We start from the raw sequence: 55,882 nt of genomic DNA on the forward strand, positions 1-55,882 counted from the left end.
TGATGATCTTGCCCGAGCCCTGCGCGATCATATGCCGGCCCGCCGCCTGCGACAGAAAGAACAGCGATTTCAGATTGGTGCCGATCACCGCATCCCAATCCTCCTCGGTATAATCGACGGAATCGGCGCGCCGGATAATGCCGGCATTGTTCACGAGGATATCGAGCCCGCCCAGCGTCACCACCGTCTCGTCCACCACCGATTGCAGCGGCGCGGTGCTGGACAGATCGGCGCGGATTTCATGCACCTGTCCCGGCCCGTGCAGCCGGGCGCGGGTTTCGTCCATCGCCGAACGGCCGACCAGCGCCAGATGCGCGCCTGCGGCCGCCAGCGCCACGGCCAGCGCCTGCCCGATCCCGGTATTGGCGCCGGTGACCAGCGCCACACGGCCGGTCAGGTCAAAGGGATGTGTCGTCATGGCCTGCTCCTGTCAAAAGTCGATGCGCACGCCTTCGGCGTCGAAGACATGCAGCTTGCCCGGTTCGGCGGTGAAATGCAGCAACTCGCCCGGATGCGCGGGCAACTGGCCTGCGCGGGTCACGATCATCTTGGTGCCGCTGGCCAGATGGCCGTGGATCACGGTTTCCGTGCCAAGCGCCTCGGCCAGATCGACGGTCAGCGCCATGCCGCTTTCGGCCGGACGCAGGTTCTGGGGGCGGATCCCCACCATCTCGGCCGCCGCCGGCAGCGCCGAGGCGGGCAGCAGCGCCGCCGCTTCGTCGATGCTGAGAAAGTTCATGCGGGGCGCGCCGATGAAGCCGGCGACAAAGCGGTTGGCGGGTCGGTTGAACAGCTCCATCGGCGTCGCGACCTGTTCGATCTGACCGCCGCGCAGCACCACGATGCGATCGGCCAGTGTCATCGCCTCGACCTGATCATGGGTCACATAGATCATCGTGGCCTTCAGCCGGGCATGCAGCGCCGCCAGTTCCGCCCGCATCGAGACGCGCAGCTCGGCGTCAAGGTTCGACAGCGGCTCGTCCAGCAGAAAGGCGGTCGGGTCACGCACGATGGCCCGGCCGATGGCGACACGCTGACGCTGCCCGCCTGAAAGCTGCGCCGGGCGCCGGTCCATCAGATGACCGATCTCCAGCATCCGCGCGGCCTCGGCGATGCGGCTGGCAATCTCGGCCTTGGGCATCTTGTTGTTCTGCAAGCCAAAGGCCAGATTGTCGCGCACCGTCATATGCGGGTAAAGCGCATAGGACTGGAACACCATGGCCGGCCCCCGATCGGCGGCGCCCACGGTCGTCACATCGCGGCCGTCGATCTCGATCCGGCCCGAACTGGGCCGGTCCAGACCCGAGATCTGGCGCAGCAGCGTGGACTTGCCGCATCCCGAGGGGCCAACGAAGACCGCGAATTCGCCCTCGTTGATCTCAAGGTCGATCCCCTTGAGCACGCAGCCCGCCAAAGGACTTGCGGATGTCTTGCAGCCTGATGTGGCCCATGGGGCGCCTCCCTATTTCAGTCCGGTTCCGGCGATTCCAGCCGTGGTGAATCGCTGCAGGAAGATGAAGACGATCAGCACCGGGATGATCGACACGACGGTCATGGCCAGAATGAACTGCCATTGCACGTTCAGCTTTCCGGCGAATGTGTTCAGACCGATCTGCAGCGTGAAGAGCTCTTTGCGGCTCAGCACGATCAGCGGCCAAAGAAAGTCGTTCCAGCGCCAGACCACCGAAAAGATCGCCAGAACCGCCAGCGCCGGCGCCGTCAGCGGCAGCACGATGCGCCAATAGATCTGCCATTCGCTGGCCTTGTCCATGCGCGCAGCCTCAAGCAGCTCGTCCAGGATCGTCAGCATGTATTGGCGCAGCATGAACACCCCGGTCGGCGTCGCCACCGTGGGCAGGATCACGCCCCAGAGATTGTTGAGCAACCCCAGCCACGAGACCACCGAGTAAAGCGGCACGAGGTTCACCGACAGCGGGATCATCAGCGTCGCCACGATGATCAGCATGACCGAGTTGCGGCCGCGGAATTCGTATTTCGACAGCGCAAAGGCGGCCATGGAATTGGTGATCAGCGTGATCAGCGTCGCCGCCACCGTGACAAAGACCGAGTTCCACAGATAGCGGCCAAAGTCGAATTCCTTCAGCGGCTTGGTATAGTTTTCGGTGGCGAATGCCATTTCGCGCAGCGGCTTGCGGGCGTCGATATTGACCTTCAGCACCTGATCGGGCGCCTCGGGGCGGACCATGTTGGCCATGATGCCGATGCGGTTCAGTTCCGCCATGACGGCGGTGCCACCCTCGGGCAGATCGACGGTAAAGAGCGGCAGCTGTTTCGGTCCGCCCTTGGTTTCGACCAGCGCGGTCTGGCTGGCATAGGGCAGGATCGAGAGCGGGAATTCGGCCAGCTGCGCCGGGGTCTTGAAGGATGACAGCAGCAGCCACAGCGCCGGACCAAAGATCACCACCAGACCGGCGGCCAGCCAGACCCAGGTGACGATGTCGGTCCAGTGCCAGCCCTTGCCACCCCGCCGGCGGGCCAGAAACGGGATCAGTCTCATTTGCGGTCCCTCCAGCGGGTCAGGCCCAGTTGCACCAGCGTCAGCACCACCAGCACACCCCCCATCAGCAGCGAGGCGGCCGAGGCCACGCCGGGATTGCGCAGAACCGAGGCAAAGCCGGTTTCATAGATGTATTGCGTCAGATACATCGTCGAGGTGCCGGGACCGCCGCCGGTCAGCACATAAACCTCGTCAAAGACCTGCACGGCGCGGATCAACGCCAGCACGATCACCACCAGCAGGTTCGGCCACAAAAGCGGCAGGGTGATGCGGCGAAAGACCCGGGCGGGCGAGGTGCGATCCAATTCGGCCGCCTCGTAGATATCGCGCGGAATGGCCTGCAACCCGGCCAGCAGGATCAGCGCGTAAAAGCCCACATGCGCCCAGACCGATACCCCGACCGAGGCAAAGAATGCCCAGGCGCGGTCATTGAGCCAATTGACCGGATCGGCGCCGAACTGAAACAGCACATAGTTCAGCAGGCCCTGCCGCTGGAATATCCATTTCCAGATCAGCCCGACCACGACCGGCGACAGCAGCACCGGAAAGAAGAACACGGCCCGCCAGAAACCGCGCGCGCGGATCTTGCTGTTCAGGATCAGCGCCGTCGCCATGGCGACGATGACCAGCACCACCACCTGCAACAGCACGAAGCGCACCGTGTTCCAGACCGCGACCCAGAACAGGTCGTCGCGGCAGGTCGCCGGAGTCAGGTGATCAGCGCAGCTGAGCAGCCGGCCAAAGTTGTCGCCACCGACATAGCTGCGTGCGGGCAGGAACAGATCGGTGCCGCCGGTCGTCGAATAGGCGATGTTGATGCCCAGGGGCACGATGACGAACAGCGTAAAGACCAGCATGTTCGGCAGCAGGAAAACCGCCCTTTCCCGTCAGGCGCTGCCACAGGCGCATCGGCACATCCAGCAGGTTTGCCAGCGCGCCAAGCGGCGGGGTGACGACCGCGCCGATGGACCGGGTGTGCGGCCCGGTCATTGCCCGGCCTGCGCGACCTGCTCGGCAATGTCGCTGTCCATGCGGGCGAATGCCTCGTCCAGCGACAGCTCACCCGCCATGGCCTGCCCGGTGCGCGTGACCAGCGCCGTGTAATAGGCGGCGGACCATTTCCACGCCGGCAGCCGGTTCGCCTCGGGGGTCAGGTTCTTGACGTCACCGTTGAAGACCGCCAGCGCCGCCTGCACCTGCGGATCATCCGAGCGGTATTTCAGATCGCCCGCCGCGCGCAGCGTCGCGTTCGAGGGGATAAACAGCGTCCTTTCGGTGAATTCCCGCATCACCGGCTCGGAGGCCAGATAGTCCATGACCTGGCCACCGCTTCGGGATGCCGGGTGTATTTCACCGCCACCAGCCCGGCGCCACCGGGCATGCCGCTGCAGGATTTGCTGCCGCAGGGGTTGCCGACCGCGACCCAGTCGAAATTGTCGCCGATCTTGCCCGACAGGTTCGAAACCTGCCAGCTTCCAGAAAAATACAGCGGAATCTGGGCGTTGATGAAATCCTCGGAGGCGGTGCGATACGAGGCGCCGGCCGCGCTGACCCAGACATCTTTCAGGTTCTGGCCACCCTCGGTCCAGCCGACCAGCTTGCCGATAAAGGTCTTGACCCCCGCGTCCACCGGCGCGGGCGAGCCATCGCTGGCGATGTAATTGGCGCCGTAATTGATATTGGGCCCGGTCAGCCGGTGCCCCGAGCGGTCCAGCGAAAAGGCCGCAGGCAATTGCTGGCTTTGCGCGACCAGGCTTGCGGCCTCGACCCATTGATCCCAGGTCGCGCCGGCACCGGGCAGCGCCACGCCGCCCTGTTCGAACAGGGTCTTGTTGGCAAAGGCGCCGGTCAGGGTGATCTGGGTCATGAAGCCGGTGATCGCATTCGATCCGTCCGGCCGCAGCCAATCCGCCTGCGCGCCATAGTTCTGTTCCCAATAGGCCTTGTCGGCCAGATAGGGCGTCAAGTCCAGCCAGTGCTGCGACAGCGCCTTGAGGTTGGTGGTCCGGGCAATATCGGGGCCCTTGCCGGCCTCAAGCGCGATCGGCAGCTGCTCGGTCCCGACCTGATACGAGACATTGTCCAGAACCACCTTGATATCCGGGTTCTGCTGTTCGAACTGCTTGAGCAATTCGGCCATGACCTGATTTTCGTTGCCGTCGGAATACCACATGATGCGGACTTCGTCGGCAGCCAGCGCGGCCGAGGCGGCCAGCATCGCCGCAGCGGCAACACCAGCGCACAATTGGGCTCGTTTCAACAGTCACTCCTCCCGTTTCTGGCGCAGAACCGGCCCTCCCCGGCCGGCGACGCGCGTGATCGTCAACTTGCCGGGCGCACCCGCTCTCCTTGCAAACTCCAGTCCATCGGGCAGAAAGCGAACCGGGCCATAATCCGGGTCGGCAACCGTCAGGCTGCCATCGGCCCCGGCCACCGCCTGCAACGGATGGGCGGCCTCGAAGGCCGCCGCGTCATCGCCGCTGCCCAGCCGCACCAGCCATTGCCCGGTTATCCGGGCACTTGCAGATGGAATCACGGTGTTCATCCTCTCTCACCCTGCAACAAATCCGCATATCTGCAATTTATATTGCGTTATGTAATATTATTGCACACCCTACCCCCAGCCAAAGCCGGAGGAGCCATGTCCCGCAAGCGACCGACCATCGCCGACATCGCGCAGAACCTTGATCTTTCGACCGCAACCGTGTCGCGGGCGCTCAGCGGGCGCGGCTATGTGCGTGACGATGTCGCCCTGCGCATCCGGACCCGGGCCCGCGAGATGGGCTATCCGGTGCACGACCAACCCGGCGGCTCGCGCGTGCTGGTCGTCGCCTCGCATGCCGCGCTGCTGGATCTGCAGCGCAGCCAGTTCACGCTGCATGTTCTGGAGGGGCTGCGCGAACGCGCCGCCGCACTGGCGATTGAGGTCGATGTGCATGGCTATTCCGGCCCCGACGAAATCCCCGCTGTGGCGCAGCGCCAGTCCGAGGCGCTGATCGGGATCATCCTGATGACCGTCGACGATGCGACGATCAGCGTGGCGCGGTCGCTGCCCTGCCCGGTCGTGCTGTTGAACGACGACGATCCCTTGATGCAGATCGACTCGGTCGCGCCCTGCAACCGCTCGGCGGCGGCCCTTGCGGCGGCGCATCTGACGGCACAGGGGCACCAGCGGATCCTCTTTCTGACCAAGCCCGGCCGGCGCACCATTGCCCGCCGGCTTGAGGGCATGCGCGACGTTCTGGGCGCGGGCTTTGGCCCCGCACAGGTGCTTGAGGTCGAGGACTGGACCGCCGAGGCCGCGCGCAACCGCGTCGCCGCGGCATTGCGTGACGGGCCGGCCTTTACCGCGATCATCGCCGCCGCCGACATCCTTGCGGCGGGCGCCATCGTCGCGATTCAGGAAAGCGGCGCCTCGGTGCCACGCGACATCTCGGTCATCGGCATCGACGGCTTGCCGCAGGGCGAGCTGACCTCACCCGCCCTGACCACCATCGCCATTCCGATGCGCCGGATCGGGGCCGAGGCGCTGGCTCTGGTGCAGGACAGCGCCCGCAGCCGCCTGCATGACCAGTTCTATGTGCCGCGCAAGCTGGAACTGGGGTGCCGGCTGATCGAACGCGCCTCGACCGGCGCACCGCTGTCGCGCTGACGCACAGGCCGCCCGACGGATGAACGGAGGGCGCCTGCCTCCATGCGCCGGGCGACCGCCCCCTCCTCTGCCCGGCCTACAGGCGCGGACAACCCGTGCGGGAAACACCTTGCCACTGTGCCGGACAGGTGCTCATAGTCGCTTAACAGGCTTATCCTCGGGGCATGCACCCTAGCTTGCAGCCCGCGAACATGGCCGGACCAAGCGCCCGGACGAGGGTCCGGGTCTGGCGCGCAGGAACACGCCGGCTGATGCAAGCCGGCCTGCAAGGGGGGACTGAAATGGTCGATACATCGGCGCCACGGCGCAAACCCTGGGACCACTGGCTGGTCTGGGCGATACTGGCGGCGCTGGCCGCCATCGGGCTTGCGCAGGTTTCGATCGCGCGGGGCGAGCATGTGAACGCGCTCTGGATGGTCGTGGCCTCGGTCTCGATCTATCTGATCGCCTATCGCTATTACAGCCTGTTCATCGCCCGCCGGGTCATGCAGCTGGACGCGTCCCGGCCCACGCCGGCGCATCGCTTCAATGACGGGCTGGACTATGTGCCAACGAACCGGCACGTGCTGTTCGGCCACCATTTCGCCGCCATCGCCGGCGCCGGTCCTTTGGTCGGGCCGGTGCTGGCCGCGCAGATGGGCTATCTGCCGGGCATGCTGTGGATCCTTGCCGGGGTCGTTCTGGCGGGCGCGGTGCAGGATTTCATGGTGCTCTTCGTTTCGATGCGGCGCGACGGGCGATCGCTGGGCGAGTTGGTGCGTTCGGAACTGGGGCCGATCCCCGGCCTGATCGCGCTGATCGGCACCTTCCTGATCATGATCATCATTCTGGCGGTGCTGGCGCTGATCGTCGTGAAGGCGCTGGCCGACAGCCCGTGGGGCATGTTCACCGTATCGATGACCATCCCGATTGCCGTCATCATGGGCATCTACATGCGCTACATCCGCCCCGGCGCGGTGGCCGAGGCCTCGATCGGTGGCTTCATTGCGCTGATGCTGGCCATCGTCTTTGGCGCCAATGTGGCGGCTAGCCCGGTCTGGGGGCCGATGTTCACCTTTACCCCGACGCAGCTGTGCTGGCTGCTGATCGGCTATGGCTTCGTCGCGGCGACGCTGCCGGTCTGGCTGATCCTTGCGCCGCGCGACTATCTGTCCACCTTCCTCAAGATCGGGGCCATCGCGGCGCTGGCGCTTGGCATCGTGCTGGTGGCGCCGGATCTGAAGATGCCCGCGGTCACCCGGTTCATCGACGGCACCGGCCCGGTCTGGTCGGGCAACCTGTTCCCGTTCCTGTTCATCACCATCGCCTGCGGCGCGGTGTCGGGCTTTCATGCGCTGATCTCGTCGGGGACCACGCCCAAGCTGATCGACAATGAGTGCGACGCCCGCTTCATCGGCTTTGGCGGCATGCTGATGGAAAGCTTTGTCGCCATGATGGCGCTGGTCGCGGCCTCGATCATCGATCCGGGCGTCTATTTCACCATGAACAGCCCGGCGGCGCTGATCGGCACCACGGCGGAAACCGCAGCCGCGCAGGTCACCGCATGGGGCTTTCCGATCACGCCCGAGCTGATCCACGAAACGGCGGCGGACGTGGGCGAGACCACGATCATCTCACGCGCGGGCGGGGCGCCGACGCTGGCGGTCGGCATGGCGCATATCTTTTCGAACCTGATCGGCGGCAAGGCGATGATGGCCTTCTGGTATCATTTCGCCATCCTGTTCGAGGCGCTGTTCATCCTGACCGCCGTCGACGCGGGCACCCGTGCCGGGCGCTTCATGTTGCAGGATCTGATGGGCGTCTTCATGCCCAGGATGCGCGAGACCTCATCGCTGACGGGCAACCTGGTCGCCACCGGGCTTTGCGTCGCGGCATGGGGATTTTTCCTGTATCAGGGCGTCACTGACCCGCTGGGCGGGGTGAACACGCTTTGGCCGCTGTTCGGCATCGCCAACCAGATGCTGGCGGCGATCGCGCTGATGCTGTGCACAGTCGTGCTCTTCAAGATGAAGCGGGAACGCTATGCCTTTGTCACCATGGTGCCGGCGACGCTCTTGGTGATCGTCACGCTGACGGCGGGCCTGCTGAAGGTGTTCTCGGGCAATCCCAAGGTGGGCTTTCTGGCGCATGCCACGCGCTATCGCGAGGCGGCCGCCAATGGCGAGGTGCTGGCCCCGGCCAAGAACATCGGCCAGATGGGCCAGATCGTCTTCAACGACATGGTGGATGCGACGATGGCCTTTGTCTTTGTCGCGCTGGTGATCAGCATGATCTACTTCAGCGTGCAGGCCTGTCTTCGGGCCTATCGCGCCCGCAACTGGACCGCGCGCGAACTGCCCGAAGAGCGTAACGGCCCGCCTTTGGCCCCGGCCGAATAAGGAGCAGCACCATGACGACAAGCCTGAAAGACACGCTGTTGGGCTGCCGTAAGCGCCTGCGTGAAGGCGCCCGGCTGATGATTGGCGTGCCCGATTACGACACCTATGTCGCCCATATGCGCGAGGCGCATCCGGGCCATCCGGTGATGAGCTATGCCGAATTCTTTCGCGAGCGGCAGTCGGCCCGCTATGGCGAGGGCTCGACCCGCGGCTTTCGCTGCTGCTGAGGCAGGGGCGCGATGAACGGGGGCTGCGCGGACCATGGGCCGGCGCAGCCCTTTTTCATGCGGGTGGCAGGGCACGCGGGCCCGCTGCATCTCCGGAAAGAAATCAGACCGACCCGTCAGACCGGCTTGAGCAGGTGTCGCACGACGGGCGCTACATCGCCCAGATGAAAGGCGCGTAACGTGTCCTGATCCTGCTGGTCGGCATGGGTCACACGGGCGTGCTGGCGCTGATGTTCAAGCCAGCTTTCGACGATAAAGGCCTCGGTCACCCGGCCGGGTTCGGCCACGTCTTCCCAGACATCCCAGCGGATGGCGCCGTCGCGATAGCGGGTGGCGCGGAACCGCAGCAGGGCGGCGGTGAACTCGGCCAGACGGGCGGGGTCGATGCGGTATTCGATCTCGATCAGCACCGGGCCGCGATCGCCTTCGGGCGGGACGGCAACGACCGGCTCGGCCCAATGGTTCGAGGGCGCAAGGTCGATGGTCGAATCCTTGGGCAATTGCCAGCGCAGCGCCAGCACGACCAAGGCGAGCAGCCCCGCCGCCGCCGCCGTCAGCGCCGTGGCCACGCCGCTGCGGCTGGCCAGCGTCCCCCAAAGGATGCTGCCGCCGGTCATCGCGCCCTGAAACACCAGCAGATAGACCGCCAGCGCCCGCGCCTTGACCCAGCCCGGCGAGGCCATTTGCGCCGCGACATTCAACGAGGTCAGCATGCCGATCCACGCCAGCCCCGCCGCAAACATCACCGCCCCCGCGATCCATGCGTTCGGGACCAGCGCCAGAGCCAGCGTCGCCGCCGCAAACAGCACCGTCGCCGCGATCGAGACCGTGTTCGAGGCCACCTTCTTGCGCAGGCGCTTCAACAGCACCGCCCCGACGACGGCGCCCGTGCCCATGCAGCCCAGCAGCGCGCCATAGCCGGCGGCATCCAGACCCAGCCCGCGCCGCCCGACCAGTGGCAGCATGGCCCAAAGCGCGCTGCCGAACAGGAAAAAGCCCAGCGTGCGCACCAGCACCAGCCGCATCGCCGGCGAATGGCGGGCATAACGGTAGCCGGCCTTCAGCGCGCCAAAGAAATGCTCGGGCGGCAGCGCATTCTCGCCGGGGGCGCGTTTCCAGTTGTAAAGCACCGCCAGCACCGCAAGGACCGAAAGCGCGTTCAGCGCAAACACCGCCGGGATCCCGGCCAGCGCGACGATCACCCCGCCAAGCGCCGGGCCGATGGCGCGCGAGATATTGACCCCAAGGCTGTTCAGCGCCACGGCATCGGGCAGCGCGGTCTTGTCGACCAGCTCGGGCACGATGGCCTGAAAGACCGGGGCCGACAGCGCGGCGGCAATGCCCAGCACAAAGGTCACGGCCAGCAGCACCCATGGCGTCGTCAGTCCCCAGACCGTCAGCAGCGCCAGCACGGCCGCCGCCGACAGGCCCAGAAGTTGCGCCGCCAGCAGCATCTTGCGGCGGTCGACGATATCGGCCAGCGCCCCCGCCGGCAGCGCCAGCAGGAACATCGGCCCGGTGGTCGCCGCCTGCACCAGCGCCACCAGCAGCGGGCTTGGCGACAGCGAGGTCATCAGCCAGCCCGCGCCGACATCATGCATCCATGTGCCGATGTTGGATATGATCGTGGCGATCCACAGCGCCCGAAAGACGGGAAAGCCCAGCGGGCCCTGGGCAGGATTGGTCCGGGTCTCGGTCATCTCGGCTCCTTCCAAATGGCGGGAAACGGGGGCGGCGGACGCCCCCGCCGGGAAAGCGCGGCCCGGGCTCAGACCGCCCAGCAGCCGCAGCCAACGGCACCCCAGAAGCTGCGCGCGTCCAAGGCCGGGACATGGTCCGTAAGTGCTGCGGCATGGTCATGGCCATGCACCGCGCAGCCGGTGCCGCACCCGCAGGCGGCGGCGAATTTGCTGCGGTTGTCGTCCAGCGCGGCGGTCCTATAATAGCCGCCAAAGCGGGCGACGGGTGACCAGTCGGGCATCGGCGCGGGCAGCGCCGGCGCCAGCGGGCCAAAGCCACCCTCGCCATGCACCACCTTGCCGCCCAGCACCGTCAGCACCGCGCGCAGATGCACGATCTGATCCTCGGGGATCGCGAAATAATCATCCGACAGCAGCGCCAGATCGGCCAGCTGGCCGGGTTTGATCTGGCCCTTCTTGCCCTGCTCGTTCGAGAACCAGGTGTTGTCCACCGTCCACAGCCGCAGCGCGGTTTCCCGGTCCAGCCGGTTCGCCGCCGGATAAAGCCGGGTGCCGCCCAGCGTGGTCGAGGTCACCAGCCAGCTCAGCGAGACCCAGGGGTTGTAGCTGGCGACGCGGGTGGCGTCGGTGCCGGCACCGACCGGGACGCCCGCCTCGATCATCTTCCTGATCGGCGGCGTGTTTTCGGCGGCCTTGGCGCCATAGCGTTCGATGAAATATTCGCCCTGATACATCATGCGATGCTGCACGGCGATGCCGCCGCCAAGCGCGGCGATGCGGTCGATATTGCGTTCGCTGATGGTCTCGGCATGGTCGAAGAACCAGTTGATGCCGGTCAGCGGCACATCGCGGTTCACCTTCTCAAAGACGTTCAGCGCCCGGTCGATGGTCTGGTCATAGGTGGCGTGCAGCCGCCACGGCCAGCGGTTCTCGGCCAGCAGGCGGATGACCGGCTCCAGATCCGCCTCCATATTCGGCGGCATTTCGGGGCGCTCGACGCGGAAATCCTCGAAATCGGCGGCCGAATAGACCAGCATCTCGCCGGCGCCGTTGTGGCGATAGGTGTCGTCGCCCTGACCGGGGCTGACCTGTTTGACCCAGCCCGCGAAATCGGCCAGCTCTTCCTTGGGTTTCTGGGTGAACAGGTTGTAGCTGATGCGCACCGACATCTGGCCATCGGCATGCAGCTTTTCGATGATCTGGTAGTCATCGGGATAGTTCTGGAAACCGCCGCCGGCATCGATGACCGAGGTCACGCCCAGCCCGTTCAGCTCGCGCATGAAATGGCGCGACGAGTTCAGCGCGTAATCGGGATCAAGCTTGGGTCCCTTGGCCAGCGTCGCATAAAGGATCGTGGCATTGGGCCGGGCCAGCAGCAGGCCGGTCGGATTGCCGGCAGTATCGCGCAGGATCTCGCCGCCGGGCGGGTTCGGCGTGCTGCGGTCATAACCCACCACCCGCAAGGCGGCGGCGTTCAGAAGCGCGCGGTCGTAAAGATGCAGGATGAACACCGGGGTGTCGGGCGCCACCGCGTTCAGCTCGTCAATGGTCGGCAGGCGCATTTCGGCAAATTGCAGCTCGGTAAAGCCGCCGACCACACGCACCCATTGCGGGGCGGGGGTGCGCTCGACCTGCTCCTTGAGCATCCGCATCGCCTCGGCAAGGCTGGGCACGCCGTCCCAGCGCAGCTCCATATTGTAGTTCAGCCCGCCGCGGATGACATGGGTATGGCTGTCGATCAGGCCCGGGATCAGGCGGCGACCGCCGGCGTCGATGACGCTGGCCTTAGGGGCGGCGGCGCGCACCTCGGCCTCCGAGCCGACGGCCAGGAATGTGCCGTCACGGATCGCCACGGCCTCGGCCGCGGGATTCTGCCGGTCCAGGGTCGTCACCTTGGCATTGACGATGATCAGGTCTTTGTTCGGCATGGATGCCTCCTGCGCAAGACTGCGGGTTGCGGACAGAGGCGCCGTGACGGCAGCCCCTGCGAGGGTCTGGCGGCGTGCAGATCAGAGCAAGCCTGCCCCTTTCCTTGACAGCAAAGGCGGATCAGGCCGCCTTTGGCGCGGCGCGGTGGACGAGCAGACCGGCGATCGCCAGCACCGGCGGCAGGACAAAGCACCACACCCCCAGCAGCACAAAGGCCAGCGCCGCCAAGGCACAGCCAAACACAAAGGTCAGCACGGCAAGGCCGAATTTGGCGATCCGGGGCTTGACCGTCTCGGGCTTTTCCGGGGCGCGCGGGTAAAGCAGCGTCGCTAGGTCCAGCATGATCTGGGTGGTGGTGCCGGTCATCAGCGTCGAGGGCGGGAAGGCGCCCAGATGGATGCGATGCGCCGCGTTCTGCACCGCCATGGCGGCGACCAGCAACATGCCGACCTGAATCACCGGCCAGCCATCCGCATCGGGAAAGCTGCCGAAGTGGATCGCCGAGATGGCGGCGGCGCTCAACAGCAGGAACTTGACCACCAGCATGGCGCGCAGCGCCCGCTCGGGGGCGGCCGCGACCCGCAGCGCCACCGATTGCAGGATCAGGATGGTCAGGCAGAACATCGGCAGGGCCAGGAGCTTGCCGATGATGCCGGCGCTGCCATTGGCCAGGGCATCGCCGATCATCACGAGGTTGCCAGTGACATGGGCGGTGAACAGCCCGTGCAGCGACAGGAACCCCGCCGTATCGACATATCCGGCGTTGAAGCTCAGGATCATGGGAAGGTTCAGCTTCATGCCCGCCTCCTAGTCGCGGCTGGTCAGGTCGGTCAGGGCCACCAGCAGGAAGCCGCCGGCAAGACCCAGATGTTCGTAAAAGGAATTGGCCGCCATGAACCGGTCCTGCCCGGCGGGCATCTGCCAATAGCGCAGCGCGATGAAGCTCGCCGCCAGCGTGAAGGCACCCAGCGCCAGCGCGATCACCAGCACCGCAAACAGCGGCGCCGGCGACAGCCCGAAATGCGTCATCTCGCCGATGGCACCGGGAAAATCGGTCAGCTTGACCAGCCCGCCCTGAACATAGGCGGCGCACAGACCCAGCAGCGCAAGAAAGCCGAGGCCGCCGGCAATCGGGTGCCCGGCGTCAATTCTGGATGACATCGGACCATTCCGGGTGGCGCTGCGACTGGGCCCGGACAAAGGGGCACAGGGGAACGATGCGCTGGCCCTTGGCGCGGGCATCCTCGATCAGCCGGTTGACCAGCGCCGAGGCCGCGCCGGTGCCGCGCATGGCGTCCGGCACATAGGTGTGATCCGCGATGATCAGCGCATCCGACACTTTCGAGATCGTCAGCTCGCCCTCATCGGCGATGCCTTCGATACGGGCGACATAGCGCCCCTTGTGGTCCTGGTCCTGATAGGAAATCTGGACGATGGGCTTGTCGGTCATTCTGGCCTCCGCGGAAGGATGGTTGACGAAACATCGGATGGGAAGCCCGCGCGGACGCGGATTCCCCGGCGTGATCACTTGGCCGGGTTCGGGCCGATACGCTCGCCATGAGCGACACGCTCGTCGGCCTTGTGCACCATGGTATAGGCGTAATCGACGCCCATGCCGTAGGCGCCCGAATGTTCCCTGACCACGGCCAGAACCGCATCATAGGTCTCTTTGCGGGCCCAGTCGCGTTGCCATTCCAGCAGCACCTGCTGCCAGGTGACCGGGATCACGCCAGCCTGAAACATGCGGTCCATGGCGTATTTATGCGCATCGACCGAGGTGCCGCCCGAGGCGTCGGCAACCATGTAGATCTCGTAATCGGTATCATTCAGGCACGACAGCGCAAAGGTCAGGTTGCAGACCTCGGTCCACAGGCCCGAAACGACGATCTTCTTGCGGCCTTCGGCGGCACCTTTGGCCAGCGCGTCGCGCACGTTCTGATCGTCCCACGAATTCATCGAGCTGCGTTCCAGCAGCTTGTTTTCCGGGAATACGGCCAGCAGCTCGGGATAGGTATGGCCCGAAAAGCCCAGCGTTTCCACCGTGGTGATGGTGGTCGGGATGTCAAAGATCCGGGCCGCCTTGGCCAAAGCCACGACATTGTTTTTCAGCACCTGACGGTCGATCGACTGCACGCCAAAGGCCATTTGCGGCTGCTGGTCGATAAAGATCAGCTGGCTGTTCTGCGGGGTCAGGACTTCAAGCTTGGACATGGACTGTCTCCTGATGTCGGGAAGGGAATCGAATGCCCCTCAAAGGGCGGCATCATCCTTCGTCACCTGCCGGGCAGAGCCGATGGCGAAGGTCTTTTCATGCAGGCATACCTGCATGAAATTCTTGTGGCCCCTAAGCCATTGCACGCCCGCCTCGCCGGTGATCATGCCCAAAAGGCCCAGCAAGGCAATGATCGGCGGCGCGGGCGATTTGACCGAAAGGCCGGCATATAGCGCACCGACGCCGATGCCTGCGACCAGCGACAGGACATAGGGCTGAAGCTGGCTCATGGCCGGGTCTCGGCGGCTTATTCAGAGGCAAGAAAGCGATGCAGGGCGTTCAGCTCGGATGGCAGGATCTGATGGCCGCCGGCCTCGATGCGGCTTTCGACGCGCGCACCCTGCCGGCTGAACCAGTCAATCAGCGCCAGCGATTCCGGCAGCGGACAGATCGGATCGTTGCGCCCGGCGCTGATGAAAACCGGCCTGTCACGCAACCCCGGCTGCGGCGCGGGCACCCAGGGGATCAGCGGATGCAGCAGCGCGGCGCGGTCGAAAAGGTCGGGCTGCTGAAACAGCATCGCAGCCAGGATATTGGCGCCGTTGGAATAACCCAGGGCGAACAGCGGCCTGCCCGCGAAATCGGCCCGGACCTGTGTCACGAAATCGAGCATGGCGCGGGTGCGCAGCGCAAGGTCGTCCATGTCATAGACGCCCTCGCCGGTGCGGCGGAAAAAGCGGTTGGCGCCATGCTCCGAAACATCGCCCCGCGGCGCGACGATGCCGGCACCGGGCAGCATCCGGCGGACAAGATCCACGAACTGGTGTTCGTCGCCCCCGGTGCCATGAAAGGCGAGGACGACCGGCTTGTCGGGCGCGCCCTCCTGGCGAAAGCTGTGATAGGCCATGACGGTTGTTCCTTGCGTCGGGTTGGTCCCGGGCCGGGAATGGCCCGGGATCGGCATGTCGCAGCCCTGCCGGGCGCGGAGATCGCTGGCGGCCCTGCCGGGCGCGCGGGGATCAGTTGCCCAGCGGCACCAGCCCCTGCTCGATGCGCTGGCGCAGCGGCTCATAGCGCGAAGGCAGCTTCAGCGCCTGACCCAGATGCGCGGTATCCTCGTCACGGTCAAAGCCGGGCTCGTTGGTCGCGATCTCGAACAGGACGCCGCCGGGGGTGCGGAAATAGATCGCCCAGAAATAATCGCGGTCGATCACCGGCGTGACCTGATAGCCGGTATCCATTAGCGCCTTGCGCACCTCAAGCTGCGCGGCCCGGTCGGGCACGGCAAAGGCGATGTGATGCACCGAACCGGCGCCCTGACGGGCAAACGGCGTCTGCGGCAGCGCCTCAAGGTCGATGGTATCGGCGCCATTGCCGCCGGGGATGACAAAGCGGGTGACATTGCCCTCGGTCTCGGCGGGCTGATAGCCCATGAAGCCCAGCAGTTCGGCCGTGGCCGCCGTGTCATGCAGCCGCATCCGCGCACCGCTGAAGCCACGGATCGCCGCCTGTTCGGAAACGCCGCCGCCGGTCCATGCCGCGCGCGCGTCGCCGTCGATCTCGATCAGCGAAAAGCCGTCGCCATCCGGGCCCTGAAATTTCAGCCGGTCGGCGCCAAAGACCTTGTCGGCTTCCAGCCCCATGACGCCTTTCGCCCCCAGCCGGTCCTTCCAGAAGGCCAGCGCGCCCTTGGGCACCGAAAACTGGGTCTCGCCGACCTCGCCGACGCCGGGACGGCCGGGCATCATATGCGGGAAGGGGAAATAGGTCATCACCGTGCCGGGCGTGCCCTGCTCATCGCCGTAATACAGGTGATAGACGCTGGGCTCGTCGAAGTTGACGGTTTTCTTGACGCGGCGCAGGCCCAGCGTGTCGGCGAAGAACGCGTTGTTCTGCGGGGCGTCGGCCGCCATCGAGGTGACGTGGTGCAGGCCTTTGATCTGGTCGAGCATGGCTTTTGCCTTTCTGTGTCTGGCCGCGAGACTTGCGGGTTGCCCTGAAGATAGCCCAGTTGACTATTGATCAGAATAGCCGGAAATATTTCGAATGAATTGCGCAGGACGTAATAATGGCCATCCAAGGGTTGAAGGCGCTGCGGACCTTTCTGCTGGCCGCCGAAAAGCGCAACTTTGCGCAGGTCGCGCGTGAGCTTGACACCACCCCCGCCTCGGTGACGCGCACCATCGCCGCGCTTGAGGAAGAACTGGGGGTGCAGCTTTTCGTGCGCACGACGCGGCAGGTGGCGCTGACCACCGATGGCGCGGTCTATGCCGCGCGCATCGCCCCGGCCGTCAAGGCGCTGGACGAGGCGCGGCGCGAAATGCAGGACGCGCATAAATCCGACGAAGGCCGGCTGCGGATCAATTCGCCGATGTCCTTTGGCCAGCGCGTGCTGCCGCAGCTCCTGTCGGGCTTTCGCGACCTCTACCCCAGAATCGAGGTCGAGATTTCGCTGACCGACCAGTTTCTGGACATGGTCGAGGCCGATTTCGACCTCGCCATCCGCATTTCCGCGCCGCCCTCGGACAAGTTCACCATCTGGCGCAAGATCTGCGAGATCCGGCGCCTGCTGGTGGCCGCCCCCGGCAGCCCATGGGCCGGGGTCCGCCATCCCAACGAGCTGCCCGCCGATGCCTGTCTGGGCTACAGCAGCGAAAGCCGGCGCGAGACATGGCAGCTGGCCAATGGCGGCGTCAGCCTGACCATCTCGGCCGGGCGCGCGATCAGCGCCAACAATGGCGAGGTGCTGGCCAATGTCGCGGCGGATGGGGCGGGCGTGGCGCTGCTGCCGACCTTTATCGTGGCCGAGCATCTGCGCACCGGGCGGCTGGTGCCGATCCTGCCCGACTGGTGCCCGCCGCAGCTTTGGCTGACGCTGTATTACCCGCCCTATCAGAAGCTGCCGCCGCGCATCGCCACCTTTTCGGCCTTTTTCGAACGGCATATCCCGGCGCTGGTGACCTCGATCCAATAGTGGGGTCAGCGGCGCGGCCATGGACAGGCCCGGCGCCGCCGCCTATCCTCTGCGCCATGCTGTGCCGCCTCATCACCTTCATGACGATCCTGTGCCTGTGGATGGCGCCCGGCATTGCCGCGGACCATGCCATGGCCGCACCGATGGCCATGGCGGCCCATGACGCCCCGCATCATATCGCCCAGGACGGCACCGGCTGCACCTGCCCCGAGCAGGGCGGCTGCGCCAAGCAGGCGGCGGCCTGCGCATGGGCCTGCGCCGGCATCGCCGTGATGCAGCCGCAGCCAGCTGCCGCGCGCGGCACCCCGGTGCCGCGCCTGATGCACACCGCCCACGCCGGCGCGACGGCCAGCGGCCGCACACCTGCTCCCTCGGCCCGTCCCCCCGATCCGTCCGTCGTCTGAACCCGCGCCTTGCGACGCGAATCCCCTAGGATTTCGGACCGGGGCTCTGACCCCGACAGGAGACGGACATGACCAGATTCACCCGCCGCGGCCTCATGGCTGCGGGCGCTGCCGCTGCGACGGTGGCGATGTTGCCGCGCAGCGGCACGGCGCAACACGCCCCGGCCATGGCGCTGCGCGCCACCAGCCGGACGCTCGACATCGACGGCAAGGCCGCCACGGTCTGGGGCCTTTCCGGCCCATCCGGCCCCGGGCTGGTGCTGGCGCCCGGCCAGCGCTTTCGCGTCGATCTCAGCAACGACCTGCCCGAGCCGACGCTGATCCACTGGCACGGCCAGATCCCGCCCAACGATCAGGACGGCGTGCCCGACCTGCCGCGCCCGCTGCTGCAACCGGGCCAGACGCGCAGCTATGATTACGCGCCGCTGCCGGGCACCTATTGGATGCACGCCCATATCCCGCTGCAGGAAATGCGGCTGCTGGCTGCGCCGCTGATCGTGCACGCCCCCGAGGATGCCGCCGCCGACCGGCAAGAGGTGGTGATGTTCCTGCATGATTTCTCGTTCCGCAGCCCCGAAGAGGTGATGGCCAGCATCACCGGCGCCGCCCCCGCCGGGCATGGCGCGATCGGCCATGACATGATGGCGATGGGCGACAGGTCAGCGGGCGAAAAGACGATGCCGATGCCGGGCATGTCCATGCAGTGGATGGGCGACATGCCCGGCATGTCCGGCATGGCGATGGATCTCAACGATTACGACTGGGACGCCTATCTGGCCAATGACCGCACACTCTCGGACCCCGAGGCGGTGGCGGTCGACAAGGGCGGGCGCGTCCGGCTGCAGATCATCAATGCCTCGGCGGCGACGGTGTTCTGGATCGACACCGGCGCGCTGCCTGCGCGGCTGGTCGCGGTCGATGGTCAGGGGATCGAGCCCATTGCCGGCACCCGTTTCGGCATCGCCATGGCGCAGCGGCTGGATCTGGACCTGGATCTGGCCGGCGCCGGGGCATGGCCGATCCTTGCCCTGCGCGAAGGCGCACGCGAACGCACCGGCCTGATCCTTGCCACGCCGGGGGCGCAGGTGGCGCGGCTTGCACCCATGGGCGAGGCCCCTGCCCCGGCCTTCGACATCGATCTGGCGCAGGAATCGCGTCTAGTCGCGCGGGCGCCGCTGGCCGTTCGCGCCCCCGACCGCAGCCATATGGTGATGCTCGGCGGCACCATGCAACCCTATTTGTGGACCATCGACGGGCGGACATGGGCCGATCACCTGCCGCTTCAGGCGCGCTCGGGCGAGCGGGTCGAGATCATGTTCCACAACATGTCGATGATGGCGCATCCGATGCATCTGCACGGCCACAGCTTTCAGGTGGTCGCGCTGAACGGGCGGCGCATTGCCGGCGCCCGGCGCGACACCGTGCTGGTGCCGCCGATGATGTCAGTCACCGTCGCGCTGGATGCCGGAGAGGCGGCACGCTGGATGCTGCATTGCCATCACATGCCGCATCTGCAGACCGGCATGATGACGGAACTGGCGATCTCATGACCCGGCATGGCGGGCCTTGCGCAAAGGCCCGCCTTAGCCCCGCGCGCCGGGCCGCACCGTCATCCAGATCACGCCGGCCGCGGCCAGCGCCGCGGCCATCGCCCCCGCCATGGCCGGCGCGATGCCCGAAAGCCCCGCGGCCGAGGGCTCGATCATGCCGCTGAGCGCGGTAAAGCCCAGCAGCACCCCCGAGAACCGCGCCGTGGTGCTGATCCCCGAGGCCAGCCCGGTGCTGCCCGGCGGCATGGTCATCATGATCGCCTTTTGCGTCTCGCCGTTCATCGCCCCGGCGCCGGCGCCGATGACGAACAGCGCCGCAAAGAACAGCGGCCCGCCGGCCAGAGCCGCCGCCGCCGCCGTGCCAAGGGCGATGGTCGCAAGCCCCGCCAGCAGCATCCACCAGACCCCGATCCGCTGCGAGATCTGTGCCCCGACGCGCGGAAAGATCAGCATGGCCGAGGTAAAGGGCAGCATCAGCACGCCGATCTGCAAGGGCGTCGCCCCGGCCAGCACCCGCATCCCGATCGGCAATAACGAGGCCATCACCTGCGCGGTCGCGGCATAGGCGAACATCGCCATGACCGCGCCGACGACGCGGCGCTGACGATAAAGCGGGGTAACCCCCACCCCGGCCCGCCGCCCGCGCAGCCGCAGGACCAGCCCGGCCAGCGCCAGCGCCCCCAGCGCGCCCGCTGCCAGCACCTGAACATCGGCCCAGCCCGCCGACGAGGCCGCGATCAGCATCCATGTGCCGCAAAACATCGCCACCGCGAAGCTGAGGATCGCGACGGCATCCGGCGCCTCGCGGTCCAGATCGGCCGATTCCGTCGCCAGCGACCGGATCGCCAGCCCCAGCCCCAGACAGATCGGCACGTTCAGCAAAAACACCCCGCGCCAGCCGGAAAAATGCAGGATCAACCCGCCCAGCACCGGCGCCACCACCATGGTCAGCCCCATGATCGTGCCCCACAGCATCCATGCGCGGGCACGGGCCTGCGGCTCGGGGAAACGCTGGCCGATCAGCGCCAGCGCCGAGGCCAGAACGAACCCCATGGCCACGCCCTGCGCCGCGCGCGCCCAGACCAGCCAGCCAAGGCCGGGGGCCGCGCCCGCCATCAGCGAGGTCAGCGCCAGCGCGGCCAGCCCCCGGATCAGCACCCGCCTGCGCCCGCACAGGTCGGAAATCGCCCCCGCCGGCAGCAGGCTGGTGGCGAAGCCCAGAAAGAACGCGCTGATCAGCCAGCGCGTGCCGGTGGGGCCGGTGCGCAAGGCCTCGGCGATCACCGGGCTCGCCAGCGCCATGACATTGGTATCCAGAAGCGACATCGCGCAGCACAGCGACGCCGCGATCAACAGGCCCTGATCCTGCGCCCGCGCAGGGACGGATCCGGCGCTCACGCGGTCAGCCCCGCCAGTTGCATCACCAGCCGAAAGCCCAATGCGACCACACCCAGGCCGATAACGCTCAGCGCCCAGATCAGCGCCATCCAGCCCAGCCGGCTGCCCAGCGATCCTGGCGCCCGGCTGGTCATCTCCATACGGACAAGTCTCATCAGTGATACCCCTCACCGGCGCGGACCTTGCCGCGGAACACGTAATAGGACCATGCGGTATAGGCCAGGATCACCGGGATGATCAGCAGCGCCCCGACCAGAGCAAAGCCCAGGCTTTGCGGCGGCGCGGCCGCCTCGCGGATGGTGATGCCGGGCGGGATGATGTTGGGCCACATGCTGATGCCCAGACCGGAATAGCCCAGAAACAGCAGCACCAGCGCCAGCATGAACGGCGTCACCCCCGGATTGCCGCCGCGCAGCGCCCGCAAAAGCAGCCCGGCAGTCAGCACCACCAGCAGCGGCACCGGAGCAAAGAACAGCAGGTTCGGCAGGCTGAACCAGCGCGCCGCCACCTCGGGATGGCTCAGCGGCGTCCACAGGCTGACCACCGCGATCACCCCCAGCAGGGTCAGCAGCACCGGCCGCGCCAGCGCCACCATGCGGTCATGCAGCGCGCCCTCGGTCTTGATGATCAGCCATGTCGCGCCAAGCAGCGCATAGGCCACCAAAAGCCCCAGCCCGGTGAACACGCTGAACGGCGTCAGCCAGTCCATCGGACCGCCCAGAAAGCGCGCGCCCTCGGCCGGAATGCCGTTCATGAAGGCACCCAGCGACGCGCCCTGGAAAAAGGTCGCGACCATCGAGCCCACCATGAAGGCGCGGTCCCAGAACGGCTTGTGGTTCTCGTCGGCCTTGAAGCGGAACTCAAAGGCGACGCCACGCCAGATCAGCCCCAGAAGCATCAGTGCCAGCGGGATATACAGTGCCGACAGCACCACCGCATAGGCCAGCGGAAAGGCCGCCATCAGCCCGGCACCGCCCAGCACCAGCCATGTCTCGTTGCCGTCCCAGACCGGGGCGACGGTATTGACCATCACGTCGCGGTCGTGACGCCCCGGCACAAAGGGAAACAGGATCCCCAGCCCAAGGTCAAAACCGTCCATGATCACATACATCATCAGGCCAAAGGCGATGATCACCGTCCAGACGACGGGCAGGTCGATCCCCATGTTCAGATCTCCTTCAGGCCGGGCGCCGCCGAAAGCGGTCGGGCCGGGCGCGGCGCCGGGGCGCCATGATCGGCGGCATCGGTCCCGGGATCGGGCTCGCCCGCCTCGGGGCCCTTGCCGACCAGCCGCAGCATATAGCGCGTTCCCACGCCAAAGACGGCCAGATAGGTGACGACAAAGACCAAAAGTGTCACGCTCATCGTCAGGGCCGAATGGCCCGACACCGCGTCGCGGGTGCGCATGACGCCATTGACGACCCAGGGCTGGCGGCCGATCTCGGTCGTGTACCAGCCGGCCAGCAGCGCGATCAGCCCGGCCGGCCCCATGACGGTGGCAAAGCGCAGGAACAGCCCGCGATCATACAGCCGGCCGCGCCAGCGCCGCCACGCCGCCCACAGGCCCAGCGTCACCATCAGCATGCCGAGGCCAACCATGATGCGGAAGGTCCAGAACACCACGGCGACCGGCGGGCGATCCTCGGGGGCGAAGTCCTTCAGCGCCGGATATTGACCCTTGAGGCTGTGGGTCAGGATCAGGCTGGACAGGTTCGGGATCTCGACCTTCCAGCGCGTGGTCTCGGCCTTGGCATCGGGCCAGCCGAACAGCACCAGCGGCACGCCCTCGCCGGGGGTGTTCTGCCAATGCCCCTCCATCGCCGCAATCTTGGCGGGCTGATGCTTCAGCGTATTCAGCCCGTGCTGATCGCCGATCGCGACCTGCAAGGGCGCCACCGCCAGCAGCATCCACATCGCCATGGACAGCATCCGCCGCACCATGGCGTTGTCATTGCCGCGCAGCAGATGCCAGGCCCCGGCCGCACCGACAAACAGCGCGGTCGACAGATAGGCCGCCGTCACCATATGCGCCAGCCGATAGGGGAAGGACGGGTTAAAGATCACCGCCAGCCAATCCACCGGCACCACGACGCCATTGACGATTTCATAGCCCTGCGGCGTGTGCATCCAGCTGTTCGAGGCCAGAATCCACGTGGCCGAGATCATGGTGCCGATGGCGACCATCACCGTCGCCAGACAGTGCAGCCCCGGCCCGACCCGGTTCCAGCCAAACAGCATCACGCCCAGAAACCCCGCCTCGAGGAAAAAGGCGGTCAGCACCTCATAGGCCAGCAGCGGCCCGGTGATCGACCCGGCAAAGGCGGAAAAATAGCTCCAGTTGGTGCCGAACTGATAGGCCATGACCAGCCCCGAGACGACGCCCATGGCAAAGTTCACGGCAAAGATCTTGGACCAGAAATGGTAAAGATCGCGATAGACCGGGTCCTTGCGCCACAGCCACAGGATTTCAAGCACGGCCAGATAGCTGGCAAGGCCAATGGTGATCGCCGGATAGACGATGTGAAAGGAAATCGTAAAGCCGAACTGGATGCGCGCCAGTTCCAGCGCGGTCAGGCCGAACATGGCGCAACTCCTTGTGGCCGGATGTGAGGCTGCGGCGCGCGCGGACCGGGGGCGACACGCCCGGCCCGGCCGGCCCCGCTGCAGGGGATGAGATGCTCCATGATGGCTCCCGACTCGAAATCTTTTGCTGTCGTCCCATTAATTGCATGGATCGTGTCTGCATTCAATTTACAAGTTGTCGCAGGCCCCGGGCAGGGAAGCCGGTTGCCACCCCGGCGGACACGGCTTGGTAAAGCCCAGCTTGCCGCCTGCGCCGCCGCGTTACGGTTCCCACCCGACAGCCGACGACAAACCGTCCGCGATCATGCCAGAATTATATGGATACAATTTTCTTCCATTTTTGCCATCAATATGCTAGGCAAACCCGGATCGGCCCGCAGCCGCATGACGCATAACGATTCGAAAGGCAGGACGATGACACAGCCCAGGATCCTTGAGCAGGATGCCGCCAACCTGAAACCCGCGCTGAAACGCGGCGCCTGTCTGAAATGTCCCCGCTGCGGCGAGGGGCGGCTGTTTCGCAGCTATCTCAAGGTCGCCGACCGCTGCAACGCCTGCGGGCTGGACCTGACGCCGCAGCGCGCCGATGACGGGCCGGCCTATATCGTGATCCTGCTGGTCGCGCATCTTATCGGCTTTTCGCTGGTGCCGCTGTTCAGCCTGCTGGGCGACCGGCCGGTGCTGGTCGGCGTGGTGCTGAGCGCGGCCGCCGTGACGCTGTCGCTGGCGCTGCTGCCGCCGGTCAAGGGTATGTTCGTGGCCCTGCAATGGGTCAAGGGCATGCATGGCTTTGACCCCCTGCGCAACGGCGCGCAAGAAAGCTAGCGGCTAGCCCATCCAGCCGCCCCCCGACAGCGTATTGCCCAGAAACATCAGCCCGGCGCGCAGCTCGTCGCGGCTGATCGCGCCGCCCAGACAGATGCGGATCCGCTCGCCCGGCTCGCCGCAGACGGTGAAGGCATCGGCGGGCATCATCCCGATCGGACGGCCGGCCATGCGGCCCATCAGCTCGGCGCGGCTGGCGCCCTCGGGCAGTTTCAGCCAGATATTGTAGGCATGCGGATCGACCACGAAATCGAACCCGCCCAGCACCGAAGCCGCGATCTGCTGGCGGGCGGCGCTTTCCTGACGCACGAAATCAAGGATGCGGTCGGCGGTGCCGTTCTGGATCCAGCGCGTCGCCAGCGCCATGCACAGCGGCGAGGGCATGCCCGAGATCGTGCGCAGCGCCCGCGCCAGCGCAAAGCCCGCGCGCGGATCGGGCGCCACGGCAAAGGCCAGCCGCAGCCCGGCGCCGATGCATTTCGACAGCCCGCCGATATGCCAGACCTGCGCCGGGGCCAGCGCCGCCAGCGGAACCGGCGGCAGCTGCGGCACGAACCCATAGGCGTCATCCTCGATCAGCGGCAGGTTATGGGCGATCAGGATATCCGCCACCTCGCGCCGCCGCGCCTCGGGCATGGTCAGCGTGGTCGGGTTCTGCAATGTCGGGTTCAGATATAGCGCCGCCGGGCCATGGGCGCGGATCGCCGCCTCCAGCCGCTCGGGGATGATGCCAGCCTCGTCCATCTCGATACCGACCAGCACCAGACCCAGCTGCGCCGCGATGGCGCGCAGGCCGGGATAGGTCACGCGCTCGCACAGCAGCCGGTCGCCCGGCCGCGCGATGATCGACAGGATCGCGACCATGGCGGCATGGGCGCCGGGCGCGATCGCCAGCCGCTCGGCCACTGCGGTGATGCCGCGCCGGCCCAGCCACAGCGCCGCCGCGGCCTTGTCCTGCTCGGCCCCGGTCGTCGCCTGATAACGCAGCAGCGACACCATGCTGCCCGAGACCACCTCCAGCCCCTCGCGCATCCGGCCCAACAGATCGGGGTCGGTCACATCGGGCGGCATGTTCATCGACAGGTCGGCATCGTCATCGCGCCGTGCATCGGCCGGGACAGTGGTGCGCAGCCCGCTGCGCACAAAGGTGCCGCGCCCGACATGGCTTTCGATCAGGTTGCGGGTATGGGCCTCGGCATAGGCGCGGCTGACGGTGGTGAAATCGACGCCCAGCCGCTCGGCCAGCTTGCGCTGCGGCGGCAGCCGGTCGCCGGGCTTCAACCCGCCGCTGCGCAGATCGGCCTCGATGGCATCGGCGATCTGCAGATAGCGCGGGCGGCCATCGGTGGCCAGCAGGGGGGTCCAGGTGGGCATGCGGGATCCGATCGGTCAGAATCCCGCAGATTGTATGCAAATTGACAGGGTAATGGCAAGGGCACATTGCAGGACTCCGACGCTTGGTCAAATACCCGGCAAGGCTTGGAAAATCTTGCCACACCCGTGACGATCCCGCCCGGACGGCCCGGATTGTCTGCCTAGGCATCAACGGATCGTTCGCAGACATGTCCGGGCAGAATCCGGCTCAGCTGATGAAATGGACCGGCGGTTTGGGGCGTTCATCCACCTCCAGCCGGAACACGTCGGGCCGGGCGTAATGGCCGACCACGTCGAAATCATAGCGGGCGCGGATCAGCTCGGCGCGGTCGATCTCGGCCAGAACCAGCCCCTCGGTCCCGGTCAGCGGCCCGGCCAGCACCTCGCCCAAGGGGCCGATGATGACGCTGCCGCCATTGATCAGCGGGCGCGCCGCGTCCCAATCCGCGACCGTCACCCCCAGCTCGGCCGGCGAGGGCTGATACTGGCAGGCGCTGACCAGAAAACAGCGGCCCTCATGCGCGATATGGCGCATCGAGGCCTGCCACTGGTCGCGTTCGTCCACGGTCGGCGCGCACCAGATTTCGACGCCCTTGGCATACATGGCCGTGCGCAGCAGCGGCATGTGGTTTTCCCAGCAGATCGCGGTGCCAAGCCGGCCGGCACGGCTGTCCACCACCGGCAGGGTCGAACCGTCGCCCTGCCCCCAGATCAGCCGTTCGGTCCCGGTCGGCATCAGCTTGCGGTGCTTGGCCACCAGCCCCGCCTTGGGGTCAAAAAACAGCGCGCTGCAATATAGCGTGCTGCCGCCGCGTTCGATCACGCCGACGACCAGACTGGCGCCGGTGCGGGCCGACAGCGCCGCCAGCTCTTCGACCTCGGTCCCGTTCAGATCAATGGCATTGTCGTAATAGGCGGCAAAGGCCTCGCGCCCCTGCGGCAGGCGAAAGCCCAGCCGGGTGCCAAAGCTCTCGCCCTTGGGATAGCCGCCCAGCAGCGCCTCGGGCAGCACGACCAGACTGGCGCCGGCATTCCTGATGTCGCGTTCGTGGCGCAGGATCGCGGCCAGCGTCGCCGCCTTGCCCTCGGGCGCCGAGCCGATTTGAAGGGCCGAGATGATCGATTTCGTCATGTCCGAAACAGCCTCCTTATGGGTTGAGGCATTCTCCGCCCGCGCGCATTATCGATCAAGCCGGGGCCGGAACTGAATGACATGAATGAAATTGATATTACTGCGGTCGATCTGAACCTGCTCAAGGTCTTTGAGGCCCTGCACGAGGAAGGCAGCGCCAGCCGCGCCGCCCTGCGCCTTGGCCTGACGCAATCGGCGGTCAGCGCCGCATTGGCGCGGCTGCGGCAGGTCTATGGCGATCCGCTGTTCGAGCGCCGGGGCCGCGGCATGGCCCCCACCGCTCGCGCGCAAGAGCTGAACACCACCGTGCGCGAGGTCCTGCTGCTTTGCCGCCAGACCCTGCGCCGGGCGGGCGACGGCGCGCCCTCGCTCAATGGCCGCACGGTATCACTGGGGCTGTCGGACGATCTTGAAATCGCGATCGGCCGGGCGCTGGCCGACCGGCTGCGGGTGACGGCGCCGGGGCTGCGGCTGCTGTTGCGCCAGACCAACAGCGCCCAGGCGACCGAGATGCTGGCCAGCCGCGCCGTCGGGCTGGCACTGGCGGCGGGCGGGTTCGGCGCGCGGACGATTGCGCGGCAGCGGGTGATGGCGGGCGGCTATTCCTGCGTCACCACCCTGCGCGGCGCCAAGGCCGGCCCGCTGACGCTGGACGACTATCTGCGCCGCGACCATCTGCTGATTTCATCGGACGGCTATCTGGGCATCGTGGACGACGCCCTGCTGGCGCTGGGGCTGCGCCGCAATGTTCGGGTGGCGACGACGCATTTTGCCGCCCTGCCCTTCCTGCTGGTCGATGATGACACGGTGGCCACCCTGCCCAGCCATGCCGCGCGGGCGGTGGCGGAACTGGCCGGGCTGCAGCTGCATGACTGCCCGCTGGCGCTGCCCGGCTATGTGATCGAACTGGGCTGGCGCCCCGACATGCTGCGCGATCCCGCCGTGCAAGCGGTGCATCAGGCGGTGCTGGCGGTCTTTGCCGGGATGGCCGCCTGACACCGCCGGCCCGGTCAGATCAGGCCAGAACCCCCGGATCATGGATGATGCGTCCGCCGCAAATCGTCAGCACCACGCCCAGATCGGGGATTGCCGCCGGTTCTGTCGCCTCGATATCGCCACCCAGCACCACCAGATCGGCGGCAAGGCCTTCGCGCAGCGTGCCGGTGACATCCTCGCGATGCGCCGCCCATGCACCCTGCGCCGTATAGGCGCGCAGCACTTCGCCCAATGACAGCCGCTCATCGCGCCCGCCGGCATAGGGCGGACGCGTCAGCGCCGCCGCGATCCCGCGCAGGACCGAGACATCGGCCACCGGCCAGTCGCTGGAAAAGGCCACCGGCGCGCCGGCCTCGGCCAGACTGCGGCACAGATAGGCGTCACCCCAGCGCGCGGCGCCGATCCGTGACAGCGTCGGCTCTTGCGGGAAATCCATCGCCCCCGGCACATGCGGCGGCTGCAGGCTGGCGGTGATGCCAAGCGGCCCCAGCCGGGGCACATCCGTGGGGTCAATCAGCTCGATATGTTCGATGCGGTGGCGGCTGTCGCGCGGGCCATTGGCGGCGCGCGCCGCCTGATAGCCGTCGATCACCACCCGCACCGCGCCATCGCCGATGGCATGGACCGCGATCTGCAAGCCGCGCCGGTCGATTTCGGCGGCGATCTCGGCGAAACGCGCCGGCGCAAACAGGGCCTCGCCCCGGTGGCCGGGCTGGTCGGGGTAGTCGCGCAGCAGACAGGCGGTGCGGCTGTCGATGACCCCGTCCATGAACATCTTGACCAGCCCCGAGCTGAGCCAGTCCCCCTGAAAATCCGCCGCCATGGCCGAGGCGCGCTCCAGCGCCGTCAGATCCATATGCGGTTTGAAATGGAACGGCACCTTGACCCGCAGCGGCAGATCGCCCTCGGCCTGCATCTCGGCCAGCAGCTCCAGCGTATAGCGGTTGCCGTCCATATTCACGAGGCTGGTCACGCCATGTTCGGCGCAATGCTGCATGCCCTTGCGCAACAGCGCCTTGTCGGCGGCGCGCTCGGCGGCCGAAGGCGCGGGCGCGGGCTCTTCGCCGGTGGCGATGCCCAGATTGATCCGCCCCTCGCCGGCAAAGGCGATCAGCGGGCCAAAGGCCTCGAATTCGCGCAGCTCGCCGGTGGCCAGACCGTCCGTTCCCATCACCACCTCATGGCCATGCGGCATGACTGCGCCATGCAGCAGGCCGGCGGCGCGCAGCGCGGCGGTATTGGCCCAGACCGTGTGCAGATCGGGCGACATCATCGCAATCGGGCGGTCCGCGATCATCGCATCCAGATCGTGCCGCGTCGCGGGCCGGTCAAGAATGCCGTAATGCGCCTCTTGCGCCATCAACAGCGGCATGTCGGGATTGGCCCCGGCAAAGGCGCGAAAGGCCGCGCCCACCGCCTCGGCCCCGTGCAGATGGCCGATATGCAGATGCGTCAGATCGGCTCCGCCCAGACCCACATGCACGTGCCCCTCGAAAAAGCCGGGCAGCAGCGTCCGCCCGCCGGCGTCGATGATCCGCGTCGCGGGCCCGGCCAGCGCCGCAACCTCGGCCGCAGCGCCGACCGCAAGGATGCGCGCGCCCGCCAGCGCCACCGCCTCGGCGCGCGGGTTTTCCGGGTCCATGGTCAGGACGCGCGCATTGGTCAGGATCAGATCGGCGGTGGCCATCCGGGGCATGCTCCGAAAAGGCCGCCCCCGGCAGGGGGGCGGCGGCAGGGCTTACTTCAGCTTGATCGCGAAATGCTTGCGCACCGGCTCTTCGATGGTCCAGGTGCCCTTGAAGGTCGGCTCGACCACGAAGGCATCGCCGGGGGTCAGCGTGACCGGGGCGCCGCCCTCGGGGGTGATGGTGATGCGCCCCTCGATCAGATGCACGAATTCGTAGAACTGATAGGTCGCGTGCCAGGTGCCGGTCGTCGCCTCCCATGTCCCCGAGATCATGCTGCCATCGGCCGAGCTGTGCTGGATCCAATAGCGCATGGTCGGGTCGCCCTCGACCTTGACCCAGCCGTCAAGGTCGGTGGTGATCGGCTCGGGGCCGGGTTCGGGAAAACGGAAAACCGTGTCGCTCATGTCTGTCCTCGCAAGGGGCATTGGGTCGCTCTCCTTGGTAGGCGGGCCTCGCGCGGGGCGCAAGCCAGACCATCGGCGGGGCGCGCCGCAAGGGGGCTTGGCGAGCGCGCGCCAAAGCGTCAAAGACGGAACGCGCGCAGGGCGCAGGCAGGGACAGGGAACGGATATGCAGATCCGCAAGGCAAGGGCATCGGATGCCCCGCATCTGGTGCGCTTCATCAATATGGCGGCGGACGATCTGCCGCTGCATTTCTGGCGCAAGACCGCCGGCCCCGAGGGCGACCCCTGGGCGCTGGGGGCCGAACGCGCCGCGCGCGAGACCGGCAATTTCTCGTATCAGAACGCATGGCTGGCCGAGATCGACGGCGCGGTCGGCGCCTGCCTGCTGGGCTATCCCGCCGACGAGCCCGGCCCGATCGACCCCGACACGCCGCCGATCTTCGTGCCGCTTTTGGAACTTGAAGCGCTGGCGCCGGGCGCGTGGTATCTGAACGTGCTGGCGACCTATGACGATTTCCGCGGCAAGGGTCTTGGCAGCGCGCTGCTGGCCCATGCCGAAACCGTCGCCCGCGCCGCAGGTCATGCCAGCATCAGCCTGATCGCCGCCGACACGCATCGCGACGCCCTGCGCCTCTATGCGGCCAAGGGCTATGGCGAAATCGCCCGCCGCCCGGTGGTCAAGGACGACTGGCAGGTCGATGCCAACGAATGGATCCTGTTCACCAAGCCCGTAGCGGGCGCATGATCCGACAGCGCAACCCGGGAACACCGGGTTGCGCCCTGCCCCCTCAGCGCGCGGCGGGGGTGCGGCCGTAAAGCAGCAGCATGACGATGATCACCAGCCCGTGGATGATCTGGCGCCCGGCCTCGGGCAATTGCATCACCGACAGGATGGATTGCAGCAGCGTCACCAGAATGACCCCGGCGATGGTGCCGACATAGCTGCCGCGCCCGCCAAGGATCGAGGTGCCGCCCAGCACCACCGCCGCAATCGCTGGCAGCAGATAGGTGTCGCCCATCGATTGCGACGCCTTCGAGGCATAGCCGGCCAGCAGCGTCCCCGCGAATGCCGACAGCCCGCCTGAGACGACAAAGGCCAGCATGACGATCCGCCGCGTGCCGACCCCCGACATATAGGCCGCCCGCTCGCTGTTGCCGATGCCGAACACCGCGCGCCCAAAGACCGAGCGGCGCAGCCCCAGAATGGCCAGCGTCCCGATCACCGCCCAGATCAGCGCCGCGTTCGGCAGGCCGGGGATGGTCTCGCCCGTGGCCAGAAACCGCATCGCCGGGGTGGCGGCGTCCTGCGGCGCATAGCCGCCGGTATAGACCACCATCAGCCCTTGGGTGACGGCATTGCTGGCCAGCGTCACGATCATCGAGGGGATGCGCAGATAGGCGACCCCCAGCCCGTTCACCAGCCCGATCGCCATGCCGCACAGGATGCCGAACGGCACGGCCAGCGCGCTGCCCACCGGGCCAAGCGCCGCCGCAGCACAGCCCATCATCGCCCCCATGGTCATCGCCCATGGCACCGACAGGTCGATATGGCCCAGCAGGATGATGATCATCGTGCCGGTGGCGATGATGCCCAGAAATGAGGCCACCTTCAGCTGTTGCAACAGATATTTCGCGGTCAGGAACCCGGGGCTGTAGATGCTGCCGATCAGCAGCAGCACCAGAATGCAGGCGAACGCGATCAGCACGGCCGGATCGGCCCGGCGCAGAAAGGCCGGCATCGGGATTGCGGGATTTGCCATGGCTTCCTCTTTCTTACCGGAACCAGTCGAGGCGGTTGCGCACGCGCAGCAGGCCAAAGGCGCCAAGGCTGACGGCGACCATCAGGATCAGCCCCTGAAACAGCGGCTGCCACAGCGCGTCGAAATCAAAGACGAACAGCATGTCGCCGATGGTGCGAAAGGCCAGCGCGCCAAAGACCGCGCCAATGGCGCTGCCCCGGCCGCCATACAGGGACACCCCCCCCAGCACCACGGCGGCGATGGAAAACAGCGTATAGGCGCTGCCGCTGACCTGCGCCGCCTCGCCGGTATAGGTGAAAAACGTCAGGAACAGCCCGCCCGCGCCGGCGCAAAGCCCGGCCAGCGCATAGGCCAAGAACCGGCCCCGGCGGATCGGCAGGCCCGACATATAGGCCGCCTGTTCGGCCGAACCCGAGGCAAAGGCCGCCCGCCCCGCCAGCGACCGGCTGAAGGGCACCCAGACCAGCGCCACCACGGCCGCAAGCGCGGCGATGCTGGCCGGAAAGACGCCGCCGATCTTGCCGGTCATGGCATCGGCCAGCACCTCATGCACCGACCCGCCCGGAAACGGCCGGATCAGCAGCGCAAGACCGAAATAGATCGCGCCGGTGGCGATGGTGGTGACGATGGGTTGCAACCGGCCATAGATGACAATGGTCCCGTTCAGCGCCCCGCACAGCGTCCCCGCCGCCAGAACCGCGATCACGCCCAGCCCCGCCTGCAACGGCGTGCCCACGACCAGCGCCGAGGCCAGACAATTGGTCAGCACCATGATCATGCCCACCGACAGGTCGATGCCGGCGGTGATGACCACCAGCGTCTGCGCCATGGCGACAAAGGCCAGCAGCACGCCCTTGTTCGCGGCGGTCTGCACCACGTTCGAGGTCAGCCCGGCCGGGTGGTTCGCGACATAGATGGTGAACATCAGCGCGAATATCGCCATGGCCACCAGCGTGCCGCGCTGTTCGGCCAGCAGATATCTCCATTCCCTCATGGTCAATGCCCTCCCCGGGCGTCGCCCTCGGCGGCGGGCACGATGTTCAGCGCCGCCGCGATCAGGTTGTGTTCGGTGATCTCCTCGCCCACCAGTTCGCGCCGGATCCGGCCGTCATAGACCACCTCGACCCGGTCGCAGCAGCCGATCAGCTCGGCATAATCGGTCGAATAGAACAGGATCGCCGCGCCCTCATCGGCCAGCCGGCGCAACAGGCGATAGATCTCCTGCTTGGTGCCGATGTCGATGCCGCGCGTGGGATCGTTCAGCAAGATGATGCGCGGCCCGCGCAGCAGCCATTTCGCGATCACCACCTTTTGCTGGTTGCCACCCGAGAGCGCCCCCACGGCCACATCGGGCGAGCTGGTCTTGATCGCCAAAAGCTCGATCATCCGCTGCACCGCCGCGCTTTCCTCGGGGGCATCGACGACACCGCCATGCGACAAAAGATCCAGCGCGGCAAAGGACAGGTTATCACGCACCGACATCGGCAGCATCAGCCCCTCGGTCTTGCGGTCCTCGGGGATCAGGGCGATGCCGGGAAAGGTCTCGCGGGCGCGCGCCGGGCCCGACAGGGCGACGGGCTTGCCATCGACCAGAATCTGGCCCTCGACCCCGCGCAGGACGCCGAACAGCGACAGCAGCAATTCGTTCTGGCCCTGCCCGTCCAGCCCGCCCAGACCGACGATCTCGCCGGCATGCAGGTCAAAGCTGATGTCATGCAGCCGGTCGGCCCAGGACAGGCCGCGCAGCTCCAGCCGCGGCGCGGCCGCAGGGGTTGGCGCCGGCGCGACTTCGGGGCGATGCTTGGCCGGATAGACGCTGCTGACCTCGCGGCCGATCATCATCTGCACGACCTCGGCATCGGATTTGCTGCCGGCAGGATAGCTCGCGATCTTGCGCCCGCCCCGGAACACCGTGCAATCGTCGGCCAGTTCCTTGATCTCGTTCATGCGGTGCGAGATATACAGCAGCCCCAGCCCTTCGTCCCGCAGGCCCTTGAGCATGCGAAACACCTTGTCCACATCGGACGCGGTCAACGCCGAGGTCGCCTCGTCAAGAATCAGGATGCGCGGCTTGCGCGCCAGCGCCTTGGCGATCTCGACCATCTGCCGGCGCGACAGCGGCAGGTCGCGCACCAGCGCGCGCGGATGGATGTCGGATGCCCCGGCCCGCGCCAGCGCCTCCTCGGCCAGCAGGCGCTGCGCCTTGCGGTCGATCATGCCAAAGCGCGTCGGCGGGTTCGACACCACGATATTGTCGGCCACGCTCAGCTCGGGGATCAGCGACAGCTCCTGAAAGACGCAGACCACCTCCGCCTCATTGGCCGCCGCCGGAGAGGCAAAGCTGACCGCGCGCCCCGCCAGCGTCATCACCCCCTCGTCAGGCGCGACGACCCCGGTCATCACCTTGATCAGAGTGGATTTCCCGGCGCCGTTCTCGCCCAGCAACGCATGGATCGAACCGGCGCGCAAAGTCAGATCCGCACGCTCCAGCGCGCGGGTGCCGCCATAACTCTTGGACACGCCTTCCATGCGGAACAGCGGTGCATGACTTTCCATCCTGCCCCTCGATAGATCTGTGATTGCCGCCCATGGCGGCGGGCAGGGACGCAGCCCCGCCCGCCGGCCCCGGTTACTGGTTGGTCTGGCTCTGGCTCATGATTTCCTGCGCGGTGAAATTGATGCCGCAGGTCGGGAACGAGTTGCCGACGAAGAAGTTGTCCGAGGCGTCAGGGAAATAGTCCTGACCGGCCTTGAACTCCGAGGCCACGGCCAGCGGCAGCTTCACCGCCTGCGGCACGGTCTTGCCCTCCAGCGCGGCGATGGCGACCTTCATCGCCACCGCGACCTGCGCCGGGCCGCTGCCGGCCGAGGTGCATTTCAGCCCCTGATCGGCATATTGTGCGCAGAACTTGCGAAAGCCGTTCTCGGTCTCGCCGCCGAAAGGCACGAAGGGATGGCCCGCGTCGATCAGCGCCTGCACGATGCCGGTATCGCCGCCCTGCGCGGTGATGGCATCAAAGGGACCGTTGGTGGCGATGGCATCTGCGGTGACCTTCTGGGCCACGGCATCGTCCCATTTGCCCATGACCTCGGTCACCTTGAATTCCTTGCCCGAGGCGGCCAGCGCCTCCTGCACGCCATCATGGCGGTCGGTATCGACCGAGGTGCCGGCGACGCCGCGCACCTCCAGAACCTTGCCGCCCTGCGGCAGATGGCTGGCCAGCCATTCGCCCCAGATCGCGCCCAGTCCCTTTTGGTCGACGTTGACGTTGATCGCGTCCTCGGTGTCCAGCGTATTGTCAAAAGCGACCAGCACCACGCCGGCCTGTTTGGCGCGACGGATCACCGGGGCAAAGGCGGTCGGGTTCTGCGCGTCGACAACGATGGCGTCATAGCCCGAGTCGATGAAATTGTTGATGGCCGAGATCTGCGCCGGCACGTCCTCGCCGGTCGAGACGACCTTGAATTCCTTGAGCTTGGCGGCGACCTCGGGCTGGGCGGCATAGGCCTTGGCGGTCTGCACCATCTGAATGCGCCAGGTATTGGCGATATAGCCATTGGCCAAAGCGATGCGATAGGGGCCCTTCTTGGCGTCAAAGCTCAGGAACTTGGTGTCGTTTTTCCACGGCGCAAAGCATTCCGCCTCATCGGCCGGACCCGACACCACCTTCGGCTCGGCCATGACGGCCGTTCCCGCCAGCAATGCCAGCGCGCTGGCGACACCGGCCAGGGCCACGCGTGACGTGGCGACAAACTTGAACATCGGATTCCCTCCCGTTACATCGCGCCCGGTCCCCGGCATGGCGATTGCCGCAACGGGCGGCGCCAAGCGATGGCGCAGCCGCTGCATTTCTGCCCGTCCCGTTCGTGAAACTGTCTCCCTGCGGCAGTTCTAGAACCGCGCCGGGACGCTTGTATAGCGCGATTGCATGGGATTGCGGGGATCCGCAAACGACTTTCATATCCCCGCAAAGGCAGCCGCGCGGACCCCGCCATCCGGGTCTAAGCCGCTGTTTCCCTTGATATCGGCGCATGGCCGCCCCGCGACCATGTCTGCGCCACGCGGGCCGCCGCCTCAGCCCTCGTCGATCCCGTCCAGCAGGCCCGGCGACATCTCCTGCCAGAAAACCGCGATGCGGCTGGCGTTCAGCGGCGACATCCAGCCGTGTTTCTCGAAATCGTCGCGCAGCCGGGCATCGGGCAATTGCGCGGCAAACAGCCGCTTGTCGGCATCGCGCTGGGTGGGGGTGCGCGCCTTGACCGCCGCCAGAATCCGGCGCAGCCGCTCGGCGCGGGGCGTCGCCGGCGCCTCGATGGCCCGCTCGCCGGCCGGCGGGCCGAAATTGCCCTCCAGCGCGGCGGTCAGATAGCCAAGCTTGCTTTTGACGTTCTTGCGCGTCTCGACATAGTCCAGCTTTTCCAGCACCTGCTCTTCGCCATGCGCCGACAGCCATTGCCGCGCCAGCCGGTCGCTGACGCCCAGATCGCGCAGCCGCGCATAGACATCGCCATGGCGCATCCCCTCGCCATCGTCCAGATCCAGAATCGCCAGCTGCGGGTTGTCGCGGATGCGAAAGCGGATATCGGTGACCGCCCTGCCCTGCTTGCGCGTCTCGGCGGCGACCAGAATATTGCTGGTGCGGTTCACCTCATCCACCGCCGGCTTGATGATCTTGGCGTTCAGATGCTTGAAGGTCTCGTAATAGGCCGAGCCATCCACCCCCATCAGCCGCCGGAACAGGTCCAGCGGCCACCACCCGGTCGAGCCGGTGCGCACAAAGCGGTAGCAGTTCTCGTAAAGCGCCAGCGCATGGCCGCTGGTGAACCGGCGCTGGATGTTCAGGTTGATCAGCGCGAATACCTTGGGGTCGTTCAGCTTTTCGGCCAGCGCCGGCGAATAGCCATATTCACAGATCCCGCCCTTCAGCTTGGCATAGCTCAGCAGGCTGCTGACCCCCCATTCCTGCTGGCCTTTCTCATCCAGCATGTCCCATTCCGCCACCGTCTCGGCCAGACCGCGCAGCGACTGTTTCAGCGTGTCCATGTCATTGCTGTTATAGCCGATCATCAGGCACAAGGTGCGCGCGTCGATCTGATGCCGGCTGCGGCTGATCAGCGTGTCATAGGCGTTCAGCAACAGCACGTTCGACAGCTTGCGCTGCAACAGCGTCAGCTTGCCCGAGACATGGATCGCCGCCACATGTTTCTTGACCGCCCCCCGGCGCAGCGCGCCCGACAGCTGATCGCGAGGAATGTCGTCCATCGCCCTGCCTCATTTTTTATCGTTGGCCCGATTATGCCGGACAAGGCACCTTCCCACAACAGCATTCCGGGTCCCCTTTCCCGGCGCGCGGCGATCCCGCAGACGGGTGCCTTTGCGCCGCGCCGGTCAGAAAAGCACCCGTTTACAGGAACCGGGATGCCGGGTTTCGGGCCCGATCCGGCCGAAATGCGCCAAAACAGGCCCATCCCGCAGCCGGAAACCCCTGTTCCCGCGAATCGGTCCCCCTCGTCCCGGAATCGGGTCCCATTGATCCCGTATCCGGGTGCCCTTGACCCTGTATCCGGGTGCCTTTCACCCCATAGCATCCTGATTTTCTTTTATCTTCCCGACCTAAAGATTCTAAAGTCCTGAAAGGAATCACAAACTATATGCCGTTGCTTCCTTGCAGATTCGGGGGGATTTCGCTGCGAAACCGGCAAGATGGATTCACTTGCCCCTGATGATGTGTAATAGTTTCGGAAAAACACCCATCGAAGCAGCACATCGCAAAGGTTGTGACATGTCCTCAGGCAAGGACCCCCTACCCCCGTATTTCAATATCCATCCCGCGAAAGCCGCCGAGCGGCTTTCCGGTCCTATCGACACCGCCCGATTCGCAAAAGCGGCGGCCTTCGCGGCCCGGGGCCGGCAGGACCTCGCCGAGCGCGGCTATGCCCCGGACGGGCGCAAGCGCCTGCGCCGCTTTTCCACATGGGAGGTGTGCCGCTATCTGATCCCGGTCGCACCCGCGCATTTCCGCCGGGTGCTGCTCAAGAACCCCGATCTGCCGCAGGGTCAGGGCGAGGGCAATTCCAAATGGTTCAGCCTCGAAGACGTGTTGCGCCTGCGCGATCATTTCGCGGCCGAGGGCGCGGCCGGGCGCGAATACCGGCCCTGGCGCCCCGAGGGCCTGCCCGCCAAAACCATCGCCGTGGCCAATTTCAAGGGCGGCGTTGGCAAGACCTCGACCGCCGCGCATCTGGCAATGTCGGCGGCGCTCGACGGCTACAAGGTGTTGGTGATCGATCTCGACAGTCAGGGCAGCATGACCTCGATTCTTGGCGGCAAGGTTGCCGATGAATGGTCCACCGCCTTCCCGCTGCTGGCCAAGGATTATGCCCTGGCCCTGCAGGACGAAAACCGCGTGCGCGAGGCTGCGGGCCAAAGCCCCCTGCCCTTCGACGAGACCCTGACCGAGGCGCTGACCATCACCGCGCAGGATCTGATCCAGACCACGCATTGGCCCAATATTGACCTGCTGGGCGCGCAGCTGAACCTCTATTGGGCCGAATTCCAGGTGCCGGTCTGGCGGCTGGGCCTGCGTGGCTGGCCGCTTTGGGATGCGCTTGGCAATGCGCTGGTCAATGACCGGCTGGTGGACAGCTATGATATCATCATCCTCGATACGCCGCCGGCGCTTGGCTATCTGACCATCAACGCCCTTGCCGCCGCCGATATCCTGCTGGTGCCTCTGGGCGCGTCGTTCCTTGAATTCGACTCGACCGGGCGTTTCTTCGACATGCTCTATTCGACCTTCGCCAGCATCGAAGAAGGCGAAAACGCCGCCCGCCGCCGCGATGGCCTGCCCGAGATGCGCTTTGAATGGGACGCGGTCCGGGCGATCATTACCCGGTTTGACGCCGGCCAGCAGACCGATCTGGCCAATGTCATTCAGGCCTATTTCGGCGATTTCATGACCACCTACCGCCAAGAGCTGACCGCCATGGTCGGACAGGCCGGCGAACAGGTGAACGGCATCTACGAGGCCGATTACCGCGAATTCAACCGCGACACCTATGTCCGCGGCCGCGAGACCTTCGACCGCACCTGGGCCGAGGTCAAGGAACTGATCCTTGGCACCTGGTGGCGGGATCTGCAGATGCAGCAGACCGAATCCGCGATGATGGCGAAGGAGCAGGAAAATGGCTAAGCGCAGAAGGCTGGAAACCCCGAGCAGCGCCGATCTGCACCGGATCGAAGAACAGTTTCGCAGCGAAACCCATGACCGTCCGATGGTCGGGCGCGGCATCGCACCCATCGCTCAGGTCGCGGCCGACAGCGCGGCGCTCTCCAGCGCGGAAAGCACCGAAAGCCGGGCCTCGCGCGCCCGGACCGAGGCTGATGCGGCGCGGTTGCAGGCGGCGCAGGATCAGGGCCTGCTGATGGTCGAGCTGCCCATCGGTCAGATCGACGAGGCGGTGATGATCCGCGACCGCATGGGCATGAGCGACGAGGACCTGCTGGAGCTGAGGCTGTCGATCGCCGCACATGGGCTGCGCCTGCCGATCGAGGTCTTTGACATGGAGGCGCCGGCCGGGCAGGAACCGCGCTATGGGTTGCTGTCGGGCTATCGCCGGCTGCATGCCGTTCGCGCGCTTTACGAGCTGACCCAGTCCGAGAAATACAGCCGCATCCGCGCGCTGGTTCGCCGCCGGACCGAGGCCGACGCCGCCTTTGTCGCCATGGTCGAAGAGAACGAGGTCCGCGAGGAACTCAGCCATTTCGAGCGCGGCCGCATCGCCGTCATCGCGGCCAATCAGGGCGCCTTTGCCAATACCGAGGACGCGGTGAACAAGCTCTTTGCCACCGGATCGAAGGCCAAGAGGTCCAAGGTGCGGTCCTTTGCGCTGATCTTCGAGGAACTCGGCGACATGCTGCGTTTCCCCGAGGCACTGACCGAGCGGCGCGGGCTGCGCCTGTCTGCGGCCTTGCGCAACGGCGGCGAGGCGCGGCTGCGTCAGGCCATGTCGGTGCGCACGCCGGGCAACCCAGACGAGGAATGGGCTTTGGTCGAGCCGATGGTGCAAGAGATCGAAAGCGGTCCGCGCACGCCGGGTCGGGGTGGACGGCCGCGCACGGCGCCGCCGCGTCACGGCTGGATCGACGCCACGACCATCCGCACCACCAGCGGCATCGAGATCCGCCGGGCCCGCGACGGCCGCGGCCATATCCTGCGGCTGGAAGGCGATGCGCTGGACGACGAGCTGATGGAGAGCCTGATGCTGGAAATCCAGTCCTTGCTGGAAAAGTAAACGGTTTCGCAGCGAAACCCGCGCCGGGGCAGGGCGGTCGGACCCGCCTTGGTGGTGCGCGGGTTGGTTGGGCCTTGGCGTGGGTAAGCTTGGGGTTCGGCGGCCGTGGTCAAGACCGGCGGCTGGCCGGGTTCCATTCGGCAGGGGGCGATGAGGGTGCCGCAGCAAAGGCGGCTGTGTCGTGCGGTCGGATCGCTGGGCGCGGCAGGGGTTTTATCGCTGAGCAGGCGCGCGGCAGCTACGTCAAATAGCGATTTTTCTAAGAAAATGGCTGTGCAACGGCTGAGAATACCTCGCCTGTAGGGTGTTCTTATAATGTTCCCGTATCGAGCCAGTCATGCCTGCGCAAACGGGCTTGCAGTGCAGGCGTGGGCGGAGTGCCGCGGCCCCTCAGGGCAGGGCAGGGCAGGGTGGTGGTCCCTCGGGCGCGTCTGGGCGCCCAGAGGCTGCTGTGGGGGCTACGGGCGGCTTTTAGAGGCGGGGTGGCAGGATCAGGTGCTCGGGGCCGTAGGGAAAGCCGGTGATGTTGCGGCTGCCGCCGGCTTCGATCACCAGAATGTCGTGCTCGCGGTAGCCGCCGGCGCCGGGCAGATGGGCGGGGATGGTGATCATCGGCTCCATGCTGACCACCATGCCGGGCGCCAGCACGGTGTCGCAATCCTCGCGCAGCTCCAGCCCGGCCTCGCGGCCGTAATAGTGGCAGAGCACGCCGAAACTGTGGCCATAGCCAAAGCTGCGATAGTGCAAGAGGTTCTCGGCGGCATAGATCTCATTGAGTTCGGCGGCGATGTCCGAGCATTTCGCGCCCGGCTGCAGCAGCTCTTTGCCGCGGTCGTGCACCTTGCAATTCACTTGCCACAGCCGCAGATGTTCGTCGCTGGCATGTTCGGCGAAAAGCGTGCGTTCCAGCGCGACGTAATAGCCCGCGACCATGGGAAAGCAGTTCAGCGACAGGATGTCTCCGGGCTGGATCCGGCGCGAGGTCGGCGGGTTATGCGCGCCATCGGTGTTGATGCCCGATTGGAACCATGTCCAGCTGTCCTGCAGCTCGGCATTGGGCCAGCTGCGGGCGATTTCGCGTTGCAGGGTGGCGGTGGCGTGCAGGGCGATCTCGTGCTCGGGGACGCCGGCGGCGGTGGCCTCGACGCAGGCGGCGCCGCCCAGATCGGCGATGCGGGTCATTTCGGTGATATGGGCGATTTCCTCGGCCGATTTGATCATGCGCAGCCGCATGGCGGGACCGGCGATGTCCACGAATTCGATACCGGGAAACTCCGCCCGCAAGAGCGCCATGAACTCGATCGTGACATGGTCGAATTCGATGCCGATGCGGCGGGCCGTGCCGGCAAGCTGGCGGAGGGCGTGAAAATAATTGTCCCTGTGCCAGTCGGTATAGACCAGATTGCCGCCAAAGGTCCGCCGCCACGGCCGGCCGCCGTCGATGCCGGCGCTGATCGAGGTCGCGCGCTGGTGGTCCAGAACCAGCCCGTAGCGGCGTCCGAACTGGCAATAGAGGAAATCGGCGTAATAGGTGATGTTGTGATACGAGGTGAAAAGCGCCGCGTCGATGCCCACATCGGCCATGTGCCGGCGGATCGCATCCTGCCGGCGCCGCATCTCGGCATCCGAGAAGGTGCCCTGGGCCTTTTCGCCATTGCCGGCAAAGTCCTGTAGTCTTTCGCGCTTGGTCATCTCTCGTCCCTTGAGTTAGATTTCTGGCAGGTTGCTGCGGGTGAAGCCCCCGCGTCAAAAGAGGTTTTCTGATCGGAAGATGAATTTTATTCATGGATCTGGCCCATGGCACAGCCGCCGCTGACCGCGCTGCGCGCATTCGAGGCCGTGGCCCGCACCGGCAGTTTCCGCGCCGCGGCCGAGGCGCTGTTCGTGACCCAGCCCGCGATCAGCCATCAGGTCCGGCATCTGGAGCAATGGCTGGGGGCGCCGCTGTTTGATCGCAGCGGCCGGGTGCCGGTGCTGTTGCCGCGCGGGGTGGCGCTGGCGCGCGAGCTGACCATGGCGCTGGACGCGATCGAGACCGCCTGCCGGCGGGCGCGGCCGGCCGCCGAAGGGGGGCTGGTGGTGGCGGCCATCCCCTCGGTCGCGATCTGCTGGCTGATCCCGCGCCTGCCGCGGTTTCGCGCCCGGCACCCCGAGATCCAGCTGCGCGTCGTCTATGCCTATCACGGTCAGGACATCGATTTCGCGGCCACCGATCTGGCCTTTACCTTTGGCGAGACCTGCCCGGCGGGCGCGGGGATTCAGGCGCGGCGCTTTCTGCCCGGGGTCTGTGTGCCGGTGGCCAGCCCTCGGCTGGTCGGCGCGCTGCCGGCCGAGCTGACGCTGCCGTGGCTGTTGCAGGTGGGCCTGCTGCACGACAATGACATGACTGGCTGGCAGACATGGCTGGGCCGGGCCGGGCAGCCGGTGCCCGCGCATCTGCCGGGCGCGATCTTTGAGGATTTCAATCTGCTGCGGGCCGCCGCGCTGGCAGGGCAGGGGGTGGCGCTTTGCGCGCGGGCCATGGTCGAGCCCGATCTGGCCGAGGGGCGGCTGGTGGCGCTGTCCGATATCGCGGTGCTGGAGGGGTTTTCCTATTACCTGACCCGCTCGGACCGGGTGGCCATGGACGCCGCCCGGCAGCGGGCGCGGCAGGCGTTTCTGGACTGGATCGCCGAGGAAGAAGGCGCTTGAGCAAATCCAGCTCATTCATGGACAAGAATTTCAGAGATGGACCACCGGCGCCGGGCCGTTACCCTGCCGCCGGCGAGTCAGGAGAGTGACATGAAGGACTGCATCACCATCGCCGATCTGCGGGAACGGGCGCGGCGGCGGTTGCCCCGGATCCTGTTCGACTGGATCGACGGCGGTGCCGGGGACGAGGCGGCGATGCGCGAGAATGCCGACGCCCTGTCTGCCGTCCGGTTCCTGCCGCGCTATATGCTGGATGTGACGGGCCGCAGGCAGGACAAGACATTGTTTGGCCGACGTTATGACAGCCCCTTTGGCATTGCGCCCACGGGCTATGCCGGGCTGTTCCGTCCGGGCGCCGACAGCATTCTGGCGGGGGCCGCGCAGCGGGCGAACCTGCCTTTCATCCTGTCGGGCACCAGCGTCGATTCCATCGAAGTGGTCATGCAGGCCGCGCCGGATCATGCGTGGTATCAGCTTTACGGCGCCGCCGAGCCCGCCATCACCCGCGACATGATCCTGCGGGCCGAGCGTGCGGGCTGTGCGGCGCTGGTGGTGACCATCGACATTCCGCTGGCGGCCAAGCGTGAGCGGGATTTGCGCAATGGCTTTGGCATTCCGCTGCGGATGACGCCGCGCATGGTGCTGGACGGGATGCTGCACCCGGCATGGTCGCTGGACTATCTGCGCACCGGCGGCATGCCGGTGATGGAGAACTGGCGGCCCTACGCCCCGGTCGGGTCGGATGCGATGCAGGTCGCCGAATATGCCAATACCCATTCCTATTGCGTGCAGACATGGGACCATCTGAAGCTGTTTCGCCAGCTTTGGCCGCGCAAGCTGGTGGTCAAGGGCGTCTCGCATCCCGAGGATGCCGCCATTGCGGTCGATCTGGGGGCGGATGGCATCATCGCCTCGAACCACGGCGGGCGGCAGGGCGACCGGCTCGCCGCGATCCCGCCGCTGCTGGGGCGGTTGCGCGCGGCGATCGGGCCGGATGTGCCCCTGATGATGGATGGCGGCATCCGGCGCGGCACCGATGTGCTGGCGGCGCTTTGCCTTGGGGCGGATTTCGTCTTTGCCGGGCGGCCGACGCTGTTTGGTGTGGTCGCGGGCGGGGCGGCGGGTGCCGACCGGGCGCTTGCGATCCTGCGCGAAGAACTGGACATGCTGATGGGGCAGGTCGGTTGCCTGAGCCTGGATGACCCCGACCTGCGGCGCTTTGTGCTTTAGCGGCGCAGCTGGCCGGGGCTAAGCCGGATCGTCGTGGGATTGTCCATCTCGGCGTCCTCGGCCTGCCGCATGGCGATGCACCAGTCGCAGACCGCCTGCGCCCGGGGCGTCAGCGCGCGCTCGCTGCGATGGACGACGCTGAAATGCTGGCCGGAATTCACCGAAAGCGGCAGCGCCGGCACCAGCGCCCCCGAGCGGAGCAGCTCATCCGTGGAATGCTGCCAGCCAAGCGCGATGCCGGCCCCGGTCAGCGCCGCCTGCATGACGAGGATGTAGTTGTTGTAGGTGGCGCCCGGCTGGCCCTGCCGCGGTGTGACCCCGACAAAGCGCAGAAAGTCGTCCCAGACGATGCCTTCGTGATAGCTGGCATCCAGATGCAAAAGCGGATGGGCCAGCAGGTCGGGCGCCGCGCGCAGCGGCCCGTGCCGGTCCAGATAGGCGGGACTGCAGACCGGCGTGATGATTTCGCGGGCAAAGGGGTGGCGTTCGTGCCCGGCCCAGTCGGCGCGGCCATTGGTCACGGCAAAGGACACCCCATCCGCCGGCAGGTCCAGATTGCGGTCCGAGTTGTAAAGCTGCATTTCGATGCGGGTCGTCGGATCGGGATAGCGCGACAGCCGGGGCAGGAACCAGTAGCTGCCGGCCGAGATCGGCGCATAGACCTTGACCGTCGTCGAGGTCAGCGAGGCACGGATCTCCTCGACCGCGTCCTCGATATGGTTCAGGCCCGAGGTGATGGCCGCGCGCAGCCGCGCCCCGTCGGAATTGAGCGTGAGTTGCCGGTGCCGGCGATGGAACAGCGGCAGGCCGATGCATTGTTCAAGCTGGCGGATCGCGTGGCTGACGGCGGCGGGCGTCACGTTCAGCTCATCGGCGGCGCGGGTAAAGCTTTCCAGCCGGGCGGCCGCGTCAAAGACATAGAGCAGATTGCCCGAAGGGATGTGCCGACGCAGTTTTCGCATGAATCAGATTTGCTCACGGGCAAGAATTTTTAGCATTCATGGCCATGAAATCTATAGCTACTGTCTATCCAAGGTAAATCAGAATTATAACAGGGAAATCGGGAATGAGCTCTGGTCACGTCGCGCTGACGTCGCCCGAAGCCTTGCATGTCACGGGTATCCGCAAGTCCTTTGGCGCGCTGGAAGTGCTCAAGGGGATCGACCTGACGGCCATGCAGGGCGATGTGATCGCCATTATCGGCGGCAGCGGATCGGGCAAATCCACCTTTCTGCGCTGCCTGAATTTCCTTGAGCATCCCTCGGCCGGAACCGTCCGCATCAATGGCGAGGAAATCGCGCTGGCGCGGGACGGGCATGGCAATCTGGCGCCCAGCTCTGGCGCGCAATTGCGGCGCATCCGCAGCCGGCTGGCCATGGTGTTTCAGGGCTTCAACCTGTGGACGCATATGACGCTGCTGGAAAACGTCATCGAGGCGCCGGTGCGGGTGCTGGGGCTGGAGCGCAAGGATGCCGTCTGGCAGGCCGAGGCGCTGCTGGACCGCGTCGGGCTGGGACACAAGATCCACGAATACCCGTCGTTCCTGTCGGGCGGCCAGCAGCAGCGCGCGGCCATTGCCCGGGCGCTGGCGGTGGATCCGCATGCGATGCTGTTTGACGAGCCGACCTCGGCGCTGGACCCCGAACTGGTGGGCGAGGTGCTGAAGGTGATCCGGGGCCTTGCCGAGGAAGGCCGGACCCTGGTTCTGGTCACGCATGAGATGGGCTTTGCCCGCGACGTGGCCAATCAGGTCGTGTTCCTGCACAACGGCAGGATCGAGGAGCAGGGCCCGCCTGCCGAGCTGTTCGGTCGGCCGAAATCCGAACGCCTTGGCCGGTTCCTTGGCAATTTCTGAAACAAGAACAACCACCACAACCGGGAGAAGAAGATGAACAAGTTGATTGCCGCGCTGTCGCTGGCCACCGCGTTTTTCGCAGGCGCGGCGCAGGCCGAGACGCTGAAGGTCGGGTTCTCGCCCGAGGCATATCCGCCCTTCTGGGTGTCCTCGCCCGGCGGCAGCTGGACCGGCTGGGAGCCCGACTTCATCACCGCGCTTTGCGCCGAGGCGAAATATGACTGCGAGCTGGTTCCGGTCGCATGGGAGGGCATCATCCCGGCGCTTTTGAACGGCAAGATCGACGTGATCATGAATTCGCTGCGCATCAATGACGAACGGCGCAAGGTCATCGACTTTTCCGACAAATATTATGAGGTCGTGACGCAGGTCGCCGCCGCCAAGGACGTCAAAATGGGCATCGAGCCGGCCGATATGGCGGGCAAGATCATCGGCGTGCAGGTCTCGACCGGGTATCAGACCTATGCGCAGAAACATTACGCCGCCGAGGCCTCCGAGATCCGCGGCTATGCCTCGCAGGACGAGGCCTATCAGGATCTGGCCGCAGGTCGCATCGACGCGGTGCTTGACGGCGCCATCGCCATGGACGAATTCCTGAAGACGCCCACCGGCGCCTGCTGCGATGTCAAGGGCAGCTTGCCGCGCGACGTCGAGACGCTGGGCGAGGGCTATGGCGCCGGGCTGCGCAAGGACGAACCCGAGGTCAAGGAACGGCTGAACGCCGCCATCGCCGCGCTGCGCCAGAATGGCACCTATGCCAAGATCACGGCCAAGTATTTCGACCACGACATCTATGGCGACGGCCAGTAAGGCGGCTTGGCCCAGATGTCCTCGCTGAGCATTCTTGGCCTTGATCTGGGCCTTCTCCTGCATGACGGGTGGGGGGAGGCGCTGCTGACGGGGCTTTACCGTTCGCTGTCGATCGCCTTTGGCGCCTTTGCGCTGGGGCTGGTGATCGGCACGCTGGCCGGCATCGGCAAGCTGCACGGAAATGCGCTGCTGCGGCAGTTGCTGGAGCTATATACCACGGTGGTGCGTTCGGTGCCCGAGCTGGTGCTGATCCTGATCGTCTATTTCGCGGGCTCGGACCTGCTGAATGCGGTGTCGGGCAGCTTGGGTTACGGGCAGGTCGAGATCAATGGCGCCGCCGCCGGCATCCTTGTTCTGGGCGTCGTGCAGGGCGCCTATGCGACCGAGGTGATCCGGGGCGCCATCCTGTCGGTGCCCGTGGGCCAGATCGAGGCGGCGCAATCCTTTGGCATGACCGGCCCCGCGATCATGCGCCGCATCACGCTGCCGGCGATGCTGCCTGCCGCGCTGCCGGGCCTGTCGAACCTGTGGCTGATCGCGATGAAGGACACGGCGCTGCTGGCGGTGCTGGGCTTTGGCGAGCTGACGCAGGTCACGCGCCAGGCCGCCGGCACGACCAAGGAATATTTCACCTTTTTCATGGCGGCGGGCTGTCTTTACCTGATCGCCTCGCTGATCTCGAATGCGCTGTCGCACCGGCTGGAGGCATGGGCGCGCCGGGGTCTGCCCAAGGATGTGCGCGCATGAGCCAGCTTGCCAAACCCGTCATCGACGCCGATGTGACCGAGGTGCAGGCCCAGGTCAGGCCGCCGGCTTTGGGCCGCTGGGGCTGGCTCGTGCTGGCGGCGTTCGCGGTCTATGCCGCCGCCAGCATGCGCTGGGACTGGCTGGCCAGCTATTATCCCAAGCTGCTGTGGGGGCTGTGGACCACGCTGTGGTTGCTGGTCGTGACCACGGCGCTGGGGTTGGTGCTGGCCATCGGCCTTGGCATCGCGCAGGCGGCCGGGCCGCGCTGGCTGGCGCTGCCGGCCCGCGTATTTTGCACCGTGATCCGGGGCACGCCGCTGCTGTTGCAGCTGTGGTTGCTGTATTACGGCCTTGGCGCGCTATTTGCCGCCAATCCCGAAATCCGGCAATCGGCGCTGTGGCCGGTGCTGCGGCAGGCATGGCCCTATGCGGTGCTGGCGCTGACCATGTCCTATGCCGCCTATGAGGGCGAGGTGATGCGCGGCGCGTTTCTGGGCATCGCCAAGGGCCAGCTTGAGGCCGCGCAATCCTTTGGCATGACCCGCTGGCATATCTTTCGCCGGATCTGGCTGCCGCAGGCGTTCCGCCGCGCGCTGCCGACGCTGGTGGGCGAGACCATCCTGCAGCTGAAGGCGACGCCCTTGGTCGCGACCATCACGGTCATGGACATCTATTCGGTGGCCGCGCAGGTCCGGCAGGCCACCTACCTGACCTATGAGCCGCTGATCCTGATCTCGGTGGTCTATGTGCTGATCGCCTTGCTGATCCAGCGCGCCTTTGCCGCCTTCACCAAAACCCACCAGACGAGGAGCCCGCGTTGAGCTTCGACCCCGCCCTGTTGCCCAAGAGCCTGACCCTTGGCCTGTCCCTGCGCGAGCGTCTGTCGCGGCGCGATGTCGTGACCGGCGCATGGTGCACGCTGCCCCATCCCAGCGTGATCGAGCTGATGGCCCGGCTGGATTTCGATTTCCTGCTGCTGGACAGCGAGCATTCGGCCATCGGGCTGGGCGATCTTGGTGCGCTTTTGCCTGCCTGCGAGCTGCATGATGCGCCGGCCATCTTTCGCCCGCGGTCGCATTGCGCAGGCGAGATCAAGGCGGCGCTGGATGCGGGGGCCTGCGGGGTCATGGTGCCGATGATCGACACTGTCGAGGCGGCGCGGCAGGTCATCGACACCTGCCGCTATGCGCCCATGGGTCAGCGCGGCATCGGGCCCTGGCGCGCCTCGGGCTATTACGATGGCTTTGCCGATTACACCGCCCGCGCCAATGACGCGACCACGCTGATCCTGCAGATCGAAAGCGCGACCGGGCTGGCGAATGTCGAGGCGATCGCGGCGCTGCCGGGCTATGAGGCGCTTTATGTCGGGCCGGCCGATCTGGCCAGCTCGCTTGGCCTGCCGATCGGAGAGCGCAAGCAGCAGATGCGCGCGGCGCTGGAGCGGGTGGCGCGGGCGGCGCGCGCGCATGGCAAGGCCGCCGGTATCGACATGAACATCGCCGGGGATCTGCCCGAGCTGGCGGCGATGGGGTTCACGTTCTTTACCATCGGGTCGGATGCGGGATTCATCCAGTCGGGCGGGCGGGCATTGGTGCGCGAACTGGCCGAGGTGGCGGCATGAGCGCGCCGCGACCGCTGGTCGACATCGTGGGCGCGGGCCATGTGCTGGATGGCGCGGCGCTGCGCGAGCGGCCGCAGGATTTCTGGAACCCGGTCGCGACGCGGGCGCGGGCGGTGGTCAGCCCGGCCTCGGTGCCCGAGCTTTCGGCGGTGCTGGCATGGTGCAACGACAATGGCTGCCCCGTCATCCCCGAGGGCGGGCGCACCAACCTTAATCAAGGCACCGCGGCCAGCCCCGAGGCGATCATCCTGTCGACCATGCGGCTGGACCGGATCGGCACGCCCGATCCGCAGGCGATGACGGTCGAGGCCGGGGCCGGCGCGGTCATCCAGACCCTGCAAGAGCGTTGCGAGGCGCAGGGCCTGCGCTTTGGCCTGGATTTCGGGGCGCGCGGCAGCGCCATGCTGGGCGGCGCGCTGTCGACCAATGCCGGCGGGTTTCAGGCGCTGCGCTATGGCGTCGCCCGCGATCAGGTGCTGGGGCTGGAGGCGGTGCTGGCCGATGGCACGGTGCTGTCGCATCTGACCGCCTATGCCAAGGACAACACCGGCTATGACCTGAAGCAGCTTTTCATCGGCTCGGAGGGGACGCTGGGCGTCATCACCCGCGCGGTGCTGCGCCTGCATCCCGGGCCGGTGACGCGCAGCACCGCGCTGCTGGGCTTTCGCGATTTCGAGGCCGTGACGCGCACCCTTGCCACCATGCGCCGCAATTTGCAGGGCACGCTGTCAAGCTATGAGATCATGTGGGAAGAGTTCTACGAGTTCAATCTGGCCGCCCTGTCCGAGGGGCGCCGGCCGATGCAGGACCGTTTCCCGTTCTGCGTCCTGTGCGAGGCCGAGGGCTTTGCGCCGGAAAGCGACGACGAGCGGTTCCAGAACGCCGTCATGCAGGCCATCGACAGCGGCGATGCCGGGGATGCGGTGATCGCGCAATCGCTGCGCCAGCGCGACGAGCTGTGGCGCATCCGCGAGGATTTCGATGCCGAGCAGCGGCTGTTCACCGTGATGATCGACTTTGACATCTCGTTGCGCCTGCGCGACATGGCCGCCTTTGTCGCCGAGGCCGAACGCAGCCTTGCCCGCGAAATCCCCGAGTTTCTGGGCCTGCATGTGCTGGGCCATCTGGGCGATGGCAACCTGCATGTGACGACCGGCCTGCCGACGCCCGAACGCAAGGATGAGGTCAAGGCCCTGATCTATGCCCTGATCGCGCGCTATGGTGGCTCGATTTCGGCCGAGCACGGCATCGGCATCAACAAGCGCGACTATCTGCACCATTCGCGATCCGCCGCCGAGATCGCCACGATGCGCCGGCTGAAAATGGCGCTGGACCCGCGCAACATCCTGAACCCGGGAAAGGTGCTGCCCTGAACCCCGGCCGGGTGCCGGATAAGGCGGTCGGGGAGGCTAGCTCCGCTCCGGCATGAGTGTCGACACCACTTGCGGCAGCTGTCCGGGGGCGATGGCGCCCGACAGCAGGGCGTCGAGCACCGACCATTCGATGATTTGCGCCTGACCGGCATTTCCGGCCCGCCCCTCGGCACGGGCGATTTCAACCGCGAGCCGCCAGCTTGCTGAATCCACAGGGCCCATCCCGGCCCAAGCGGTGCGGGCATCACCCACCACAGGCATCGTGCGGCAGGTGGCTGGCCCGCCGCACTGGCGCGAAGCTGCGGCGCCCTTGATGGTTTCTGAGGATTTCGGCGCGATGATCGCCCATCGCCCCGGCAACTATGTCTGGCCGGGCGCGGGCGAGGATCACGCGGGGCTGCATTCCTCGGGGTTCGATTTCAACGATGCGCCGCGCCAGCCATGCCGTGGCCGTGGGTTAAGGGCGAGGCGCGGCCGGCCTGTTGCGGGCCAAAGGCGCCGCGCCGGACCCCGGGGGAAACGATCCGGCGCGGCGGTTGTCCGGTGTCTTAGGCCGGTGGCAGACCCGTCTGGCGCAGCCGGCCTTCGCAGTCATGGGCCAGGTTCAGCAGCATCGCCTCGGACCAGAGCCGGCCCAGAAAGATCAGCTCGAAGGGCGCGCCCGAGGCGTAGCGTCCGGCGGGCAGGGTGACGCCGGGCAGGCCCGCAATATTGAGCTCGCCCACCGTGGTTTCGCGGATCGCCTCGCCCGAGCGCACGGTCGGCAGTTCGGCCAGCATCTGCGGATAGACCAGCGCGTCCAGTCCGTGCCGGTCAAAGACTTCGTCGATGAGGCGCAGATAGGTGGCCTTCAGCGCCGCGAACTCGGGCAGGGCGGGCGGGTGGTCGGGGTCGGCAAGTGCGGCGGCGAAATCGGGCAGCTCGTGCAGGTAGCCAAGGATCGCCCCCTTGGCCAGCACGTCCTGGGCGGCGGTGGCCGCGACGAAGTCGTGCCAGTTCCTGATCGGCGCCTCGGGGCCAAGCCGGCGCAGATAGCAGGTCATGTCATAGGGCAGCGATTCCAGCCCGCGCCCGTCAAAGAACGGCGTGCCCGGCGTGATCTGGCGATGGCGGTTGAAATCGGTGCCGGCAAAGGGGTCCTCGATCAGGATGGCGCCTGCGGCCCGCAAAAGCTGCTGCGCCCGGTCGTAAAGCGCCTGCGTTTCCAGGGACAGCGCGTCCGGGCGCCAGCCGGGGCCGTAAAGGCCGATGCGCCGGCCCCGCAGCGCATCCGGGCCCAGCCCCGCGGCAAAGCCCTGCGCCGGGATATGGCCGACCGAGGCCAGCGTCTTGGGGTCCTGATTGGTGAAGCCGGCGATCACGTCCAGACAGATCGCCGCATCGCGGACATTGCGCGCGATCGGCCCGACCACGTCGCGGTTCGAGGACAGCGGCACCACCCCCACATTCGGGACCAGCCCGATGGTCGGCTTGATCCCGACCAGCCCATGCGCCGAAGCCGGGTTCTGGATCGAGCCGCCGGTTTCCTCGGCCAGACCCAGCACGCACATCTGTGCAGCGACCGCGCAGGCGGTGCCGGCGCTGGAGCCGCCGGGCACGCGATTCTCGAGGACCGCGTTCAGCGTCGGGCCGGCCCAGCTGTCATGGGCATGCGTGCCGGTCCAGCTGAGGATCGGGATATTGGTCTTGCCCAGGATCACCGCATCGGCGGCCTTCATGCGCGCGGCGACCGGGGCATCGCGTTCCGGCAGCAGGGCGACCCCGCCCGTGGGTTCATGCAGCAGCGACCAGCCCGCCGTGGTCGGAAAGCCCTGAAGGTCGATGGAATCCTTGATCACCACCGGGATGCCCGCCAAGGGCCCCAGCTTGTCGCCGGCGGCGCGGCGGCGGTCGATGCTGCGCGCCTGTTCCAGCGCGCTGGGATCGGCAAAGATGATGGCGTTCAGATGGCCGTTCACCGCCTCGATCCGGTCGAGGCAGGCGCGGGTCAGATCCTCGGCGCTAAAGAGCCCCTGCGCGAATGCGGCGTGGATCCGGGGCACGGTCAGGGTCTCGGGATCGTCCAGCGAGGCGGGCGTGGTCGCGATGGTCATGGCTGTCCTTTCGGGGTCGCCGGAACGCGGTTCCGGTGATCGGTCGGTCTGGAAAGGGTGGGCCCGGCGCGCGCTGCCGCCGGGCCGCAGGGTCAGGCAGAGATGCCGACGATGGATTTCAGGACCGAGGCGCCCAGCGTGTATTTCGGGTCCACCATATTGCCCAGCCGCACCCGGCCGCATTGGGTCAGCAGCATATAGGCGTCGATCTCGTCAAAGCCGAAATCGGCGGCGAGCCAGCGGATCAGCTCGCGGTAGGCGCCGCGGGCGGCATCCTCCATCGGGCGCGCCGATCCGACGGTCATGTAGAAATCGGCGTTCTCCAGCCGGGGCGAGCGGATGGTCCAGCCCTTGATCAGATCGACCCGGACGGTGGTGACGGTCGGATGTTCGATGGCGACGCCGCACAGTTCGCCATCGCCCTGCGCGGCATGGCAGTCGCCCAGAAACAGGAAGCCACCCTCGGTCTGCACCGGCAGATAGATCACCGCGCCCGGCGCCACATCCGGCAGGTCCATGTTGCCGCCATAGTAATCGGGCACCAGCGACGAGATCGCCTCGGCCAGCGGCGCGCAGCCGATGGTGCCGATGAAGGGCTGATAGGGCAGGGTGATGCGCTCGTTCCAGACGGTGCCTTGTTCGGCGGTGACATCGAGCTTGCGCACCCGCTCGGGCAGGGGCGCGGTCAGCAGGGCGGTGTCGGCGGTGGGGACGAGGCCGCCGAATTCCGGCATGATGACCGTGGTGCCGCGCGGCTGCGGCCCGCGCGGCACGATGCTGTCGATATGCACCGCCAGCGTGTCGCCCCGTTCGGCGCCATTGACCCAGATCGGGCCGTTCTGCGGGTTCAGGAACGGAAAGTTCAGGATTTCCGAGGGACGGTCGCTTTCCTTGCGGATCGCGCCCTCAAAGGCGTCATGGGTTTCGCAGGTCACCACCGTGCCGGGGTCGATGCGCAGCACCGGCGGGATCGCGGCGCTGTAGACATAGGGATAGCTGCCCTGCTCGGCCTCGGTCAGGCTGCGCTCGGCGCGGGCCTCGCCGCGGGCGACGGCCTTGCGGGCCATGATGCTGTCGTCAAACCAGCTCATCGGGACGTTCCTTTTCTTCGTGCTGTTTCAATAGGTTCAGACGGAAAGATAGCTGCGGATCCGATCCTGGTCGTCCAGGTCGGCCCGGCTGAGCGCGGCGGTGATGCGGCCCTTGTCCATGACATAGCAGCGCTGCGCCATCGCCCGGATCATGTCGATGTTCTGTTCGACAAAGACCACGCCCAGCCCGGTGCGGCGGTTCAGCTCGACCATGATCCGGGCGATGCCCTGCACGATATTGGGCTGGATGCCCTCGGAGGGTTCGTCCAGCAGCACCATCGAGGGCGCGCCCATCAGCACCCGCCCGATGGCCAGCTGCTGTTGCTGGCCGCCCGACATGGTGCCGGCGCGTTGTCCGGCGCGCTCCTGCAGGATGGGGAAATGCTCATAGACCTGTTCCAGCATCCCCTCGATCCGGCGGCCCGAGATGGACTGCCCGACCAGCAGGTTTTCCAGCACCGTCATGCGCGGGAACACGTCGCGGCCCTGCGGCACATAGCCGATGCCCAGCCGGGCGCGGCGATGGGCCGAGAGCGTGTCGATGCGCTGCCCGCGCAGCTGGATCGCGCCACCGGCAGGGGGCAGGAGCCCGATCAGCGTCTTCATCAGGGTCGACTTGCCGACGCCGTTGCGGCCGATGATGGCGACGATCTCGCCCTCGTCGACATGGAAATCGACGCCTTGCAGCACGGGCTTGCCGCCATAGCCGCCGTTCAGGGCCGAGACTTGCAAAAGACGGGTGTCAGGCATCGACCTCTCCCAGATAGATCTTGGCGACGCGGGGATCGGCGGTGATCTCGTCGATGGTGCCCTGGGCAAAGACCTTGCCGAAGTGCAGCACCGTGACCCGGTGCGCGATCTGGCGCACGAAGGCCATGTCATGTTCCACCGCCAGCAGCGTCATGCCCTCGGCGTTCAGCCGCTTGAGCATCTCGCCCGTAGCATGGGTTTCGTCGGGCGTCATGCCCGCCGTCGGCTCGTCCAGCAGCAGCAGCCGGGGCTTCAGCCCGATGGCCATGCCGATTTCCAGCCATTGCTTTTGCCCGTGGCTGAGATTGCCGGCCAGCTGCGCCTGCGCATGGGCCAGTCCAAGGAACTCCAGCAGGCGGTCGATCTCTTCGGGCAGCATGCGCGGATCGACATGGTGTTGCAGCGCGATGACCAGATTCTGGCGCACGCTGAGTTCCTTGAAGATCCCCGGCACCTGAAACTTGACGCTGAGACCCTGACGGATGCGCTGAAAGGGCCGGGCGCGGGTGATGTCGTGATCCTGAAACAGGATCTCGCCGCTGTCGGGCAGATGCTCGCCCAGGATCAGGCGAAAGAACGTGCTTTTCCCGGCGCCGTTCGGGCCGATCAGGCAATGCATCTCGCCGGGGGTCAGCGCGAAATCGACATCGCCGGTGACATGCAGCCCGCCAAAGCGCTTGTTCAGCTTTCGGGTTTCCAGAATATGCATCAGCGTGCCTCCTTGCGGCGCGACAGGCGCAGGGTGGCCTCGACCAGCGCCATGACGATGCCGCGCGGCGCGACCAGAACGGTGATGACCAGCAGCGCGCCCATGACCACCAGCGCGTATTGGCTGGCGTGGATGGTCAGCAGCTGGAACACGATCAGCACGGCCAGCGCGCCGACAAGCGTCGTGGTCAGATCGCTCCGCCCGCCGACCGCGACCCAGACGATCGGCAGCGCCGCCGCCGTCATGCCCATCGAGGCCGGGGTGATGTAGTTGCCCCATGAGGTGTAGAGCACCCCCGAAAGCCCCGCCAGGGCCGAGCCGATGACAAAGGCCATCAGCTGATAGCGGCGGATGTCATAGCCCAGCATCTCGGCCCGCAGCGGGTTTTCGCGGATCGCGACCAGCACATTGCCAAAGCGCGAGTTCACCAGCATGCGCAGGCCCAGATAGACCGCGATCAGCAGTGCCAGCGTCACGTAGTAAAGCGGCAGGTCGGGGTAAAGCACGATGGGCCCGCCCGGCCACGGGATGGTCAGCGAGGGCATGTTGCCCATGCCGTTGAAGCCGTTCAGCCGCGCGCTGCCGATGGTCCATTCCGGTCCGGCGGTCTGGGCCATGAACCGTTCCAGCACCAGCGTCACCGACAGCGAGACGATGCCCAGAAATACGCCGTTGATGCGGCCATAGAACAGAAAATAGCCCAGCACCGCCGCGCAAAGCGCGCTGCAGCCGACCGCCGCCAGCAGGGAAAACAGCGTCAGCCCATAGGCATCGCCCAGATTGATCGTCAGCACGCCATAGCAATAGGCGGCGATGCCAAAGAACGCCGTCTGCCCAAAGCTCAGCGCGCCGCCATAGCCCCAGATCAGGCTGAGCCCCAGCGCCATGAACAGCCAGTTGAAGAAATAGACGT

At 66.5% G+C, this 55,882-nt stretch carries 56 protein-coding genes (2 of these 56 running past the window's edge); 19 read left to right on the plus strand and 37 right to left on the minus strand.

Annotated features, from left to right (window positions below; all coding sequences use genetic code 11):
• From kduD to GL279_RS19140, 7 genes are all read right to left on the minus strand, one after another.
• A protein-coding gene (gene kduD / locus GL279_RS06910; RefSeq protein WP_155063895.1) for a 2-dehydro-3-deoxy-D-gluconate 5-dehydrogenase KduD crosses the window boundary here: on the minus strand, window positions 1–418 show its 5' portion. The gene continues 338 nt to the left of window position 1, outside the view; 418 of the gene's 756 nt are visible here — the first part of the coding sequence; its start codon is at window positions 416–418; its stop codon lies off the left edge, out of view.
• 12 nt (window positions 419–430) lie between these two features.
• Entirely contained in the window at window positions 431–1,402 is a 972-nt protein-coding gene (locus tag GL279_RS06915) for an ABC transporter ATP-binding protein (RefSeq protein ID WP_343039732.1), read from the minus strand.
• A 60-nt stretch (window positions 1,403–1,462) separates the two neighbouring features.
• The gene (locus GL279_RS06920) at window positions 1,463–2,518 is read right to left on the minus strand and encodes a carbohydrate ABC transporter permease (protein ID WP_155063896.1); all 1,056 of its coding nucleotides are present in this window, start codon (window positions 2,516–2,518) and stop codon (window positions 1,463–1,465) included.
• Entirely contained in the window at window positions 2,515–3,375 is an 861-nt protein-coding gene (locus tag GL279_RS06925; RefSeq protein ID WP_246175216.1) for a carbohydrate ABC transporter permease, read from the minus strand. Before GL279_RS06925 ends, GL279_RS06920 begins: the two co-directional genes overlap by 4 nt.
• Before the next feature lie 129 nt (window positions 3,376–3,504).
• On the minus strand, window positions 3,505–3,834 hold the full coding sequence (locus tag GL279_RS19255; protein WP_211371268.1) for a hypothetical protein: 330 nt from the start codon (window positions 3,832–3,834) through the stop codon (window positions 3,505–3,507).
• Window positions 3,807–4,778, minus strand: a complete 972-nt coding sequence (locus GL279_RS06930; RefSeq protein WP_211371269.1) for an ABC transporter substrate-binding protein — start codon at window positions 4,776–4,778, stop codon at window positions 3,807–3,809. The genes GL279_RS19255 and GL279_RS06930 overlap by 28 nt, the downstream gene beginning before the upstream one ends.
• A gap of 3 nt (window positions 4,779–4,781) precedes the next feature.
• Complete coding sequence (locus GL279_RS19140) at window positions 4,782–5,063, minus strand: hypothetical protein (protein WP_170293933.1); 282 nt, start codon at window positions 5,061–5,063, stop codon at window positions 4,782–4,784.
• 96 nt (window positions 5,064–5,159) lie between these two features.
• Here GL279_RS19140 and GL279_RS06935 point away from each other — a divergent pair, with 96 nt between their 5' ends.
• The 3 genes from GL279_RS06935 to GL279_RS06945 all read left to right on the plus strand — a co-directional run bounded on the left by GL279_RS06935 (window position 5,160) and on the right by GL279_RS06945 (window position 8,775).
• Window positions 5,160–6,170, plus strand: coding sequence for a LacI family DNA-binding transcriptional regulator (locus tag GL279_RS06935; protein ID WP_170293934.1), 1,011 nt, complete (start codon window positions 5,160–5,162; stop codon window positions 6,168–6,170).
• A 281-nt stretch (window positions 6,171–6,451) separates the two neighbouring features.
• A complete protein-coding gene (locus GL279_RS06940) occupies window positions 6,452–8,548 on the plus strand; it encodes a carbon starvation CstA family protein (RefSeq protein WP_155063898.1) in 2,097 nt (698 codons plus the stop codon).
• A gap of 11 nt (window positions 8,549–8,559) precedes the next feature.
• A complete protein-coding gene (locus tag GL279_RS06945; RefSeq protein ID WP_155063899.1) occupies window positions 8,560–8,775 on the plus strand; it encodes a YbdD/YjiX family protein in 216 nt (71 codons plus the stop codon).
• Window positions 8,776–8,891: 116 nt separating this feature from the next.
• On the opposite strand, the gene GL279_RS06950 is transcribed toward GL279_RS06945, so the two are convergent.
• The 9 genes from GL279_RS06950 to GL279_RS06990 all read right to left on the minus strand — a co-directional run bounded on the left by GL279_RS06950 (window position 8,892) and on the right by GL279_RS06990 (window position 16,568).
• The gene (locus GL279_RS06950) at window positions 8,892–10,475 is read right to left on the minus strand and encodes an MFS transporter (RefSeq protein WP_155063900.1); all 1,584 of its coding nucleotides are present in this window, start codon (window positions 10,473–10,475) and stop codon (window positions 8,892–8,894) included.
• Window positions 10,476–10,543: 68 nt separating this feature from the next.
• Window positions 10,544–12,403, minus strand: coding sequence for an amidohydrolase (locus GL279_RS06955; protein ID WP_211371270.1), 1,860 nt, complete (start codon window positions 12,401–12,403; stop codon window positions 10,544–10,546).
• Between the two features lie 121 nt (window positions 12,404–12,524).
• Window positions 12,525–13,202 carry a YoaK family protein gene (locus tag GL279_RS06960; RefSeq protein WP_155063902.1) on the minus strand — a complete coding sequence of 226 codons (678 nt, stop codon included), beginning with the start codon at window positions 13,200–13,202 and terminating at the stop codon, window positions 12,525–12,527.
• A 9-nt stretch (window positions 13,203–13,211) separates the two neighbouring features.
• The gene (locus GL279_RS06965) at window positions 13,212–13,565 is read right to left on the minus strand and encodes a DoxX family protein (RefSeq protein ID WP_155063903.1); all 354 of its coding nucleotides are present in this window, start codon (window positions 13,563–13,565) and stop codon (window positions 13,212–13,214) included.
• A complete protein-coding gene (locus tag GL279_RS06970; protein ID WP_155063904.1) occupies window positions 13,549–13,854 on the minus strand; it encodes a GNAT family N-acetyltransferase in 306 nt (101 codons plus the stop codon). Before GL279_RS06970 ends, GL279_RS06965 begins: the two co-directional genes overlap by 17 nt.
• Before the next feature lie 74 nt (window positions 13,855–13,928).
• On the minus strand, window positions 13,929–14,615 hold the full coding sequence (locus GL279_RS06975) for a hydrolase (protein ID WP_155063905.1): 687 nt from the start codon (window positions 14,613–14,615) through the stop codon (window positions 13,929–13,931).
• Between the two features lie 39 nt (window positions 14,616–14,654).
• A complete protein-coding gene (locus tag GL279_RS06980) occupies window positions 14,655–14,906 on the minus strand; it encodes a DUF1427 family protein (protein WP_155063906.1) in 252 nt (83 codons plus the stop codon).
• Window positions 14,907–14,923: 17 nt separating this feature from the next.
• The gene (locus tag GL279_RS06985) at window positions 14,924–15,523 is read right to left on the minus strand and encodes an alpha/beta hydrolase (RefSeq protein WP_155063907.1); all 600 of its coding nucleotides are present in this window, start codon (window positions 15,521–15,523) and stop codon (window positions 14,924–14,926) included.
• 112 nt (window positions 15,524–15,635) lie between these two features.
• Window positions 15,636–16,568, minus strand: coding sequence for a VOC family protein (locus tag GL279_RS06990; RefSeq protein WP_155063908.1), 933 nt, complete (start codon window positions 16,566–16,568; stop codon window positions 15,636–15,638).
• A 116-nt stretch (window positions 16,569–16,684) separates the two neighbouring features.
• Here GL279_RS06990 and GL279_RS06995 point away from each other — a divergent pair, with 116 nt between their 5' ends.
• From GL279_RS06995 to GL279_RS07005, 3 genes are all read left to right on the plus strand, one after another.
• Entirely contained in the window at window positions 16,685–17,590 is a 906-nt protein-coding gene (locus GL279_RS06995; protein ID WP_155063909.1) for a LysR family transcriptional regulator, read from the plus strand.
• Window positions 17,591–17,646: 56 nt separating this feature from the next.
• A complete protein-coding gene (locus tag GL279_RS07000) occupies window positions 17,647–17,994 on the plus strand; it encodes a hypothetical protein (RefSeq protein ID WP_155063910.1) in 348 nt (115 codons plus the stop codon).
• A 68-nt stretch (window positions 17,995–18,062) separates the two neighbouring features.
• Window positions 18,063–19,544, plus strand: coding sequence for a multicopper oxidase family protein (locus tag GL279_RS07005; RefSeq protein ID WP_155063911.1), 1,482 nt, complete (start codon window positions 18,063–18,065; stop codon window positions 19,542–19,544).
• Between the two features lie 33 nt (window positions 19,545–19,577).
• On the opposite strand, the gene GL279_RS07010 is transcribed toward GL279_RS07005, so the two are convergent.
• The 4 genes from GL279_RS07010 to GL279_RS07025 are packed head-to-tail and all read right to left on the minus strand — an operon-like array spanning window position 19,578 to window position 23,525.
• Window positions 19,578–20,942, minus strand: coding sequence for an MFS transporter (locus GL279_RS07010; protein WP_155063912.1), 1,365 nt, complete (start codon window positions 20,940–20,942; stop codon window positions 19,578–19,580).
• Complete coding sequence (locus GL279_RS07015; protein ID WP_211371271.1) at window positions 20,939–21,097, minus strand: DUF2474 domain-containing protein; 159 nt, start codon at window positions 21,095–21,097, stop codon at window positions 20,939–20,941. The genes GL279_RS07010 and GL279_RS07015 overlap by 4 nt, the downstream gene beginning before the upstream one ends.
• Window positions 21,097–22,107 (minus strand): cytochrome d ubiquinol oxidase subunit II, encoded by a 1,011-nt coding sequence (gene cydB, locus GL279_RS07020; protein WP_155063913.1) that lies wholly within the window; start codon window positions 22,105–22,107, stop codon window positions 21,097–21,099. The genes GL279_RS07015 and cydB overlap by 1 nt, the downstream gene beginning before the upstream one ends.
• A 2-nt stretch (window positions 22,108–22,109) precedes the next feature.
• Window positions 22,110–23,525 carry a cytochrome ubiquinol oxidase subunit I gene (locus GL279_RS07025; protein WP_155063914.1) on the minus strand — a complete coding sequence of 472 codons (1,416 nt, stop codon included), beginning with the start codon at window positions 23,523–23,525 and terminating at the stop codon, window positions 22,110–22,112.
• 414 nt (window positions 23,526–23,939) lie between these two features.
• Between GL279_RS07025 and GL279_RS07030 the strand changes: the two genes are divergently transcribed.
• Window positions 23,940–24,350 (plus strand): DUF983 domain-containing protein, encoded by a 411-nt coding sequence (locus GL279_RS07030; RefSeq protein ID WP_155063915.1) that lies wholly within the window; start codon window positions 23,940–23,942, stop codon window positions 24,348–24,350.
• 3 nt (window positions 24,351–24,353) lie between these two features.
• Here GL279_RS07030 and GL279_RS07035 read toward each other — a convergent pair whose 3' ends face one another.
• Together GL279_RS07035 and GL279_RS07040 are read right to left on the minus strand one after the other, a co-directional pair.
• Complete coding sequence (locus tag GL279_RS07035) at window positions 24,354–25,724, minus strand: aminotransferase-like domain-containing protein (RefSeq protein ID WP_155063916.1); 1,371 nt, start codon at window positions 25,722–25,724, stop codon at window positions 24,354–24,356.
• Between the two features lie 208 nt (window positions 25,725–25,932).
• Window positions 25,933–26,856 (minus strand): carbon-nitrogen hydrolase family protein, encoded by a 924-nt coding sequence (locus GL279_RS07040; protein WP_155063917.1) that lies wholly within the window; start codon window positions 26,854–26,856, stop codon window positions 25,933–25,935.
• 81 nt (window positions 26,857–26,937) lie between these two features.
• Between GL279_RS07040 and GL279_RS07045 the strand changes: the two genes are divergently transcribed.
• Entirely contained in the window at window positions 26,938–27,852 is a 915-nt protein-coding gene (locus GL279_RS07045) for a LysR family transcriptional regulator (protein ID WP_155063918.1), read from the plus strand.
• A 19-nt stretch (window positions 27,853–27,871) separates the two neighbouring features.
• Here GL279_RS07045 and GL279_RS07050 read toward each other — a convergent pair whose 3' ends face one another.
• Both GL279_RS07050 and GL279_RS07055 read right to left on the minus strand, forming a co-directional pair.
• A complete protein-coding gene (locus GL279_RS07050; protein ID WP_246175217.1) occupies window positions 27,872–29,539 on the minus strand; it encodes an amidohydrolase in 1,668 nt (555 codons plus the stop codon).
• 51 nt (window positions 29,540–29,590) lie between these two features.
• Window positions 29,591–29,944: a cupin domain-containing protein gene (locus GL279_RS07055; protein ID WP_155063920.1), complete on the minus strand. Its 354-nt coding sequence runs from the start codon at window positions 29,942–29,944 to the stop codon at window positions 29,591–29,593.
• A 166-nt stretch (window positions 29,945–30,110) separates the two neighbouring features.
• Here GL279_RS07055 and GL279_RS07060 point away from each other — a divergent pair, with 166 nt between their 5' ends.
• Window positions 30,111–30,689 (plus strand): GNAT family N-acetyltransferase, encoded by a 579-nt coding sequence (locus tag GL279_RS07060; RefSeq protein WP_170293935.1) that lies wholly within the window; start codon window positions 30,111–30,113, stop codon window positions 30,687–30,689.
• 43 nt (window positions 30,690–30,732) lie between these two features.
• On the opposite strand, the gene GL279_RS07065 is transcribed toward GL279_RS07060, so the two are convergent.
• The 5 genes from GL279_RS07065 to GL279_RS07085 all read right to left on the minus strand — a co-directional run bounded on the left by GL279_RS07065 (window position 30,733) and on the right by GL279_RS07085 (window position 36,967).
• On the minus strand, window positions 30,733–31,704 hold the full coding sequence (locus GL279_RS07065) for an ABC transporter permease (protein WP_211371272.1): 972 nt from the start codon (window positions 31,702–31,704) through the stop codon (window positions 30,733–30,735).
• Window positions 31,705–31,717: 13 nt separating this feature from the next.
• Window positions 31,718–32,698: an ABC transporter permease gene (locus tag GL279_RS07070; protein ID WP_155063922.1), complete on the minus strand. Its 981-nt coding sequence runs from the start codon at window positions 32,696–32,698 to the stop codon at window positions 31,718–31,720.
• A 2-nt stretch (window positions 32,699–32,700) separates the two neighbouring features.
• Entirely contained in the window at window positions 32,701–34,260 is a 1,560-nt protein-coding gene (locus GL279_RS07075) for a sugar ABC transporter ATP-binding protein (protein WP_155063923.1), read from the minus strand.
• Between the two features lie 73 nt (window positions 34,261–34,333).
• Complete coding sequence (locus GL279_RS07080; RefSeq protein ID WP_155063924.1) at window positions 34,334–35,467, minus strand: sugar ABC transporter substrate-binding protein; 1,134 nt, start codon at window positions 35,465–35,467, stop codon at window positions 34,334–34,336.
• 312 nt (window positions 35,468–35,779) lie between these two features.
• The gene (locus tag GL279_RS07085) at window positions 35,780–36,967 is read right to left on the minus strand and encodes a replication initiation protein (protein WP_155063925.1); all 1,188 of its coding nucleotides are present in this window, start codon (window positions 36,965–36,967) and stop codon (window positions 35,780–35,782) included.
• Between the two features lie 520 nt (window positions 36,968–37,487).
• Here GL279_RS07085 and GL279_RS07090 point away from each other — a divergent pair.
• Window positions 37,488–38,897 carry an AAA family ATPase gene (locus GL279_RS07090; RefSeq protein WP_155063926.1) on the plus strand — a complete coding sequence of 470 codons (1,410 nt, stop codon included), beginning with the start codon at window positions 37,488–37,490 and terminating at the stop codon, window positions 38,895–38,897.
• The gene (locus GL279_RS07095) at window positions 38,890–39,999 is read left to right on the plus strand and encodes a ParB/RepB/Spo0J family partition protein (RefSeq protein ID WP_155063927.1); all 1,110 of its coding nucleotides are present in this window, start codon (window positions 38,890–38,892) and stop codon (window positions 39,997–39,999) included. Before GL279_RS07090 ends, GL279_RS07095 begins: the two co-directional genes overlap by 8 nt.
• Window positions 40,000–40,470: 471 nt before the next feature.
• On the opposite strand, the gene GL279_RS07100 is transcribed toward GL279_RS07095, so the two are convergent.
• Window positions 40,471–41,691: an aminopeptidase P family protein gene (locus tag GL279_RS07100; RefSeq protein ID WP_155063928.1), complete on the minus strand. Its 1,221-nt coding sequence runs from the start codon at window positions 41,689–41,691 to the stop codon at window positions 40,471–40,473.
• A gap of 105 nt (window positions 41,692–41,796) precedes the next feature.
• Between GL279_RS07100 and GL279_RS07105 the strand changes: the two genes are divergently transcribed.
• A complete protein-coding gene (locus GL279_RS07105; protein WP_155063929.1) occupies window positions 41,797–42,690 on the plus strand; it encodes a LysR family transcriptional regulator in 894 nt (297 codons plus the stop codon).
• A gap of 90 nt (window positions 42,691–42,780) precedes the next feature.
• Window positions 42,781–43,920 (plus strand): alpha-hydroxy acid oxidase, encoded by a 1,140-nt coding sequence (locus GL279_RS07110; RefSeq protein ID WP_155063930.1) that lies wholly within the window; start codon window positions 42,781–42,783, stop codon window positions 43,918–43,920.
• On the opposite strand, the gene GL279_RS07115 is transcribed toward GL279_RS07110, so the two are convergent.
• Window positions 43,917–44,882 carry a LysR substrate-binding domain-containing protein gene (locus tag GL279_RS07115; protein ID WP_155063931.1) on the minus strand — a complete coding sequence of 322 codons (966 nt, stop codon included), beginning with the start codon at window positions 44,880–44,882 and terminating at the stop codon, window positions 43,917–43,919. The two genes, GL279_RS07110 and GL279_RS07115, sit on opposite strands and share 4 nt — an antisense overlap.
• Window positions 44,883–44,986: 104 nt before the next feature.
• Between GL279_RS07115 and GL279_RS07120 the strand changes: the two genes are divergently transcribed.
• From GL279_RS07120 to GL279_RS07145, 6 genes are read left to right on the plus strand one after another with little or no spacing between them, the layout of a single operon-like run.
• Window positions 44,987–45,775: an ABC transporter ATP-binding protein gene (locus GL279_RS07120; RefSeq protein WP_155063932.1), complete on the plus strand. Its 789-nt coding sequence runs from the start codon at window positions 44,987–44,989 to the stop codon at window positions 45,773–45,775.
• Between the two features lie 33 nt (window positions 45,776–45,808).
• On the plus strand, window positions 45,809–46,585 hold the full coding sequence (locus tag GL279_RS07125) for a transporter substrate-binding domain-containing protein (protein ID WP_155063933.1): 777 nt from the start codon (window positions 45,809–45,811) through the stop codon (window positions 46,583–46,585).
• Between the two features lie 15 nt (window positions 46,586–46,600).
• Complete coding sequence (locus GL279_RS07130; protein ID WP_155063934.1) at window positions 46,601–47,332, plus strand: ABC transporter permease; 732 nt, start codon at window positions 46,601–46,603, stop codon at window positions 47,330–47,332.
• A complete protein-coding gene (locus GL279_RS07135; RefSeq protein WP_155063935.1) occupies window positions 47,329–48,153 on the plus strand; it encodes an ABC transporter permease in 825 nt (274 codons plus the stop codon). Before GL279_RS07130 ends, GL279_RS07135 begins: the two co-directional genes overlap by 4 nt.
• Window positions 48,150–48,953: an HpcH/HpaI aldolase family protein gene (locus GL279_RS07140; protein ID WP_155063936.1), complete on the plus strand. Its 804-nt coding sequence runs from the start codon at window positions 48,150–48,152 to the stop codon at window positions 48,951–48,953. The genes GL279_RS07135 and GL279_RS07140 overlap by 4 nt, the downstream gene beginning before the upstream one ends.
• Window positions 48,950–50,326: an FAD-binding oxidoreductase gene (locus GL279_RS07145; RefSeq protein WP_155063937.1), complete on the plus strand. Its 1,377-nt coding sequence runs from the start codon at window positions 48,950–48,952 to the stop codon at window positions 50,324–50,326. Before GL279_RS07140 ends, GL279_RS07145 begins: the two co-directional genes overlap by 4 nt.
• A gap of 36 nt (window positions 50,327–50,362) precedes the next feature.
• Here GL279_RS07145 and GL279_RS07150 read toward each other — a convergent pair whose 3' ends face one another.
• The 6 genes from GL279_RS07150 to GL279_RS07175 form a co-directional block, all read right to left on the minus strand.
• The gene (locus GL279_RS07150; RefSeq protein WP_155063938.1) at window positions 50,363–50,539 is read right to left on the minus strand and encodes a hypothetical protein; all 177 of its coding nucleotides are present in this window, start codon (window positions 50,537–50,539) and stop codon (window positions 50,363–50,365) included.
• Window positions 50,540–50,874: 335 nt separating this feature from the next.
• Entirely contained in the window at window positions 50,875–52,419 is a 1,545-nt protein-coding gene (locus GL279_RS07155; protein WP_155063939.1) for an amidase, read from the minus strand.
• Between the two features lie 92 nt (window positions 52,420–52,511).
• Window positions 52,512–53,510 carry an acetamidase/formamidase family protein gene (locus tag GL279_RS07160; RefSeq protein ID WP_155063940.1) on the minus strand — a complete coding sequence of 333 codons (999 nt, stop codon included), beginning with the start codon at window positions 53,508–53,510 and terminating at the stop codon, window positions 52,512–52,514.
• 36 nt (window positions 53,511–53,546) lie between these two features.
• Complete coding sequence (locus GL279_RS07165; protein WP_155063941.1) at window positions 53,547–54,260, minus strand: ABC transporter ATP-binding protein; 714 nt, start codon at window positions 54,258–54,260, stop codon at window positions 53,547–53,549.
• A complete protein-coding gene (locus tag GL279_RS07170) occupies window positions 54,253–54,969 on the minus strand; it encodes an ABC transporter ATP-binding protein (RefSeq protein ID WP_155063942.1) in 717 nt (238 codons plus the stop codon). The genes GL279_RS07165 and GL279_RS07170 overlap by 8 nt, the downstream gene beginning before the upstream one ends.
• Window positions 54,969–55,882: the 3' portion of an ABC transporter permease subunit gene (locus tag GL279_RS07175; protein ID WP_155063943.1), read on the minus strand. 154 nt of this gene lie beyond the right edge of the window; 914 of the gene's 1,068 nt are visible here — the last part of the coding sequence; the start codon falls outside the window, past its right edge — the gene reads right to left on this strand; its stop codon occupies window positions 54,969–54,971. The genes GL279_RS07170 and GL279_RS07175 overlap by 1 nt, the downstream gene beginning before the upstream one ends.

It is taken from the genome of Paracoccus limosus (assembly GCF_009711185.1).
Taxonomy (GTDB): domain Bacteria; phylum Pseudomonadota; class Alphaproteobacteria; order Rhodobacterales; family Rhodobacteraceae; genus Paracoccus; species Paracoccus limosus.

Bases quoted from the DNA above. Each gene is read 5' to 3' on its own strand.
- GL279_RS06920 (WP_155063896.1), bottom strand. From the start codon at position 2,518: ATGAGACTGATCCCGTTTCTGGCCCGCCGGCGGGGTGGCAAGGGCTGG.
- GL279_RS06925 (WP_246175216.1), bottom strand. From the start codon at position 3,375: ATGCTGGTCTTTACGCTGTTCGTCATCGTGCCCCTGGGCATCAACATC.
- GL279_RS19255 (WP_211371268.1), bottom strand. From the start codon at position 3,834: ATGGACTATCTGGCCTCCGAGCCGGTGATGCGGGAATTCACCGAAAGG.
- GL279_RS19140 (WP_170293933.1), bottom strand. From the start codon at position 5,063: ATGAACACCGTGATTCCATCTGCAAGTGCCCGGATAACCGGGCAATGG.
- GL279_RS06935 (WP_170293934.1), top strand. From the start codon at position 5,160: ATGTCCCGCAAGCGACCGACCATCGCCGACATCGCGCAGAACCTTGAT.
- GL279_RS06940 (WP_155063898.1), top strand. From the start codon at position 6,452: ATGGTCGATACATCGGCGCCACGGCGCAAACCCTGGGACCACTGGCTG.
- GL279_RS06945 (WP_155063899.1), top strand. From the start codon at position 8,560: ATGACGACAAGCCTGAAAGACACGCTGTTGGGCTGCCGTAAGCGCCTG.
- GL279_RS06950 (WP_155063900.1), bottom strand. From the start codon at position 10,475: ATGACCGAGACCCGGACCAATCCTGCCCAGGGCCCGCTGGGCTTTCCC.
- GL279_RS06955 (WP_211371270.1), bottom strand. From the start codon at position 12,403: ATGCCGAACAAAGACCTGATCATCGTCAATGCCAAGGTGACGACCCTG.
- GL279_RS06960 (WP_155063902.1), bottom strand. From the start codon at position 13,202: ATGAAGCTGAACCTTCCCATGATCCTGAGCTTCAACGCCGGATATGTC.
- GL279_RS06965 (WP_155063903.1), bottom strand. From the start codon at position 13,565: ATGTCATCCAGAATTGACGCCGGGCACCCGATTGCCGGCGGCCTCGGC.
- GL279_RS06970 (WP_155063904.1), bottom strand. From the start codon at position 13,854: ATGACCGACAAGCCCATCGTCCAGATTTCCTATCAGGACCAGGACCAC.
- GL279_RS06975 (WP_155063905.1), bottom strand. From the start codon at position 14,615: ATGTCCAAGCTTGAAGTCCTGACCCCGCAGAACAGCCAGCTGATCTTT.
- GL279_RS06980 (WP_155063906.1), bottom strand. From the start codon at position 14,906: ATGAGCCAGCTTCAGCCCTATGTCCTGTCGCTGGTCGCAGGCATCGGC.
- GL279_RS06985 (WP_155063907.1), bottom strand. From the start codon at position 15,523: ATGGCCTATCACAGCTTTCGCCAGGAGGGCGCGCCCGACAAGCCGGTC.
- GL279_RS06990 (WP_155063908.1), bottom strand. From the start codon at position 16,568: ATGCTCGACCAGATCAAAGGCCTGCACCACGTCACCTCGATGGCGGCC.
- GL279_RS06995 (WP_155063909.1), top strand. From the start codon at position 16,685: ATGGCCATCCAAGGGTTGAAGGCGCTGCGGACCTTTCTGCTGGCCGCC.
- GL279_RS07000 (WP_155063910.1), top strand. From the start codon at position 17,647: ATGCTGTGCCGCCTCATCACCTTCATGACGATCCTGTGCCTGTGGATG.
- GL279_RS07005 (WP_155063911.1), top strand. From the start codon at position 18,063: ATGACCAGATTCACCCGCCGCGGCCTCATGGCTGCGGGCGCTGCCGCT.
- GL279_RS07015 (WP_211371271.1), bottom strand. From the start codon at position 21,097: ATGAGACTTGTCCGTATGGAGATGACCAGCCGGGCGCCAGGATCGCTG.
- cydB (WP_155063913.1), bottom strand. From the start codon at position 22,107: ATGGGGATCGACCTGCCCGTCGTCTGGACGGTGATCATCGCCTTTGGC.
- GL279_RS07025 (WP_155063914.1), bottom strand. From the start codon at position 23,525: ATGTTCGGCCTGACCGCGCTGGAACTGGCGCGCATCCAGTTCGGCTTT.
- GL279_RS07030 (WP_155063915.1), top strand. From the start codon at position 23,940: ATGACACAGCCCAGGATCCTTGAGCAGGATGCCGCCAACCTGAAACCC.
- GL279_RS07035 (WP_155063916.1), bottom strand. From the start codon at position 25,724: ATGCCCACCTGGACCCCCCTGCTGGCCACCGATGGCCGCCCGCGCTAT.
- GL279_RS07040 (WP_155063917.1), bottom strand. From the start codon at position 26,856: ATGACGAAATCGATCATCTCGGCCCTTCAAATCGGCTCGGCGCCCGAG.
- GL279_RS07045 (WP_155063918.1), top strand. From the start codon at position 26,938: ATGAATGAAATTGATATTACTGCGGTCGATCTGAACCTGCTCAAGGTC.
- GL279_RS07050 (WP_246175217.1), bottom strand. From the start codon at position 29,539: ATGGCCACCGCCGATCTGATCCTGACCAATGCGCGCGTCCTGACCATG.
- GL279_RS07055 (WP_155063920.1), bottom strand. From the start codon at position 29,944: ATGAGCGACACGGTTTTCCGTTTTCCCGAACCCGGCCCCGAGCCGATC.
- GL279_RS07060 (WP_170293935.1), top strand. From the start codon at position 30,111: ATGCAGATCCGCAAGGCAAGGGCATCGGATGCCCCGCATCTGGTGCGC.
- GL279_RS07065 (WP_211371272.1), bottom strand. From the start codon at position 31,704: ATGGCAAATCCCGCAATCCCGATGCCGGCCTTTCTGCGCCGGGCCGAT.
- GL279_RS07070 (WP_155063922.1), bottom strand. From the start codon at position 32,698: ATGAGGGAATGGAGATATCTGCTGGCCGAACAGCGCGGCACGCTGGTG.
- GL279_RS07075 (WP_155063923.1), bottom strand. From the start codon at position 34,260: ATGGAAAGTCATGCACCGCTGTTCCGCATGGAAGGCGTGTCCAAGAGT.
- GL279_RS07080 (WP_155063924.1), bottom strand. From the start codon at position 35,467: ATGTTCAAGTTTGTCGCCACGTCACGCGTGGCCCTGGCCGGTGTCGCC.
- GL279_RS07085 (WP_155063925.1), bottom strand. From the start codon at position 36,967: ATGGACGACATTCCTCGCGATCAGCTGTCGGGCGCGCTGCGCCGGGGG.
- GL279_RS07090 (WP_155063926.1), top strand. From the start codon at position 37,488: ATGTCCTCAGGCAAGGACCCCCTACCCCCGTATTTCAATATCCATCCC.
- GL279_RS07095 (WP_155063927.1), top strand. From the start codon at position 38,890: ATGGCTAAGCGCAGAAGGCTGGAAACCCCGAGCAGCGCCGATCTGCAC.
- GL279_RS07100 (WP_155063928.1), bottom strand. From the start codon at position 41,691: ATGACCAAGCGCGAAAGACTACAGGACTTTGCCGGCAATGGCGAAAAG.
- GL279_RS07105 (WP_155063929.1), top strand. From the start codon at position 41,797: ATGGCACAGCCGCCGCTGACCGCGCTGCGCGCATTCGAGGCCGTGGCC.
- GL279_RS07110 (WP_155063930.1), top strand. From the start codon at position 42,781: ATGAAGGACTGCATCACCATCGCCGATCTGCGGGAACGGGCGCGGCGG.
- GL279_RS07115 (WP_155063931.1), bottom strand. From the start codon at position 44,882: ATGCGAAAACTGCGTCGGCACATCCCTTCGGGCAATCTGCTCTATGTC.
- GL279_RS07120 (WP_155063932.1), top strand. From the start codon at position 44,987: ATGAGCTCTGGTCACGTCGCGCTGACGTCGCCCGAAGCCTTGCATGTC.
- GL279_RS07125 (WP_155063933.1), top strand. From the start codon at position 45,809: ATGAACAAGTTGATTGCCGCGCTGTCGCTGGCCACCGCGTTTTTCGCA.
- GL279_RS07130 (WP_155063934.1), top strand. From the start codon at position 46,601: ATGTCCTCGCTGAGCATTCTTGGCCTTGATCTGGGCCTTCTCCTGCAT.
- GL279_RS07135 (WP_155063935.1), top strand. From the start codon at position 47,329: ATGAGCCAGCTTGCCAAACCCGTCATCGACGCCGATGTGACCGAGGTG.
- GL279_RS07145 (WP_155063937.1), top strand. From the start codon at position 48,950: ATGAGCGCGCCGCGACCGCTGGTCGACATCGTGGGCGCGGGCCATGTG.
- GL279_RS07155 (WP_155063939.1), bottom strand. From the start codon at position 52,419: ATGACCATCGCGACCACGCCCGCCTCGCTGGACGATCCCGAGACCCTG.
- GL279_RS07160 (WP_155063940.1), bottom strand. From the start codon at position 53,510: ATGAGCTGGTTTGACGACAGCATCATGGCCCGCAAGGCCGTCGCCCGC.
- GL279_RS07165 (WP_155063941.1), bottom strand. From the start codon at position 54,260: ATGCCTGACACCCGTCTTTTGCAAGTCTCGGCCCTGAACGGCGGCTAT.
- GL279_RS07170 (WP_155063942.1), bottom strand. From the start codon at position 54,969: ATGCATATTCTGGAAACCCGAAAGCTGAACAAGCGCTTTGGCGGGCTG.